Source organism: Streptomyces sp. NPDC028331, from assembly GCF_055565775.1.
The window spans coordinates 1-56,742 of sequence record NZ_JBVHTR010000006.1; the positions used below are offsets into that span (position 1 = coordinate 1).

47 protein-coding genes and 1 pseudogene (1 of these 48 only partly in view) are annotated in these 56,742 nt (G+C 72.4%); 22 read left to right on the forward strand and 26 right to left on the reverse strand.

Translation table 11 applies throughout. The features are described from left to right. Positions 1-179: 179 nt before the first annotated feature. Entirely contained in the window at positions 180-368 is a 189-nt protein-coding gene (locus tag ACZ4SW_RS09955) for a hypothetical protein (RefSeq protein WP_468240361.1), read from the reverse strand. 157 nt (positions 369-525) lie between these two features. Here ACZ4SW_RS09955 and ACZ4SW_RS09960 point away from each other — a divergent pair, with 157 nt between their 5' ends. The 4 genes from ACZ4SW_RS09960 to ACZ4SW_RS09975 all read left to right on the forward strand — a co-directional run bounded on the left by ACZ4SW_RS09960 (position 526) and on the right by ACZ4SW_RS09975 (position 5,359). After that, positions 526-2,055 carry an SDR family oxidoreductase gene (locus ACZ4SW_RS09960; RefSeq protein ID WP_468240363.1) on the forward strand — a complete coding sequence of 510 codons (1,530 nt, stop codon included), beginning with the start codon at positions 526-528 and terminating at the stop codon, positions 2,053-2,055. 56 nt (positions 2,056-2,111) lie between these two features. After that, positions 2,112-3,488: a cryptochrome/photolyase family protein gene (locus ACZ4SW_RS09965; RefSeq protein WP_468240366.1), complete on the forward strand. Its 1,377-nt coding sequence runs from the start codon at positions 2,112-2,114 to the stop codon at positions 3,486-3,488. Positions 3,489-3,603: 115 nt separating this feature from the next. Continuing rightward, positions 3,604-4,824, forward strand: a complete 1,221-nt coding sequence (locus ACZ4SW_RS09970; RefSeq protein WP_468240369.1) for a phosphotransferase family protein — start codon at positions 3,604-3,606, stop codon at positions 4,822-4,824. A 4-nt stretch (positions 4,825-4,828) separates the two neighbouring features. Next, positions 4,829-5,359 carry an AAA family ATPase gene (locus ACZ4SW_RS09975; protein ID WP_468240371.1) on the forward strand — a complete coding sequence of 177 codons (531 nt, stop codon included), beginning with the start codon at positions 4,829-4,831 and terminating at the stop codon, positions 5,357-5,359. Between the two features lie 75 nt (positions 5,360-5,434). On the opposite strand, the gene ACZ4SW_RS09980 is transcribed toward ACZ4SW_RS09975, so the two are convergent. Further along, a complete protein-coding gene (locus tag ACZ4SW_RS09980; protein ID WP_468240374.1) occupies positions 5,435-6,883 on the reverse strand; it encodes an APC family permease in 1,449 nt (482 codons plus the stop codon). Between the two features lie 201 nt (positions 6,884-7,084). On the opposite strand from ACZ4SW_RS09980, the gene ACZ4SW_RS09985 reads away from it, so the two are divergent. Next, positions 7,085-8,269, forward strand: coding sequence for an ROK family transcriptional regulator (locus ACZ4SW_RS09985; RefSeq protein ID WP_468240376.1), 1,185 nt, complete (start codon positions 7,085-7,087; stop codon positions 8,267-8,269). A gap of 89 nt (positions 8,270-8,358) precedes the next feature. On the opposite strand, the gene ACZ4SW_RS09990 is transcribed toward ACZ4SW_RS09985, so the two are convergent. Next, positions 8,359-9,822 (reverse strand): hydrolase, encoded by a 1,464-nt coding sequence (locus tag ACZ4SW_RS09990; RefSeq protein WP_468240379.1) that lies wholly within the window; start codon positions 9,820-9,822, stop codon positions 8,359-8,361. Positions 9,823-10,102: 280 nt separating this feature from the next. Here ACZ4SW_RS09990 and ACZ4SW_RS09995 point away from each other — a divergent pair, with 280 nt between their 5' ends. Next, a complete protein-coding gene (locus ACZ4SW_RS09995; protein WP_468240381.1) occupies positions 10,103-10,369 on the forward strand; it encodes a GlsB/YeaQ/YmgE family stress response membrane protein in 267 nt (88 codons plus the stop codon). Positions 10,370-10,578: 209 nt separating this feature from the next. Here the strand turns inward: ACZ4SW_RS09995 and ACZ4SW_RS10000 are convergent, their stop codons facing one another. Both ACZ4SW_RS10000 and ACZ4SW_RS10005 read right to left on the reverse strand, forming a co-directional pair. Beyond that, positions 10,579-11,355: a GNAT family N-acetyltransferase gene (locus tag ACZ4SW_RS10000; protein WP_468240384.1), complete on the reverse strand. Its 777-nt coding sequence runs from the start codon at positions 11,353-11,355 to the stop codon at positions 10,579-10,581. Positions 11,356-11,570: 215 nt separating this feature from the next. Then, a complete protein-coding gene (locus ACZ4SW_RS10005; protein WP_468240386.1) occupies positions 11,571-12,425 on the reverse strand; it encodes a GNAT family N-acetyltransferase in 855 nt (284 codons plus the stop codon). Between the two features lie 175 nt (positions 12,426-12,600). Between ACZ4SW_RS10005 and ACZ4SW_RS10010 the strand changes: the two genes are divergently transcribed. Next, on the forward strand, positions 12,601-13,134 hold the full coding sequence (locus ACZ4SW_RS10010) for a GNAT family N-acetyltransferase (RefSeq protein ID WP_468240389.1): 534 nt from the start codon (positions 12,601-12,603) through the stop codon (positions 13,132-13,134). 68 nt (positions 13,135-13,202) lie between these two features. Here the strand turns inward: ACZ4SW_RS10010 and ACZ4SW_RS10015 are convergent, their stop codons facing one another. Next, entirely contained in the window at positions 13,203-13,847 is a 645-nt protein-coding gene (locus ACZ4SW_RS10015) for a chaplin (RefSeq protein ID WP_468240391.1), read from the reverse strand. Positions 13,848-14,159: 312 nt separating this feature from the next. Continuing rightward, entirely contained in the window at positions 14,160-16,001 is a 1,842-nt protein-coding gene (asnB, locus tag ACZ4SW_RS10020) for an asparagine synthase (glutamine-hydrolyzing) (RefSeq protein WP_468240393.1), read from the reverse strand. A 396-nt stretch (positions 16,002-16,397) separates the two neighbouring features. Here asnB and ACZ4SW_RS10025 point away from each other — a divergent pair, with 396 nt between their 5' ends. The 3 genes from ACZ4SW_RS10025 to ACZ4SW_RS10035 all read left to right on the forward strand — a co-directional run bounded on the left by ACZ4SW_RS10025 (position 16,398) and on the right by ACZ4SW_RS10035 (position 20,283). Continuing rightward, the gene (locus tag ACZ4SW_RS10025) at positions 16,398-17,495 is read left to right on the forward strand and encodes a baeRF3 domain-containing protein (RefSeq protein WP_468240396.1); all 1,098 of its coding nucleotides are present in this window, start codon (positions 16,398-16,400) and stop codon (positions 17,493-17,495) included. Positions 17,496-17,581: 86 nt separating this feature from the next. Further along, complete coding sequence (locus ACZ4SW_RS10030; protein WP_468240398.1) at positions 17,582-18,607, forward strand: Gfo/Idh/MocA family protein; 1,026 nt, start codon at positions 17,582-17,584, stop codon at positions 18,605-18,607. Between the two features lie 278 nt (positions 18,608-18,885). After that, positions 18,886-20,283, forward strand: coding sequence for a PP2C family protein-serine/threonine phosphatase (locus tag ACZ4SW_RS10035; RefSeq protein ID WP_468240400.1), 1,398 nt, complete (start codon positions 18,886-18,888; stop codon positions 20,281-20,283). Positions 20,284-20,355: 72 nt separating this feature from the next. Here the strand turns inward: ACZ4SW_RS10035 and ACZ4SW_RS10040 are convergent, their stop codons facing one another. Further along, complete coding sequence (locus tag ACZ4SW_RS10040) at positions 20,356-21,855, reverse strand: DNA-binding protein NsdB (RefSeq protein WP_468240403.1); 1,500 nt, start codon at positions 21,853-21,855, stop codon at positions 20,356-20,358. 232 nt (positions 21,856-22,087) lie between these two features. Here ACZ4SW_RS10040 and ACZ4SW_RS10045 point away from each other — a divergent pair, with 232 nt between their 5' ends. Continuing rightward, positions 22,088-23,227, forward strand: a complete 1,140-nt coding sequence (locus ACZ4SW_RS10045) for an aminoglycoside phosphotransferase family protein (protein WP_468240405.1) — start codon at positions 22,088-22,090, stop codon at positions 23,225-23,227. 285 nt (positions 23,228-23,512) lie between these two features. Then, positions 23,513-25,486, forward strand: coding sequence for an N-acetylmuramoyl-L-alanine amidase (locus ACZ4SW_RS10050; RefSeq protein WP_468240408.1), 1,974 nt, complete (start codon positions 23,513-23,515; stop codon positions 25,484-25,486). 62 nt (positions 25,487-25,548) lie between these two features. On the opposite strand, the gene ACZ4SW_RS10055 is transcribed toward ACZ4SW_RS10050, so the two are convergent. The 8 genes from ACZ4SW_RS10055 to ACZ4SW_RS10090 all read right to left on the reverse strand — a co-directional run bounded on the left by ACZ4SW_RS10055 (position 25,549) and on the right by ACZ4SW_RS10090 (position 32,032). After that, positions 25,549-26,046, reverse strand: a complete 498-nt coding sequence (locus ACZ4SW_RS10055; protein ID WP_103844891.1) for a hypothetical protein — start codon at positions 26,044-26,046, stop codon at positions 25,549-25,551. A gap of 174 nt (positions 26,047-26,220) precedes the next feature. Beyond that, positions 26,221-26,625 (reverse strand): nuclear transport factor 2 family protein, encoded by a 405-nt coding sequence (locus ACZ4SW_RS10060; protein ID WP_468240410.1) that lies wholly within the window; start codon positions 26,623-26,625, stop codon positions 26,221-26,223. A 63-nt stretch (positions 26,626-26,688) separates the two neighbouring features. Further along, entirely contained in the window at positions 26,689-27,597 is a 909-nt protein-coding gene (locus tag ACZ4SW_RS10065; RefSeq protein ID WP_468240413.1) for a universal stress protein, read from the reverse strand. A 135-nt stretch (positions 27,598-27,732) separates the two neighbouring features. Continuing rightward, the gene (locus ACZ4SW_RS10070) at positions 27,733-27,975 is read right to left on the reverse strand and encodes a DUF397 domain-containing protein (protein WP_190176663.1); all 243 of its coding nucleotides are present in this window, start codon (positions 27,973-27,975) and stop codon (positions 27,733-27,735) included. Between the two features lie 83 nt (positions 27,976-28,058). Continuing rightward, entirely contained in the window at positions 28,059-29,225 is a 1,167-nt protein-coding gene (locus tag ACZ4SW_RS10075; protein WP_468240416.1) for a thiolase domain-containing protein, read from the reverse strand. Next, complete coding sequence (locus ACZ4SW_RS10080; protein WP_468240419.1) at positions 29,222-30,271, reverse strand: thiolase domain-containing protein; 1,050 nt, start codon at positions 30,269-30,271, stop codon at positions 29,222-29,224. Before ACZ4SW_RS10080 ends, ACZ4SW_RS10075 begins: the two co-directional genes overlap by 4 nt. Continuing rightward, positions 30,268-31,209, reverse strand: coding sequence for a Zn-ribbon domain-containing OB-fold protein (locus ACZ4SW_RS10085; RefSeq protein WP_468240421.1), 942 nt, complete (start codon positions 31,207-31,209; stop codon positions 30,268-30,270). Before ACZ4SW_RS10085 ends, ACZ4SW_RS10080 begins: the two co-directional genes overlap by 4 nt. 22 nt (positions 31,210-31,231) lie before the next feature. Next, positions 31,232-32,032, reverse strand: a complete 801-nt coding sequence (locus ACZ4SW_RS10090) for a crotonase/enoyl-CoA hydratase family protein (protein WP_468240423.1) — start codon at positions 32,030-32,032, stop codon at positions 31,232-31,234. Positions 32,033-32,218: 186 nt separating this feature from the next. On the opposite strand from ACZ4SW_RS10090, the gene ACZ4SW_RS10095 reads away from it, so the two are divergent. Then, positions 32,219-33,850: an acyl-CoA synthetase gene (locus ACZ4SW_RS10095; RefSeq protein ID WP_468240426.1), complete on the forward strand. Its 1,632-nt coding sequence runs from the start codon at positions 32,219-32,221 to the stop codon at positions 33,848-33,850. Between the two features lie 58 nt (positions 33,851-33,908). On the opposite strand, the gene ACZ4SW_RS10100 is transcribed toward ACZ4SW_RS10095, so the two are convergent. Beyond that, positions 33,909-35,306 carry a DHA2 family efflux MFS transporter permease subunit gene (locus ACZ4SW_RS10100; protein ID WP_468240428.1) on the reverse strand — a complete coding sequence of 466 codons (1,398 nt, stop codon included), beginning with the start codon at positions 35,304-35,306 and terminating at the stop codon, positions 33,909-33,911. Positions 35,307-35,476: 170 nt separating this feature from the next. Then, positions 35,477-36,505 carry a GAF domain-containing protein gene (locus ACZ4SW_RS10105; protein ID WP_468240430.1) on the reverse strand — a complete coding sequence of 343 codons (1,029 nt, stop codon included), beginning with the start codon at positions 36,503-36,505 and terminating at the stop codon, positions 35,477-35,479. A gap of 823 nt (positions 36,506-37,328) precedes the next feature. On the opposite strand from ACZ4SW_RS10105, the gene ACZ4SW_RS10110 reads away from it, so the two are divergent. From ACZ4SW_RS10110 to ACZ4SW_RS10140, 7 genes are all read left to right on the forward strand, one after another. After that, positions 37,329-39,305 (forward strand): beta-ketoacyl synthase N-terminal-like domain-containing protein, encoded by a 1,977-nt coding sequence (locus tag ACZ4SW_RS10110; RefSeq protein ID WP_468240433.1) that lies wholly within the window; start codon positions 37,329-37,331, stop codon positions 39,303-39,305. Beyond that, positions 39,302-40,840, forward strand: coding sequence for an amino acid adenylation domain-containing protein (locus tag ACZ4SW_RS10115; RefSeq protein ID WP_468240436.1), 1,539 nt, complete (start codon positions 39,302-39,304; stop codon positions 40,838-40,840). Before ACZ4SW_RS10110 ends, ACZ4SW_RS10115 begins: the two co-directional genes overlap by 4 nt. Positions 40,841-40,907: 67 nt before the next feature. Continuing rightward, on the forward strand, positions 40,908-42,092 hold the full coding sequence (locus ACZ4SW_RS10120; RefSeq protein WP_468240438.1) for an FAD-dependent oxidoreductase: 1,185 nt from the start codon (positions 40,908-40,910) through the stop codon (positions 42,090-42,092). Between the two features lie 239 nt (positions 42,093-42,331). Continuing rightward, positions 42,332-45,091 (forward strand): sensor histidine kinase, encoded by a 2,760-nt coding sequence (locus ACZ4SW_RS10125; RefSeq protein ID WP_468240441.1) that lies wholly within the window; start codon positions 42,332-42,334, stop codon positions 45,089-45,091. A gap of 14 nt (positions 45,092-45,105) precedes the next feature. Beyond that, positions 45,106-45,537 (forward strand): roadblock/LC7 domain-containing protein, encoded by a 432-nt coding sequence (locus tag ACZ4SW_RS10130; RefSeq protein ID WP_103844764.1) that lies wholly within the window; start codon positions 45,106-45,108, stop codon positions 45,535-45,537. After that, positions 45,530-45,904, forward strand: coding sequence for a DUF742 domain-containing protein (locus tag ACZ4SW_RS10135; protein ID WP_468240443.1), 375 nt, complete (start codon positions 45,530-45,532; stop codon positions 45,902-45,904). Before ACZ4SW_RS10130 ends, ACZ4SW_RS10135 begins: the two co-directional genes overlap by 8 nt. Then, positions 45,885-46,478 (forward strand): GTP-binding protein, encoded by a 594-nt coding sequence (locus tag ACZ4SW_RS10140; RefSeq protein WP_468240446.1) that lies wholly within the window; start codon positions 45,885-45,887, stop codon positions 46,476-46,478. The genes ACZ4SW_RS10135 and ACZ4SW_RS10140 overlap by 20 nt, the downstream gene beginning before the upstream one ends. Positions 46,479-46,590: 112 nt before the next feature. On the opposite strand, the gene ACZ4SW_RS10145 is transcribed toward ACZ4SW_RS10140, so the two are convergent. Then, entirely contained in the window at positions 46,591-47,427 is an 837-nt protein-coding gene (locus ACZ4SW_RS10145) for an alpha/beta fold hydrolase (protein WP_468240448.1), read from the reverse strand. 156 nt (positions 47,428-47,583) lie between these two features. Here ACZ4SW_RS10145 and paaK point away from each other — a divergent pair, with 156 nt between their 5' ends. Both paaK and ACZ4SW_RS10155 read left to right on the forward strand, forming a co-directional pair. Further along, positions 47,584-48,879 carry a phenylacetate--CoA ligase PaaK gene (gene paaK, locus ACZ4SW_RS10150; RefSeq protein ID WP_468240450.1) on the forward strand — a complete coding sequence of 432 codons (1,296 nt, stop codon included), beginning with the start codon at positions 47,584-47,586 and terminating at the stop codon, positions 48,877-48,879. 94 nt (positions 48,880-48,973) lie between these two features. Beyond that, positions 48,974-49,114: pseudogene (locus ACZ4SW_RS10155) on the forward strand (IS982 family transposase); the annotation flags it as partial. A 17-nt stretch (positions 49,115-49,131) separates the two neighbouring features. Here ACZ4SW_RS10155 and ACZ4SW_RS10160 read toward each other — a convergent pair. The 7 genes from ACZ4SW_RS10160 to ACZ4SW_RS10190 form a co-directional block, all read right to left on the reverse strand. After that, complete coding sequence (locus ACZ4SW_RS10160; RefSeq protein WP_468240453.1) at positions 49,132-49,527, reverse strand: VOC family protein; 396 nt, start codon at positions 49,525-49,527, stop codon at positions 49,132-49,134. Between the two features lie 108 nt (positions 49,528-49,635). After that, positions 49,636-51,132: an acyl-CoA synthetase gene (locus tag ACZ4SW_RS10165; protein WP_468240455.1), complete on the reverse strand. Its 1,497-nt coding sequence runs from the start codon at positions 51,130-51,132 to the stop codon at positions 49,636-49,638. Between the two features lie 67 nt (positions 51,133-51,199). Next, positions 51,200-52,750: an acyl-CoA synthetase gene (locus ACZ4SW_RS10170; RefSeq protein WP_468240456.1), complete on the reverse strand. Its 1,551-nt coding sequence runs from the start codon at positions 52,748-52,750 to the stop codon at positions 51,200-51,202. Continuing rightward, on the reverse strand, positions 52,747-53,856 hold the full coding sequence (locus ACZ4SW_RS10175; RefSeq protein ID WP_468240459.1) for a nitronate monooxygenase: 1,110 nt from the start codon (positions 53,854-53,856) through the stop codon (positions 52,747-52,749). Before ACZ4SW_RS10175 ends, ACZ4SW_RS10170 begins: the two co-directional genes overlap by 4 nt. A 62-nt stretch (positions 53,857-53,918) precedes the next feature. Beyond that, a complete protein-coding gene (locus ACZ4SW_RS10180; RefSeq protein ID WP_468240463.1) occupies positions 53,919-55,529 on the reverse strand; it encodes a phytoene desaturase family protein in 1,611 nt (536 codons plus the stop codon). Between the two features lie 58 nt (positions 55,530-55,587). After that, a complete protein-coding gene (locus tag ACZ4SW_RS10185) occupies positions 55,588-56,475 on the reverse strand; it encodes an oxygenase MpaB family protein (protein WP_468240465.1) in 888 nt (295 codons plus the stop codon). A gap of 46 nt (positions 56,476-56,521) precedes the next feature. After that, positions 56,522-56,742 carry the 3' portion of an iron chaperone gene (locus ACZ4SW_RS10190; RefSeq protein WP_468241236.1) on the reverse strand. Its footprint extends 175 nt past the window's final position, so 221 of the gene's 396 nt are visible here — the last part of the coding sequence; the start codon falls outside the window, past its right edge; its stop codon occupies positions 56,522-56,524.

The following is a 56,742-nucleotide window of genomic DNA, read 5'->3' on the forward strand; positions in this document are numbered from 1 at the left end:
GAGCAAGTAACTCCCACTCGTGATCGGTGAGTTCATGGCGGCGTATCACACCCACCATGATCTACCACGAGGTGATCTTTGAAGACGGACCCTAGTGCCGCGGCAGGCCGGGAATCGGCCCACACCGCCGGTGCTGGGGGGCGGTGGGCGTGCGTCGGCACGCCCACACCCCGTCCCTCTCAGTCGTCGTCGCGGGCCGGGACAACCACGAGGAACGCGTCCGACGTCAGGTCCATGACCACTTTGGCGGGCTCACCCTCGGCACGGCGCTCCGCCGCGTACTCCTCCGCCGGCCACGATCCGCGTGGAGCACCCGCAGGGAACCGCTCCAGCACCTTCGCGCCCATGGGGGTCGACACCTCCAGCATCGATCATCGACTCGAACCGACAACTTCCTGCACATCGCCTGCCCGCAGAGGGCGTCGATATGTCTCTCTCGCGGAAAACATCCCTTCGCCGCATCCGAAAGCACTCGTTCCGTGGAAGTGATCACCGGGAGGACGTCGACGCGAGGGAACGAGGCTGATGAACGGAGGCCGTGCCGGACCGGGGCTGCGCTGCCTGGTGACCGGCGCCACGGGATACATCGGCGGCCGGCTCGTCCCGGAACTGCTGGCCGCGGGACACCGGGTGCGCTGCCTCGCCCGTTCCCCGGAGAAAGTGCGCGGCCACCCGTGGGCGGCCGAGGTCGAGGTGGTGGCCGGAGACGTCACCCGGGCCGGGTCCGTCGCCGACGCGCTGCGCGGCATGGACGTCGCGTACTACCTGGTGCACGCACTGGGCACGGGCCGCGGTTTCGAGGAGACGGACCGCACGGCCGCGCGGATCTTCGGGGAGCGGGCCCGTGCCGCGGGTGTGCGGCGCATCGTCTATCTGGGCGGTCTCACCCCGGCGGACGTGCCCGAGCGTGACCTGTCCCCGCATCTGCGGTCACGTGCCGAGGTCGGCCGCATCCTGCTGGACTCCGGCGTCCCGACCACGGTACTGCGGGCCGCCGTCATCATCGGCTCGGGCTCGGCCTCCTTCGAGATGCTGCGCTATCTCACCGAGCGCCTGCCCGTCATGGTCACCCCGCGCTGGGTTCGCACCCGGATCCAGCCGATCGCCGTGCGGGACGTCCTGCGGTACCTGGTCGGCAGCGCGACGATGCCGCACGACACCAGCCGCGCCTTCGACATCGGCGGGCCGGACGTGCTGACGTACCGGGACATGATGGTCAGGTACGCGGCTGTCGCAGGCCTGCCGCGCCGGGTCGTCGTCTCCGTCCCGGTCCTCACCCCGCGCCTGTCGAGTCTCTGGATCGGACTGGTGACTCCCGTTCCCCCGTCGATCGCACGGCCGCTCACCGAGTCGCTGCGCCATGAGGTCGTCTGCCGCGACCGCGACATCGACCGGTACGTCCCCGCCCCCGCGTCGGGTCCGATCGGTTTCGACGAGGCGGTCCGGCTGGCCCTGCGGCGCGTGCGCGACGCCCAGGTCGCCACCCGCTGGTCGTCCGCCTCACCGCCCGGCGCGCCCAGCGACCCGCTGCCGACCGACCCCGACTGGGCGGGTGGCAGCCTCTACACGGACCGGCGTGAACTCCTCGTCAACGCCTCACGGGAGGCCCTGTGGCGAGTCGTCGAGGGCATCGGCGGCGAGAACGGGTGGTATTCCTTCCCTCTGGCCTGGGCGGCACGGGGCCGGCTCGACCGGCTGGTCGGAGGCGTCGGGCTGCGCCGTGGACGACGCGACCCGCAGCGGCTGCGGGTCGGGGACTCGCTGGACTTCTGGCGGGTGGAGGAGATCGAACCCGGGCACCTGCTGCGCCTGCGGGCCGAGATGCGGCTGCCGGGCCTCGCCTGGCTGGAGCTTCACGTCGAACAGGACGAGCAGGGGCGGACCCGGTATCGCCAGCGGGCCCTGTTCCATCCGCGCGGGCTGCTCGGTCACGCCTACTGGTGGGGCGTCTCCCCCTTCCACGCCGTCGTGTTCGGGGGCATGGCCCGCAACATCGCACGGGCCGCCGCCAGGGCGCCGCGCACCGGCCCGACGGAGTCCAAGCCCTCCCCGTGATGTCGCGCCGGCCCGGACGGACCGCGGCCAGCCCTGTCTGCCCCGGAGTTCACGTCATGCACGTCTCGGTCGTCCTGTTCACCTCCGACCTCCGTCTGCACGACCACCCGCCGCTGCGGGCCGCCCTGGCACGCCCGGGCCGGGTGGTGCCGCTCTTCGTGCGCGACCGGGCGGTGCTGGCCGCCGGTTTCGCCGTGCCCAACCGGCTGGCGTTCCTCGCCGACTGCCTGCACGACCTCGACGCGGGTCTGCGCGCCCGGGGCGGGCGTCTCGTCGTCCGGTCCGGGGACGTGGTCGACGAGGTGTGCCGGGTGGTCACCGGGACCGGCGCGGCCGAGGTGCACCTGGCGGCGGACGTCAGCGCCTACGCGCAGCGGCGCGAGGAGCGGCTGCGGCGGGAGCTGGAGGCCCAGGGGTGCCGACTGCGGGTGCACGACACGGTGAACGCGGTCGTGCCGCCGGGCACGGTGACTCCGACCGCCTCCGACCACTTCGCCGTCTTCACGCCCTACTTCCGGCAGTGGTCCGGGCAGCGGCTGCGCGAGACGTTGGGCGCGCCGCGTGCCGTGCGGGTGCCGGACACCGCCGGATCGGAGGAACTCCCCGCACGCCGAGGTCGGGCGGCGGTCTCGGAAGGGCTGCCCGCCGGTGGTGAGACGGAGGGCAGGAAGCGGCTCACGGCGTGGCTGCGCGGCGGCCTCGCCGCTTACGGGGACCGCCAGGACGACCTGGCGGCCGACGCCACCTCCCGGCTGTCACCCCATCTGCACTTCGGCACCCTCTCCCCCGTCGAGGTCGTCCACCGGGCGCGGCGGGCGGGCGGCCCGGGTGCCGAGGCCTTCGTACGGCAGTTGGCCTGGCGGGACTTCCACCGCCAGGTGCTCGCCGCGCGGCCGGACGCGGCCACCGCCGACTACCGCACGCGGGGAGACCGCTGGCGGTCCGAGCGTGCGGCGCGCGCGGACGTCGAGGCGTGGCGGGAGGGCCGTACGGGCTGTCCGGTGGTCGACGCGGCGATGCGGCAACTGCGGCACGAGGGGTGGATGCCGGGCCGGGCGCGGCTGCTGGCCGCGAGCTTCCTCACCAAGACCCTGTACGTGGACTGGCGCGTCGGGGCCCGCCACTTCCTGCAACTGCTGGTCGACGGCGACATCGCCAGCAACCAGCTCAACTGGCAGTGGATGGCCGGAACGGGCACCGACACCCGGCCCAACCGGGTTCTGAACCCCGTCCTTCAGGCCAGGCGGCACGACCCCGACGGGGTGTACGTACGCCGCTGGGTGCCCGAACTCGCCGGGCTCGACGGACCCGCGGTGCACGAGCCGTGGCGACTGCGGGGCCCGGAACGGGCCGCGTGCGACACCTACCCGGATCCGATCGTCGACCTGTCGGAGGGCCTGACCCGCTTCAGACGGGCCCGCGGCCTGGACTGAAATCCCCATACCGCCCGAGGCTCCGCTGATCGAGGGGCGTTCACCGCAGTGTGCCCCCCTTGCGGCGGCGCGAAATTCGTTCGCCCGGCGGTGCCGCGGGTCGCACACTGGCCCGATGAGGCGAACCGTCAGTGCGTGGGTGACGTCCGGCGAGGAGGTCCTCGGCGTCACGGGACCGTTTCCCGTGGACGTTCCGTGGTGGTCGGAGGTCGGGCAGGTCGTCGGGCGGCTGGAGCAGTTGCTCCGGGTCCCGGTGTTGGTGCTGCGGCTGCTGACGGTGGACGGCGGTGAGGGCGGACGGGACGGCCATGCCACGTACCACGTGGAGGCGTGCGAGCGCCCGGCGCCCGGACTGCTCGATCAACGGCGCCCGCCCGACGGCCTGTTGACGGGGGACGAGACGCTGCGCATGCCGTGGGCGCGTGTCGACGGCCTGCGGGAACTGCTCGACTGGGGCATCCGCACGCTCAAGGCGGCGGGACGCCCCGTCACCGGCCGCGTCGAGCAGCGGCGGACCTGGAACCTGGCGGGACTGTTCCGGCTGCCCACCGCGTCCGGGCCCGTCTGGCTCAAGGCGACGCCGCACTTCGCCGCCGACGAGGCGGCCGTCGCCGGCGCGTTCGCGCGGGTGGACGCGGCGCTGGTGCCGGCGGTCGTCGGCCGCGGCGAGCGGCGGATGCTGACGGAGCACGTGCCCGGCGAGGACTGCTGGGGCGCGTCCGCCGATACGGTGACGGCGGTGATGGAGGCGTTCGTGGCGGCCCAGGCCGTACTCGCGCGCAGCCGCCCCGCCGCGCTGCGGGACGGCCGTACGCCGGTGCTCGCGGGCCGGGTGGAGGCACTACTCGACGGGCCGGCCGGGGCGGAGCTGGACCGCCGGGAGAGGGAGGCCGTACGGGAGTCGGTGCCCCGCTGGCGGGAGTTGGAGGACTGCGGTCTGCCCGACACGGTGGTGCACGGCGACTTCCATCCGGGCAACTGGCGCAGCGACGGCGGTCGTCCGGTCGTGCTGGACTTCGCGGACGCCTACTGGGGCAACCCGGTGGTGGACGGCCTGCGCGCGATCGGCTTCCTCCCCGAGGCGGTCCGGCCGACGGCGGCCCGGGCCTGGGCCTCGGCCTGGGCGAGGCACGCGCCGGCAAGCGCCCCGGCCCGGGCCCTCCGTCTCGCCGAGCCGCTCGCCCACCTCCTGAACGCCGTCCGCTACCAGGAGTTCCTCGACGGCATCGAGGCGTCGGAGCGGCCGTACCACGAGGGTGATCCGGTGGCGGAGATCCGGAGGGCGGCAAGAGCGCTGCGACGTCCGAGCGCGTTCCTCACGGCAGCCGGGAGCTGACACGATGGACCATGCGGAAGTGCTGCTCATCGGGGGACGCGCCGGTGTCGGCAAGACGACGGTGGGCTGGGAGGTCTCGGCACGGCTGCGGGCCGCCGGGGTCGCGCACGCGGTGATCGACGGCGACTTCATGGGGCAGGTGCACCCGGCGCCCGAGGGGGACCCCCACCTCGCCGGGATCACCGAACGCAACCTCACCGCCGTGTGGGGCAACTACGCGTCCCTCGGCTACCGGCGGCTCGTCTACACGAACACGCTCAGCGTGCTCGACGAGTCCGCGGGCATGTTCCGGCGGGCGATGGGCGCGGACGCCCGGCTCGTTCGCGTGCTGCTGACCGCGGACGACGACACGATCGCCCAGCGGCTGAGGGGCCGTGAACTGGGGTCCGAGCTCGAGCGGGAGCTGCGCACCAGTGCGTACAAGGCGCGGTTGCTGGATGTGCGCGCGCCGGTCGGCACCGTGCGGGTGGCGACCGACGGGCGTGACGTCATCGACATCGCGAAGGACGTACTGGCCGCCACCGGGTGGGCATGACCCCGCCGTCGGGCGAGTGCGGCGGGCCGGGGGCTGCCGCCGCCTGGGCGGTCGTCTCGCCGCCCCGTCGCGCCCTCAGGTGCCCGCCGGCGCGGCCTCCTCCCTCCTGACGTACTCCTCGCTGATCTCCTTCGGGCCGAACGGCCAGACCTTCTCCAGACGGGACCACACCAGGAACGCCACGCAGCCGAGCCCCAGCCAGGCCAGGGACCACTCGATGGGGTGGCGGCCCGGGGAGTTCTTGTCCGCGTAGCCGTAGATCACCAACCAGCCGACGAGGGCGACGACGCTCGGCACCGGGTACAGCCACATCCGGTAGGGCCGGGGCAGCGCCGGCTGCCGCCTGCGCAGCACCGTGACGGCCACGATCTGTGCGAGCGCCTGGACGAGCACCATCACCGTGGTCAGGAGCTGGATCAGGGTCGACAGGTCCGTGTGACGGCCGATCAGGAAGCCGACCGCCGTGATCACGCCCATGGTGGCCAGACCCAGCGTCGGGAAGCGGTGCCTGGCGTGCAGCCGGGCGTACGGGCGGAAGAAGACCCGGTCGCGGGCCGCGTCGAAGGGGACCCGGGAGCCGCCCAGGAGGCCGGTGAAGACCGAGGCGAAGGCCGTGATGAGGATGAGGACCGTCACCGTGTCCGCCGCGCCCTTGCCCCAGGTCTTCTCCAGCACCGCGGAGGCCACCGAGGTGGACGCGATGTCGTGCGGGTCGGTCATGCGGTGCCAGTCGACGACGCCCAGCGTGCCGATCTGCAGCAGCAGGTAGATCGCCATGATGCCGAGGATGGAGAAGATGATCGACCGCGGCAGCGCACGACCCGGGTCCTTGATCTCGGCACCCATGTACGCCGTCGTGTTGTAGCCGAGGTAGTCGTAGATCCCGATGGTCAGGCCCGCGGCGAAGCCCAGCCAGAAGTGGCCGCTCGTCACGTCGAAGGCGTGCGCCGGGTAGGTGAACGCCAGGTGCGGACTGAAGTCTGAGGCCGCGGCGACGATGACCAGCAGCACGGATGCGATCATCACCGTCCACATCACCGCCGTGATCCGGGCGATGTTCTCGATGCCCCGCCACAGCAGGACGACGACGAGCGCGATGACGCCGAGACCGACGAGGTCACCGGCGGACCGGCTCAGGTGCGGGGCCAGATAACCCAGGTACTGCACGAAGCCGACCACGCCCGTGGACATGATCAGCGGGATGAAGAGCATGGCCGTCCACACGAACAGGAACGGCATCAGCCGCCCGGTGCGGTACTGGAAGGCCTGGCGCAGATAGACGTAACTGCCGCCGGAGCCGGGCATGGCCGCGCCCAGCTCGGCCCACACCAGCCCGTCGGCGAGCGCCAGCAGCGCGCCCGCGACGAACCCGACGACCGCCTGGGGGCCGCCGAACGCGGCGACCATCAGCGGGATCGTGACGAACGGCCCGATGCCGCACATCTGACTCATGTTGATGGCGGTGGCCTGGAACAGGCCGACGCGGCGGACGAAACCGCCGACGGGAGGCGGGCTACCGGACATGGGGACTCCTGAAGCAGGACGCGGGGAGAGGGATGTACGGGCCGTGGGCCGGCGTCACGACGGCCGACGGATCAAGGGCGGCGGGTATCCGGCCGGCGCAGGGCTCCCCTCGGCTCGCCCGGCGAGGCTGACTGGGCGATATAGTTAAGTAACCTTACTAGGTGCGTCAAGGGTCCGTCCGGCATGCGTGAGAATGGTGCGATGCCCGCCAGCGACGCCGCAGAGCAGCCCGACCAGCCCTGGAACCGCCGACGGCTGCGCAGCACCAACGAGCGGTTGCTCCTGGACCGGCTGCGCGCGGCGGGCAGCGCCTCGCGCGCCCAACTCGCCCGGGACACGGGCCTGTCGAAGCCGACGGTCTCCAGCGCGCTCGCGGCCCTGGAGGAGGCCGGTCTGGTCCGTGAGGCGGGCACGCACACTCCGGAGCGCGGCCGGATGGCGGTGCTGTACGCGCCGGATCCGTCCGCCGGGTACGCGCTCGGCATCGACATCGGCCGCGGCTGGCTGCGGGTCGCGCTCGCCGACCTCGACGGCGAGGTGGTGGCCCGTGCCGATGTGCGCAACCGGGCCCGCACCTCGGGGGCCATGGCCGAGCTGGTCGTCGCCACCGCCCGGGAGGTGATCGACTCCTCGGGCGCGGGCCACGACGAGGTGGCGCACGCGGTCGTGGGCACGCCCGGCGTGTACGACGAGGAGCGGCGCCGGGTGCGGTACGCGATGCACCTGCCGGGCTGGGGACGGGCCGGACTCTTCGACCGGATGCGCGAGGAGCTGGGCCTGCCGCTGGAGGTGCACAACGACGCCAACCTGGCCGCGCTCGGCGAGTACACCTACGGCGTCGGCGCGGGCAGCCGCCTGTTCGCGTACATCCTCATCGGGACCGGGCTCGGCATGGGGGTCGTCAGCGAGGGCCGGCTGTTCACGGGCGCGCACGGCGGGGCCGGGGAGATCGGATTCCTGCCGTGGCCGGGACGGCAGAAGCTCCAGACGCTGGAGGACGCGGTGTCGGGCGTGGCCGTCGTGGAGTCCGCGCGGTCGCTGGGCATGACGGGGCAGCTCACGGCGAAGGCGGTGTTCGACGCGGCCCGGCAGGGACACCCGGCAGCGGCCGAGGCCGTGCGGCTGGAGGGTGAGCGGATCGCCCACACCGTCGCCGCGGCCGCCGCGGTGCTCGACCCCGACCTGGTGGTGCTCGGCGGCGGGGTGGGCCACAGCGTGGACCTGCTGCTGCGTCCCGTACGGGAAACGCTGCGCACCCTCACCCCGCTGCGCCCGAAGATCGCGCCGAGCCGGCTGGGCGAGGACGCGGTGCTGCTCGGCGCGTTGGCGACGGCGCTCGGTACGGCCCGAGACGTGGTGTACGAGCGCAGGTCCGCCACCTCCTGACCCACTCGCGGCGGCGGGCGGCGCCCCGCCGCAGTGGCCGGCGTGGTGCGAGGGGGGGTGGGTCCTCGGCAGGACCCACCCCGTGCAGCTCAGCTCACGTTGAGCGCCGTGTCGTCGAGGACGAACGACGTCTGCAGGCTGGAGCCCTCGGTGCCGGTGAACTTGAGGGTGACGGTCTGTCCGGCGTAGCCCGACAGGTCGAAGCTGCGCTGGGTGTAGCCGCTGCCGGCGTTGAGGTTGGAGTACGTCGCCAGGGTGCTCAGAACGGTTCCGGAACTGTTCAGGAGCTGGACCTTGAGCGTGTCGTACGCCGTGCTCGTGGTGGTCTCCGCCGTGTCGATGTGCAGGTAGAAGCTCAATGCGGCGGAGGTGCAGGCGGACGGGACGGTCACCGTCTGGGAGAGGGTGTCGGTGTGCGCGGAGCCGTAGCCGTCCAGCCAGGCGTCGTACGAGCCCGTACGCGGCGGCTCGCTGCCGGAGTTGGAGATGACGCCGCTGCTGGCGCTCCAGGTGGTGTTCCCGGACTCGAAGCCGTTGTTGCCGAGGAGCTGGGCGGCGGTGCAGGAGGTCGAGCCGCCGCCTCCCCCGGTTCCGCCGCCGCTGCTGCCGCTCGCTCCGGAGAGCCATTCGGTGGCGTTGAGGGCCAGGGCCGCGTTGGTGGCGCCGGAGTCGTTCCAGCCGTCGTACAGCGTGTTGCCGGACTGGCCGGTGCCGTCGTCGATGGGCGAACTGTCACCCCAGAAGGCGACACGGCCACTGCCGAAGGTGCTGGTCAGGAAGAAGGCGCCGGTGTTGCCCGAGTAGCCGCTGCGGTACAGCAGGCCCTTGACGGAGGAGTTGTCGGAGGGCTTGAGCGTGGCGGTGGTGCCGTTGGCGATGAGGCTCTTGGTGACGGTGCCGAAGGAGCCGTGCAGGACCGGGTCGGTGCTGTCGCTGATCGCGGCGGGGTAGCCGGAGGTGATGTTCAGCGAGTCGATCGAGAAGCCGAACGGGTCGGTGGAGTCGACGCTGTTGTTGGTCATCAGGTCGTTCAGGATCTCGACCGCGTCGTAGCCGTCGTTGTTGCGGTCGGCGCCGGTGTGGTCGGAGATCATGAAGAGTCCGCCGCCGTTTTTGACGAAGTTCATGATCGCCGTTTTCTCGGCGCCGGTGAAGAGGGTGTTCGGCTCGGGCAGGACCAGGGTGTCGAAGTTCTTCAGGTCCAGCGAGGAGGAGCCGCCGTAGCTGAGGCCGGAGCCCGACGGCAGGGTCTTGAGGCTGTAATTTCCGGTCTTCTGGAGGGCGACGCCCCAGGAGGAGAGGGCTCCGGTCCAGTCCGTCTCGGCCGACGGGGAGGCGTCCTGGCCGAGCGGGTCCGGCTGGCTGGTGGAGATGATCCAGTCGGCGTTGCCGGCGGTCTCGGCATGCGCGTTGTCGAACAGGACGCGGTGCGGGGTGGCCGCGTGGGCATCGGTCGCCGCCGTGGTGACCTGGACGGCGGTGCCCGTGGCGAGCAGGCCGCACACGGTGAGGACCGTGGCGAGTCTGCGGCGGGGCCTGGTGAGTCCGAGCATCCGGCTGACCTCCATGGGGAGTTGGGGAGAGGAGCGGTGCGGGTGCCAGTCTGCGCGCGTAGACGTCCGTCGCGGGTCTGCGCGCGTAGAGTTCCTTCCTACGCCACCCGTGCGACGGACTGTTGAACGGTACATGGCATAACGGGAGCCGGCCATGAGAACGCCCTCCCGGCAGGCCGAGGATTGACCCTCCGTTGACCCGAGGTTGGAACGCACAGGACTGCCGCCACGCAGAGCGGGCACATGTCGTACGACAGCAGCTTCACAAAGAGGGGCGGAGATGGAGATCTCGGGCATCATCAGTGCCATCGTCATCGGGCTCATCATCGGCGTCCTGGGGCGGCTCGTCGTCCCCGGCCGCCAGCACATCGGCATCCTGTGGACGATCGTCGTCGGCATCGTGGCGGCACTGATCGGCGCGGCGATCGCCAACGCGTTCGGCGTCTCCGACACCAAGGGCGTCGACTGGATCGAATGGCTCATCCAGATCGGTCTCGCCGCGGTGGGTGTCGCCGCGCTGGACCGGGCCAAGACGGCCCACCACTGAACCCGTCGCCGAACGGTCCGTCCCGGGGTGCGGGCCCTGGGATCCGTTCCCGATGCGACCCGACGGGACCGGCCGGGCAGTACGTCACGCCCGGCCGGCCCCTCGCGTGTGCGATCACCATCGGCTCGGGGGCGTCGGCACGCGCAGACGGCGTCGGTGACGGTGGCGCTCGGCCCGGACCGAGGGGCCTGGGAGCGGCCCGGCGCCGGCTACAGCTCGTACACGTAGGGCGTCGTCGTGCTCAGGGGCGCGAAGCCGAGGCGGTGCAGGATGGGGCGGCTCTGGTCGGAGGCGTCGACCTGGAGGTAGCGGTAGCCGCGGTCCGCCGCGATGCGCGCGCGGTGGGCGACGAGGGCGCGGTAGATGCCGCGGCCCCGCCAGCCCTCGACGGTGCCGCCGCCCCACAGGCCCGCGAACCGTGTCCCGGGCACCAGTTCCATACGGGCCGCGCTGACGGGCACGTCCCCGGCCAGGGCGACGACGGCGACCACCGTGCCCGGGTCGGCCTCGAGCCGGGCGAGCAGTTGGTGCCGCAGGCGTGACCCATTGGTGCCGAACGCCTTCTCGTGCACGTCGGTCAGGAGGTCGACGCCCGCCGCGTCCGTGACGGCGAGCAGGCGTACGCCCTCGGGAGGCTCGGCGGTGAGCTCCAGATCCGCCAGGTGGGCGACCATGAGGGTCTCCTCCTGCTCGGGGGTGAACCCGGCGGCCCGAAGCCGCTCTCCCAGGTCCAGGGGCCGGTCGTGGCCGTACAGCTTCCACTCGAAGGAGCGGCCGAGACCGGTGAAGTACGCGATCTGCCCGGCGATCGCCGCGTCCGCGGTGGTCTCGTCGAGGCCCGACCAGACGACACCGTTCCAGTCGTGCGGCGAACCGATCTGGCGCACCACCGCCGCGTCGCGATCGATGCGGACGCCGGGGCCGTCCGGGCGCGCCCCCTCCCGCACGTCCCGGTCGTACAGGGCCAGTACGGCAGCATGGTCCATGGCTCACTCCAGCGTCCGGGGCATGTGCCGGAACCGTAGTACACCGTGACCACGGGGGCGTTGACCCGGGGCTGGATCGAGGGCGGCCACGGACGGGCCACCCTGCCGGTGAGCGAGGTCGCGCCCGGTGTGGTGGTCGAGGGGCCCGCCCCGGCGCCGACGGACGAGGGGCGCGCGCTGCACCACGGCTTTCACCGTGCGCGCGGCGGGCAAAGCTAACCGAGTTCGAGGGTCGTCACCCCGTACACGCGTTCCTGGGCGAAGGGTCTGACCGGGCCGGTGTACATGCGTGCCGTCTCGAACGACGGGGTGAGGCCGGAGCGTTCGGCGAGGGCGACGGCCGCCGTGTTCGGCTCGGGGACGTCGACGGCGATCTCCCGGCCCGCGGCTTCGGAGGTCAGCGCGGCGAAGAGGGCGTCGGCGTCCTCGGGGCCGTCGGCGAACAGGGGGCCGATGCGCAGTGCGTCGCGGGCGGGCCGGATCACCGCGTAGCCGGTGAGGCCGGCGTCGCCGGTGCGGACGAAGACCCGGTGGCCGGGGGTGGTGAGCCAGTGCTCCAGGAAGCCGGGGCGGTCGGCGGGCCAGCAGGCGCTGTCGTACGCCGCGATGGCGTCGAAGTCGGTCTTCTCGGCCGGGCGGACCCCGGGCGCGGGTTCCCCGGCGGGGGCGGCTCCCGTGAACCGTACGGTGCGGTGGGCCGGCCGGAAGCCGGAGCGGCGGTAGTTGTCCTGCTGGGCGACCACGCCGTCGAGGCCGATCGTACGGTCGCCGGCGTGGGCCAGCCCCGTTTTCCAGGTGGCCAGTCCCAGGCCGCGTCCGCGCAGGTCCGGGCGGACCAGGTAGCAGCCCAGGAAGGCGTAGTCGGCGCCGTAGGTGACGACCGAGATCGCCGAGACCGGCTCGCCTGCGATCCGGCCGATGAAGAAGCCCTCGGGATCCTGGGCGAAGAAGGCGGGGCCGTCGGACAGACCGGGGTTCCAGCCCTCGTCCGCGGCCCAGCCGCTGATCACCGGCCAGTCGTCGAGCGTGGCCCGGGTGACGACCAGGCCGTCGGGACCGACAGGGCTCATCGTCGCGCTCCCTTCCATGGGGGTCGGGCGGGGCGGGGTCATCGGCCGCGCCGCGAGCATCCTTCCCGATGCCGGGCGGTGCGCGCCACCGCGGTCCCGGCCGTCCCCTTCGCCGCCGATTCGCCTTCGCCCGGCCCATGTTGAGGGAAACCGGGACACCGTAGGGTGGCGAAGCGTGACCATCGAACATGTGACTTTGCGCCCCGTGGCGCAGGACGACCTGCCCGTCCTGGAGCGCTTTCTGACGGAGCCGGAAGCAGCCGCGCCGTACCAGTGGTTCGGGTGGTGGGACCCCGGGCGGTGGCGGCGTGAGTGGGCGGAGAACGGTCTGCTCGACGACGAGCGGGGCACCCTCATGGTGGTGCGGGACGACGAGCGGCTGGGCCTCGTCGGCTTCCGCAAGGTCTGGCCGACCAGGGCCGCTTTCTACTGGAGCACGGGCATCCTCCTGGTGCCGGAGGCACGCGGCAAGGGCGTGGGCACCGAGGCTCAGCGGCAACTGGTCCGCTACCTCTTCGCGCACACCGTCGCCGAGCGTGTCGAGGCGGACACCGATACCGAGAACATCGCGGAGCAACGTGCCCTGGAGAAGGCCGGGTTCACCCGGGAGGGCGTCCACCGCAGCGTCGTGTTCCGTGACGGACGGTGGCGTGACAGCGTGCGGTACGCCGTTCTGCGGGGCGACCCGGCCGTAGCCGGCCCGCGCTGACGGCGACGGCGCCCAAGGCCCCGCCGCCGGCCGGCGCGGCGGGGCGTTCCGCGATGCGATCGGGACGGCTAGCGGGTCGCCGACGACCGAAAGCGGCGGTACAGCAGCGTTCCGCCGACCAGCAGGGCCCCGCTTCCCGCGAGCGCGGGCAGGGTCGCGTCCGCGCCCGTGTGGGCGAGGGTGGCCGCGGACTCCCGGGCGAGGCGCTGCGTCCGTACGGGCGCGTGCGCCCTCGGTGGTGCGGCGGGCCGGGGAGCGGGGCGGGCCGTGCTCGAGGTGTTGGTGGAGGTGTTGCCCACCGATGCGTTGCCGGCCCCGGCCACGCCGACCGAGTTGCCGGCGACGTTGACGGGGAGGTCGACCGGGAGTTGCAGGCCGTTGCCCGCGAGCACACCCGAGGAACCCTTTCCGCCGGCGTGCGCGCCGGCACCGCCTCGCGACACCGCTCCCCGCCCGGCGCCGGCCGGGCCCGAGCCCCGGTTGACGCACACGTTGCCCGCCACCGGGTTCAGCAGCCCCAGGACGTCCGCGGTGTTGCCGCACACGTTGACCGGCACGTGCACCGGGACCTGGAGGGTGTTGCCGGAGATCAGCCCGGGCGAACCCGCCGCGGTACCGTCCGCCGCGGAGTCCGCGTGCGCCGGCAGCGCCACGGCCATCGCCCCCGAGGCGGCGGCCACGGCGATCAAACCATTCCGGGTAACCCGTTTCATAGGTTCCCTGCCTTCCAGACATGGTCGCGAGCACTCGCCCGCATCCCGTAAAACGCAGACGAACCATCCGAGTTATGGCTTATCTGTCTTTCACCCCATCGAGTGGCCCGGTTGGCGAACCGGCGAGAAGGCCTCGCCGGACGGCGCCAGGCAGGGCACGTCCGCCCGTTCCGCCTGGCCGGAGGCGCGCCCGGAAGGGCCCGACCGTGGAGACCGCACGGCGCCCCGGCTCCTCGGCGGCGGGCCTCGCCAACAGGGGCGAGGGGCACACCGGTTACGGGAAGCCCCGGGTGCGTGCACGAGAAGGCCGCCTCAGGTGAGGGACACCTCCGGGCTGTAGAGATCCAGCCAGAGGGCCAGGTCCAGGGCCCGTTCCAGGCCGCGGCGCGAGGCCTGGGTGATCTGCGGGGTGTCGCGGTGGGCGGCCCTGCGCAGCCCGTCGCGGTCGACGAGCTCGAAGACGGGGTGGGAGGGGCGGGCGAGGAGGTCCTTCGCGTGCTCCTGGAGGGCGACGGCGTACTTGGGGTCCTGGGTGGAGGGGTAGGGGCTCTTGACCCTGTCGTACACGGACTTCGGGATCAGGTCCGCGGTCGCCTCCCGCAGCAGGCTCTTCTCGCGTCCGTCGAACGACTTCAGCGCCCAGGGCGTGTTGTAGACGTACTCGACGAGCCGGTGGTCGCAGAACGGCACCCGCACCTCCAGGCCCACCGCCATGCTCGTACGGTCCTTGCGGTCGAGCAGGACCCGTACGAAGCGGGTCAGGTGGAGGTGGCAGATCTGCCGCATCCGGTACTCGAAGTCGCTCTCGCCGTCCAGGCGCACGATGTCCGCGACGGCGGTGCGGTAGCCGTCGGCGATGTACGCCGGAAGGTCGAGGGCCTCGGTGAGGTCGGAACGGAGGACGTCGGCGTCCTCGCCCCAGTTCCGGCTGTGGCGGACCAGCCAGGGGAAGGTGGCGGCGCGTCGGGCCTCCTCGTCGAAGAACTGCTGGTAGCCGCCGAACACCTCGTCGGCGGACTCCCCGGACAGCGCGACGGTGGAGTGCTCGCGGATCGCCTGGAACAGCAGGTAGAGCGAGGCGTCCATGTCGCCGAAGCTCATCGGCAGGTCGCGGGCGCGGATGACCTTGGCGCGCACGTCGAGGTCGGCGAGGGCCTGGGCGTCGAGCACGATGTCCTGGTGGTCGGTGGCGCAGGCACGGGCCACGTCGTGCACGAACGGCGCGTCGGGCGTGGCACGCAGTTCGTCCGCGACGAAGTGGTCGGCCTGTCCGGCGAAGTCCACGGCGAAGCTGCGGACCTTCTCGCCGTGCAGGGCCAGTTGCCGGGCGGCGAGCGCGGTCATGGCGGAGGAGTCCAGGCCGCCCGACAGCAGGGTGCAGCGCGGCACGTCGGCGACGAGCTGGCGGCGCACGATGTCCTCGAGCAGGGAGCGGACGGTGGCGATGGTGGTGTCGCGGTCGTCGGTGTGCGGCCGGGTCTGAAGCCGCCAGTAGACGCGTCGGTGTGTGCCCCGCCGGTCCACGGTGACGACGGTGCCGGGCTCCACCTCGCGCATGCCGTCCCAGATGGCGTGCCCCGGCGTCTTGACCAGGGCGAGCAGCTCCCGCAGCCCGTCCAGGCGGACCCGGGCGGGGGCCAGGGGGTTGGCGAGGATCGCCTTGGGTTCGGATCCGAAGAGGACGCCGTCGGGGGTCGGGCGGTAGTAGAAGGGCTTGATGCCCATGCGGTCGCGGACCATCACGAGTTCGCCGCGGCGGCCGTCCCACAGGGCGAAGGCGTACATGCCGTTGAGGCGCTCGGCGAGCCCGTCGCCCCATTCCAGGTAGGCGCGCAGCACGACCTCGGTGTCGGAGTCGGTGGTGAAGCGGTGGCCCAGGGCGGTCAGTTCGCGGCGCAGCTCGGTGTAGTTGTAGGTCTCCCCCGAGTAGACGAGTGCGACGGTGCCGTCCGGCGTCTCGGCGGTCATCGGCTGGCGTCCGCCGGGCAGGTCGATGATCGCGAGCCTGCGGTGGCCGAGGGCGGCGGGGCCGTCGATCCAGGTGCCGCTGTCGTCGGGGCCACGGCACGCCATGGTCTGCGTCATCGCATCCAATGTCGCGGTCTCGGTCCGCAGATCACGGTCGTAGGAGACCCACCCGGTGATGCCGCACATGTGTTACCTCCCGCGTCCGGTCCGCCGGGAACACCCCGTTCACCTGCCGCTTCGCAAGGACCGGGACCCCTCCCGACAAACAAGTTGTATCCAGCAGCTATATGTCGAGGGTGTGCCACGCCGCGGGAGAGGTCAACGCGTCCGCAACCCGGCCGACCCCCGCGCGCCCTCCGTTTCGGCCGGGCTTTACCTTTCGTGTACACGCCGAACGGGCTCGGTGAGGGCGGGGGCCGCCGGGTCTCGGCCACGGGCAAAGAGTTTCCCAACATCCCGGGTCACCTCAGGGGGCGTCGACTCGCGGACCCGCCTGACCGGCCCCGGTCGAGCGCCCCAGTAACCACTTTGCACTCGGTTGCCCCGAATGCCCGACAGGCGAATCGGTCCTAAGGTGCTGATATGGAGCATGCCCTCAGTCCCATGACTCTCGCGGAACTGCGCCGGCCACGGCCCTACCCCGCGGTGTCGGTGCTGACGCCGACGCACCGCCGCGCGCCCGAGCACGCAGAGGACCGGGTACGGCTGCGCAACGCGTTGGCCGACGCCAAGAAGCAGCTCGAGGCGGACCCCGCGGTCAGCCGGGAGCGCCGCATCGACGTCGCGGACCAGCTCGACCGGGCGCTCGCCGAGGTCGACCTCGGGCACGCCGAGGACGGCCTGGTCATCTTCGCGGCGCCGGGCGAGCACCAGGTGTGGTCGCTGGCGCGCCCGGTGCCCGAGCGTGTGGTGCTCTCCGACACCTTCCTGACCCGCAACCTGGTGGCGGCGCAGGTCGCCGAGCGGCCGTTCTGGGTGCTCACGGTGTCGGCCGACCGGGTGACACTGTGGGACGGCGGCGCAGGTCACGTCGTCGAGGAACGCGCCGGCGGCTTCCCGCTGACCCGGAGCCGCGAGAACTTCGACGCCGAGCGCCAGATGCAGATCGGCGACATGCCGAGCACGTCCCTCGACGAGGGGACCCGTCGCTTCCTGCGCGAGGCCGACACCGCCGTGAGCAAGGTGCTCCGCCGGTATCCGCGCCCCCTGTACGTCGCCGGCGAGCAGGCCGCGCTGTCCGTGCTGGACGAGCTGGGCACCGTCACCAAGGACGCGGTCCACGTCCGGCACGGCGGCCTCTCCCACGGCACCCCCGACGCCGTGTGGCAGGCCGTCCGGCCGGTGATCGCCGCCGAGGAGCGCAGGACCGCCGAGGCCGTCAGCCGGGAGCTGGAGTCGGCGCGCGGCCGCAAGGCGTTCGCCGCCGGTGTCGACGAGGTCTGGCAGAACGCCTCCGACGGGCGCATCCGGCTCCTCGCGGTCGAGGAGAACTACCGCGTCACGGTGCGCGCGGACGGGGGCGACCACCTGGTGCCGGCCGAGAGCGGCGACCTGGACGCCCGCGAGGACATCGTGGACGAGATCGTGGAGCGCTGCCTGGACACCGGTGCCGACGTCCGCTTCCTCCCGGACGGCACCCTGGGCGACGCACAGGGCATCGCCGGGGTGCTCCGCTACTGAGTCCCCGGCTGCCGAGGCTCCTGCCCAGGCCTTCCTCTCCGCCGTCTACTCTGCCGGGGACGGTCTGCGGAGAGGGAGGGCGGCGCATGGGCGATCTGCTGGGGGTGGCGGTACTGGGCGCGGGACACATGGGCGCCGACCACATACGCAGGCTGGACCGCGTGGTGAGCGGAGCGAAGGTGGTGGCCGTGGCGGATCCCGAGACGGACCGCGCCAAGGAGGCCACGGCCGGTGTCGAGGGCGCCGTGGTGCACGCCGAACCGGAGGCCGCGCTGGACACACCCGGCGTCCAGGCCGTGCTGATCGCCTCACCGGGACCCGCCCACGAGGAGGCGCTGCTCGCGGCCTTCGCGCGCGGACTGCCGGTGCTGTGCGAGAAGCCGCTGGTGCCGGACGCCGCCGGGGCGCTGCGCGTGGTGGAGGCGGAGTCCCGGCTCGGCCGGCGCCTCACGCAGGTGGGGTTCATGCGCCGGTACGACGCCGAGTACATGCGGCTCAAGTCGCTGCTGGACAGCGGCCGGCTGGGGCGCGCGCTGATGCTGCACTGCACGCACCGCAACGTCTCCTCACCGCCCGGCTTCACCTCCGCCATGCTGATCAACAGCTCCGTCTCGCACGAGATCGACGCGGCCCGGTGGCTGCTGGGCCAGGAGCCGACCGCGGTGACCGTGCTGCGTCCCCGGCCGTCCGCGAACGCCCCGGACGGCCTGCTGGACCCGCAGTTCGTGCTGTTCGAGACGTCGGGGGGAGCCCTCGTCGACGTGGAGATCTTCGTCAACACCGGCTTCGGTTACCAGGTGCGCTGCGAGGCCGTCTGCGAGGGCGGCAGCGCCCGTATCGGGGACGGGCACACCATGGTCGTCACGACCGCGGGCGGCGCCCGCGAGGAGGTCGCGCAGGACTATCTCGTCCGGTTCGCCGACGCCTACGACCGCGAGGTACAGGCCTGGGTCGACGCCACCCGGCAGGGGCGGGTCACCGGGCCGTCCGCGTGGGACGGCTACGCGGCCTCCGTGGTCGCCGAGGCGGGCGTGCGGGCACAGCGGAGCGGCGCCCGGGAGGCGGTCGCCCTCCCGCCGCGCCCCGAGCTGTACGGGGGCGATGGCCGCTGAGAGCCCGAGCGGACTCGTACATTCGTTCATCGATCGCACTCATGCACGACTGAGCGTCTGCGGCTCGAACGCCAAATGGCGTATAACGCCTACGACTTGACCCGTGCGACGGGCTCGTCAACGGCTCCGACCACGCCCCCCGCAGGCCTTTGGCATATGCCAGAAGCACCACCGTATCGGGTGTTGCCAAATCCCTTACGCCCCGTCGTCGGCTGTGCCACAGTCGTAACGGCCCTTCCGCCGGACCTGGTCGAACCGTCCCCGCATCGGAGCGCGTCATGCCACCCCATCTCTCCGCGGACCGCCCCGCCGCCCCGCCGCCGAGCCGCGGCACGGTCGACGCGCTCATCACGCAGACCCGGCGGCTGCGCGGCGAGGTGGACGCCGTACGACGCGAGGCGCCGGAGGAGGGCACGGACCCCGAGGGCCGGTGGCAGCGCGCACTGTGCGACCTGGCGCTGCACCAACTCGACGACCTCGACGCCCACCTGGCGCAGTTGCGGGACGGTCCGCCCCCCGCACCTACCGAACCCTGCGCCACGCCCCCCGCCGGTTCCCTGCTCAGCCGGGTCGGCAGCGCGGAGTGGAACCTGCTGACCGACGAGGCGAGCTGGTCGGGCGAGCTGTACCAGATCCTCGGCCGCGATCCCTCGTCCCCCGCGCTCACCCTGGACGAACTGCCCTCGCTGGTCCACGACGAGGACCGGCCGCTGCTGACCGCGATGGTGACCGACTGCCTGGTCGACGGCAAGCCCATCGACGGGGAGTTCCGGATCCGGCGCCCCGACGGCGCGGTCCGCACGGTCCACATGATGGGCGAGCCCGTGCTCGACGCCGACGGCAGCACCGCCTCGATGTGGGCCGTGCTGCGGGACGTGAGCGAACTGCGCCGCAGCCAACGGACGGTGCGCGAGACCGGCGACGCGATGCAGCGCCACCGGGCCGGGACCGAGCACCGGCTCGCGGCCGAACTGCAGGAGGCCGTGCTGCCGCCGCGGCGCGGCGCCCTGCGGCTTGCGCGGCAGGGCGCCGGCGCCCTGGACCTGGCCGCCCGCCATCTTCCCGCGTCCACGAGCGCCCCGATCGGCGGTCACTGGTACGACGCCTTCGAACTCCCCGGCGGGGACACGCTCCTCGGCGTCGGCGACCTCACCGGACACGGCATGACGGTGGCCTCCGGCATCGCGACCCTGATCGGCGCCCTGCGCGGCATGGCCATGGCCGGCACCGCGCCCGGCCGCCTGCTGGACTGGCTCAACCAGCTCCTGGACGCCTCGGACCAGCCGGCGCTGGGCAGCGCGGTGTGCTGCCGCTACCGGCCCGCCACACGCACCCTGAGCTGGGCGCAGGCAGGACACCCCGCCCCGCTGCTGTTGCGCGACGGGACGGGGCGCGTGCTGGCCGCACCCGACGGCGTCCTGCTCGGGGCGAGGCCCCAAGCCGCCTACGGGCAGGCCGAGGAGACCCTTCGGAAAGGCGACCTACTGCTCCTGTACACCGACGGACTGGTCCCGCGGCACACGGGCACGGAGGCCGTGCACAGGCTGCTGGACCTGGCTCCGCGTCTCGGCGCAGAGCGCACGGCCCAGGACTGCGTACGGACCGTGCTGGAGGAGCTCGGCGAGAGCGGGCGTGAGGACGACGCGTGCGTGCTCGTCGCCAGGGTGCTCTCCTGACGGTCGGGTCGGATCGGGACGGCTCCGCCCGCCCCTGTTCCCGGCTGTTCCCGACGAGGACGCGCAGCCCTTCTACGCCTGCGCCCGGTTGCCGCCCCTCGGCTTCGACAGGCCCTTCGGCAGCGCCTGTTCGATCTCCTCACGCAGGTCCTGGATCTTCGGATAGCTCGAGTACTGCGCGGTGAGCCGGTACATCTCACGCAGCCGGTCCCAGGTGCGCTGGGAGGAGTTCGCCCCCATCGACGTCAGAGCCAGACGGGCGTACCGGTCGGCCTGTTCGGGGTCGTCGGCGATGAAGCAGGCGGAGGCCATCGAGATGTGATCGAAGATCTTCGACCGGTCCCGGCCCGCTCCGCGCAGTTCCAGCGCCTCCTTGGCATGGTTCTGCGCGATGAGGGCCGCGCCCGGCTCGTGTTCGGCGAGGGTGCGGTAGGCCAGGGCCTGCATGCCGTGCAGATCCGCCTCGTCGAACATCTGCATCCAGCTCGGCGGCGGCACGTCCCCCTTGTCGGAGACGAACAGGTCCTCCGCCTCTCCGAGGGTGCGCCGCATGGCCTGCCCCTTGCCCATCGACGCCTGTGCCCAGGCCTCGATGGTGCAGAGCATGGCCCGGGTGCGCGGCAGCACCTCGTCCCCGGAGCCGGATCTGGCGAGCTGCATCAGGTCCAGCGCGTCGTCGGGCCGGCCGAGGTGCACCATCTGCCGGGCGGCACGGGACAGCGCCTCCCCGGCGCGGGGCCGGTCGCCGCCCTCACGGGCCGCGTGCGCGGCGATGACGAAGTACTTCTGGGCCGTGGGTTCCAGGCCGATGTCGTGCGACATCCAGCCCGCGAGGACGGCGAGGTTGGCGGCGACGCCCCACAGGCGGCGCTGCAGATGGTCGGGGTGGCGGTAGGCGAGCATGCCCCCCACCTCGTTGAGCTGTCCCACGACCGCCTTGCGCTGCAGGCCGCCGCCGCGGGCCGCGTCCCAGGCCCGGAACACCTCCACCGAGCGCTCGAGTTCCTCGACCTCCTGCGACCCGATGGGGGCGGCCTCGTAGCGGTCGAACCCGGCGGGGTCGGCGTGCAGGGGGTCGTCGTAGCGGGGGGCATCGGCCGCCAGGGCCGGATCGGTGCGCAGCCAGTCGTGCATGGCGCTGCTGAGTGCGGATCCTGCGGCGAGCGCGGCGCCCGCGCCCACCAAGCCGCGTCGGTTGAGCATGAGGTCCATTCCCGTGAATTCGGTGAGGACCGCAGCAGTCCGCTCGGGCGCCCACGGGACTCCGTCGGGGTGCTGAGCACTCCCTTCGTCACGCCGTCTCCCCGCGCGCCCGTGCCGGACCAGACCGAGGTCCTCGATGGTCACGACACGGCCGAGTCGCTCGGTGAACAGCGCCGCCAGCACCCGCGGCACCGGATCGCGCGGGATCTCTCCCATGTCGATCCAACGCCGCACCCGTGAGGTGTCGGTCGCCAGCTGGGGGTGGCCCATGGCCGCCGCCTTCCGGTTGACCATCCTCGCGAGTTCGCCCTTGGACCAGCCGGAGAGGCCGAACAGGTCCGCGAGGCGGGTGTTGGGTTGTCCGCTCACATCAAGCCCCCAGGTTCTCGGCTGAGTTGACAGTAGCCCGCTGTCAGTTGCAGCGGGACTATTCGCCAGGGTTCGCCAGGGTGCGCCAGATGGTGTGCCACGGCCCATCGGGTGTCAGGTAGGAACGCGCCACCCCGACCCGGTCGCCGCAGGGACATTCCCCAGGGTGCCGGCGGCGGCCGGGCCGGGCGGGCGCGGAATTCGCAGGCACACGAAGGGATCTGTCTCACCCATGTACGCAGCATCGTCCTCCGTGTCCGCCCCGCCCCGGTCGCTGCGCCCCCGCCCGGGCGTCGGCGGCCCCTATCTCGAGCCCGCGCGACCGGCGGCCCCCGTGCTCGGTGCCGGCAGGACGCGGCGCGTCCCGGGCGTCGGCACCCAGCCGCTCAGCGGGAGAATCGACTTGTCCGGCCCCCAGGGCGCGCAGTTGCGCACGGCGATCGCCTCGGTGCACCGCATCTGCCCGGAGTTCACACCCGTGCAGGTGCTGCGCCGCAGCGGGCGTTCCGTGCTCCTCGTCGGCACCACGGGGCGCAGTACGGCCGTGGCCAAGTGTTTACTCGACCAGTCCCCGATCTGGTCCGAGCGGCTGCGGCACGAGATAGCTGCGTACCGCTCGTTCGTCCGGCACCGCCCCCCGGTGCGGGTGCCCCGGCTGATCGCGGCGGACCCGGACAACTGCACCCTGGTGATCGAGCGGATGCCGGGCCGGGTGGCCGCGCTGCAGCGGCATCCGGTGGAGGCGCCGCCGCGCGCGGACATCCGGGCGGCGCTGGGCGCGATCTGCCGGCTCAATGCCTGGCGTCCGCCGGCGGGCACGTTCGACGCCCCGCTGGACTACGCGGAGCGGATCGCGCGCTTCCACGATCTGGGTCTGCTCACGGACCGGGACCTGGGCGATCTGCAGAAGTTGCTGCACGGCATCGCCCAGTCGGCCGGCCGGCAGGGCATGGGCCAGTTCTGCCACGGCGACGCACTGCTGTCGAACATCCTGCTCTCGCCGGCGGGTCCGGTGCTGCTGGACTGGGAGCACGCGGGCTGGTACCTGCCCGGGTACGACCTGGCGACACTGTGGGCGGTCCTCGGTGACGCCCCGGTGGCCCGGCGGCAGATCAGCCAGATCGCGCAGTCGGCGGGACCGGCGTCGCGCGACGCGTTCCTGGTCAACCTGATGCTCGTCCTGACCCGTGAGATCCGCACGTACGAGACGGCCGTGCAGCGTTCGATGCACGACACGACCCCGGCGGCACCGGGAGTGGCCCACCCGGGCGCTGCGCCGTCCGGCGAGGAGCAGCGGCTGCTGCTGCGGCGGCTGCACGACGACTGCCAGATGGCCCGCCGGGCCGTGCGAGCGGCGGTCGGCACTCGCTGACGGGGACGTGGGCCCGCGGTGCGCTCGCAAGAGTGGCGCACCGCGGGCCTTCGTCGTGTCCGGCCACCAAGGGGTCCGTCCGACGGTCCACCGTTCGGGTCACCGGTCCATACCGGTGACGCCCCGCAGGCCCTGCCACCGCCACCGCGGAACCCCACGGCAACCGCACTGACGTGGCAATTCCTCTATCTGTGGACATGATTGACGGGACGTCGGTGACCGGGTACCACTGACGGACGTTCGGCCCGCACTCCCCACAGCGCCCGACCGTCCCAGGAGGCTGCCTTGCGAAAATCCGCCGCCGACCCCCACGCCCCCGCCGGGCACAGACGCACCTTCAGGACCGCGGGCGCCGTCGCCTCGGCGGCGCTGCTGTTGCCCCTGCTGGGCGCCGCCCCGGCACCCCGGCACCACACCCCCGCCGGGCTGCGGAGCGCGTTCGCCGCCGCGTCCGCCCGGTACCACGTGCCGCAGAGCGTGCTCCTCGGCGTCTCCTACCTCCAGTCCCGCTGGGACACGCACTCGGGCGCGCCGAGCGTCGCGGGCGGCTACGGCCCCATGCACCTGACCGATGCCCGTACCGCGATCGCCACCGAGGCCGTCCACCGCAGCGAGGGCATGGACGACGCGCGCGGCGACCAGGCGCGTCCCGCCCTGCGGCCCACCACGAAGGTGCCCGCGGACGCGCAGCTGCCGGCCCGGCTGAAGACGCTGGTCCGGGCCGCCGCGCTCACCGGTCTGCCGGCCGAGCGGCTGCGCACCGACCCGGCGGCGAACATCGCGGGCGGGGCCGCCCTGCTCGCCGCCGCACAGAAACAGCTCGGCGAGCCACTGAGCGCCGACCCCGCCGACTGGTACGCGGCGGTGGCGGAGTTCTCCGGCGCCGACGACACCGCCACGGCGGCCGCGTACGCGAACGACGTCTTCGCGGTGCTGCGCGAGGGCGAGCAGCGCACCACGGACACCGGTGAGAGCGTGCGGCTCGCCGCACAGCCGGGCCTGGCGCCCGACACCGCCCGACTGGGGCGCGCCGGGCTGCGCGCGGCCGACGCGGACGGGACCGAGTGCCCGAGGAGCGTGTCCTGCGCGTGGGTCCCGGCGCCGTACGCGCAGTTCGGGGACGACGACTACGGCAACCACGACCTGGGGGACCGGCCGGTCTCGCAGCGCATCAGGTACATCGTCATCCATGACACGGAAGGCCGGTGGGACGGCGTCCTGAAGCTGGTCCAGGACCCGACCTATGTGTCGTGGAACTACACCGTGCGCTCGACGGACGGACTGATCGCCCAGCATGTGAAGGCGAAGGACGTGGCCTGGCACGCGGGCAACTGGTACGTCAACGCCGCGTCGGTCGGCATCGAGCACGAGGGCTTCCTCACCTCTCCGGACGCCTGGTACACGGAGGCCATGTACCGGTCGTCGGCACGACTGGTGAAGTACCTGGCCGGGAAGTACGGCATCCCGCTGGACCGTCAGCACATCCTCGGCCATGACAACGTTCCGGGCCCGACGACGTCGTACATCCCGGGGATGCACACCGATCCCGGCCCGTACTGGGACTGGCGGCACTACTTCGAGCTGCTCGGCAGGCCGTTGCACGCCACGGCCGGGCCGAGGGGCGGGCTGGTGACGATCCTCCCGGACTACGCCGCGAACCAGCCGCGGTACACGGGCTGCACCGCGGCGGGCGAGGCGTGCCCGGCGCACGGCTCCAGCGAGGTCCGACTGTACAGCGCGCCGGACGAGTCCGCGCCGCTGATCAAGGACATCGGCCTGCACCCCCGGGGCGACGACTCGACGACCGACGTGAACGACGTCGGCTCCCGGGCCTCCACGGGCCAGCGGTACGCGGTGGCGGACCGGGACGGGGAGTGGACGGCGATCTGGTACCTGGGCCAGAAGGCCTGGTTCAGGAACCCGGACGAGCAGCCGACGGCGGTGAACGCGTCCGGGTGGGTGGTGACGCCCGGGGACGGTCTCACGGACATCCCGGTGTACGGCCGCGCGTACCCCGAGAAGGAGGCCTATCCGGAGGGGGTGCCCGTGCAGTCGGTCTCGCCGCTGCCGTACCGGCTCCCGGCGGGCCAGCGGTATGCGATCGGCGGCGTGGTGCCCGGTGAGTACTTCTACTCGACCACGTTCACCGCGGACTCGCACCGGGTGGTGGTCGGCAAGGACCTGTACTACGAGATCCAGTTCGGCCATCGCGTGGCGTTCGTCCGGGCGGCGGACGTGCGGGTGCTGCCGTCGGCGTAGTAAGCACGCGACGGAGGGCCGGGACCACGGGCGGTCCCGGCCCTCCGATCCGTCCGGGGGTGTCAGCCCTGCTGGAACAGCTCCGCGGGGAGGGGCTTCAGCAGTGCGTACAGATCGTCGGTGATGGGGCGGTCCCAGGCGGCGATGGTCACCAGGACGCCGTCGCTGCGGTCGAACTGGACGCAGGAGATCCGGCCCTCGGAGAGCTTGAGGCGGCGCACGATGAGCAGGTTGTCGCCCTGCATCACCGGGATGTCCTCGCTGCCGACGACGGTGACCTCCTCGTCGTTCTCCAGCGCGAGCAGGAGCTGGGCCACCTCGAAGGGGACCTCGCCCTCGGCGACGTCCCGGGCCGGAGAGCCCTCCGGCAGATTGCCGATGATCATCGCGGGGCCGCGACCGCCGAAGAGGTCGTAGCGCAGGAAGACGCCCTGGCAACTGCCGTCGGGCGCGGGCAGCAGGCCGGCACCGAGATTGCCCGGCCAGTCCCCCGGATCCATGGCCAGTACGTCGAAATCGGGCCCGGCGGGAGTGGCACTGCGGCGGCGGAGGAAGGACATGCCGCAATGGTACGTGCCCGGCCGTGAAACCGGGTCCGCCCCCCGGCGAAGCCGATCACGCTCGGCGGAGCGTGATCCGACCATGTCCGCCGTACATGAACGATCATGCCGGCAGCGCACGAACCGATCGCGTCCGGCGCGCATGAGCCGATCACCTCCGGTGCGCAGAACCGATCATGCTCCGCCGAGCGGGACGCGACGCGGGATCACCCGGCGCCGGCTGATCCGCCAGCCGTCCCGCCCGCGGACGACCGTGTCGTCGTAGGTCACGCTGCCGCAGGTGCCGTCCGTACGGATCCCGAGGCCCTTGGACAGGGCGTGCACCCGCCCGGGGCCGATCTCGGTCAGGACGACGTTGGTGATGTGGTGCGCGACCGGGTTCGCCGCGCCGAGGGCGAGGGACGCCTCCCGGACGGCGGCGATGCCGGTCAGCGGCTCCTGGCCGAAGCCGGTGACGTCGTAGACGACGTCCTCGGTGAACAGCTCGTCGAGCCGGTCCAGCTCACCGGCATCGAACAGGTGCCCGTGCAGGGACAGCAGCTCGGTGACGGCCGTCCGGTCGTCGGCGTTCAGTGCCATGGTCGTCCACCTCCGGGCGTGATCATGCCATCAGGGCCGGGGTGGGCGCGGCGTGTTCGTGCATCATCCGGCGGCCTCGACGGCGGGCGGGACCACCGCAACGGGACTCGCCGCGTGGAGCAGGACCGCCTGGGTCACCGAGCCGAGCATGCGGGCCGGGGCGAGGAGGCGGCGGCGGTGGCGGCCCACCACGACCAGTTCGGCGCCCGGGGACGCCGCGACGAGGTGGCCTGCCGCGCCGCCGGGTGGCGTGGAGAGGTCGACCGGCACGTCCGGGTGCCGGTCGTGGTGGGGGGCCAGGAGGCCCGCGGCCAGGGTCCGGATCTCGTCCTCGACGGCGTCCTCGTCGACGGCCGGGGGCATGAGTTCGCCGGGCGCCGGCCAGATCTCCAGCGGGGGCCAGGGATGCGTGGCGATCACGTGCAGCCGGGCGTCGCGGCGGGCCGCCTCCGCGAACGCGAAGGCGAGGGTGGCCTCGGCGGGGCTGTCCACGTGCAGGCCGACGACCACGCGTGGGCCGGGCGCGGCGGGCGGCCCTTCGTGCACCTCGCGGCCCGGCCGCGGCACCACGACCACCGGGCAGGCGGTGTCGCGTGCGGCGGCCAGGCTCGTGGAGCCGAGCAGCAGGCTCGCGAAGCCGCCGCGGCCCCGGCTGCCGAGCACCATGAGCTGGGCGTGGGCGCCGAGTTCGGGCAGCACGGTGGCCGGGGAGCCGTCCACCGCCAGGTGATCGGTGACCGGGCGGTCGGTCCTGTCGTCCAGACGCGCCCTGGCCTCCGCGAGCACCGGGTCCTCCGTGGGCGCCGGGGGTCCGGCGACCAGGGCGCCGGGCTGCGCCCAGGGTCCGTACTGCCGCACATGGACCACCCGCAGTGGCGCCTCGCGCAGCCGTGCGGCGGTCAGCGCCCAGTCCAGGGCGCGCAGACTGTCGTCCGATCCGTCGACGGCCGCGATGACCGGCTCGGTGCTCATGGAATCCTCGCCTCCGGGACGCGGCTGTGGTTCCCCGGGGATCAGCCTGACGCAGCGGGCGGCCCGGGGCGGGTTCACCGGCGGCGTGTCCGGAGATTCGGCGGCGGGCTGGGGACCGATGGCGAGGACTCAGGCTCAGGTGAGGTCGAACTCCCCCTCCCGCGCACCCGACACGAACGCGCCCCACTCCGCGGGGGTGAAGATGAGGGAAGGGCTCTCGGGGCGGCCGCTGTTGCGCATCGCGATGAAGCCCTCCACGAAGGCGATCTGGACATCCCCGAGCCCTCGGCTGCTGGACTGCCACTCGGCGTTGCTGAGGTCCAGCTCCGGCTTGTCCCAGCCCGCGAGCGGGTGCTGCTGGATGGTGCTCTCGGCCACGTCCGTGCTCCTCCCGGTTCGTCGTCCGCGGCCAGCCTAGCGATCGCATCGCACGGCCGACAGGGCACGTGAGGGGGATGCCTTCAGGAGCTGGGCGGCCGGTCGCCGACCAGCCACATGGAGAAGAACTGCGACCCGCCGCCGTAGGCGTGCCCGAGTACCCGGCGGGCCCCGTCCACCTGGTGTTCCCCGGCCTGCCCGCGCACCTGGAGCGCCGCCTCGGCGAAGCGGATCATGCCGGAGGCGCCGATGGGGTTGGTGGAGAGCACCCCGCCCGACATGTTGACGGGAAGGTCTCCGTCGAGTTCGGTCACCCCGGACTCGGTGAGTTTCCAGCCCTCGCCCTCCTCGGCGAAACCGAGGTTCTCCAGCCACATCGGTTCGTACCAGGAGAACGGCACGTAGATCTCCGCCGCGTCGATGTCCCGGCGCGGGTCGGTGATCCCGGCCTGCCGGTAGACGTCGGCGGCGCAGTCCTTGCCGGCCCGGGGGGACACGAAGTCCTTGCCCGCGAAGAGGGTCGGCTCGCTGCGCATCGCGCCGCCGAGCACCCAGGCGGGCGGCCGGGGCGAACGGGCCGCCCCCGCACGGTCGGTGAGCACCATGGCGCAGGCCCCGTCGGAGGAGGGACACGTCTCGGAGTAGCGGATGGGGTCCCAGAGCATGGGCGAGGACTGCACCTTCTCCAGGGTGATGTCGTGTTCGTGCAGATGCGCGTACGGGTTCTTGAGCGCGTTGCGCCGGTCCTTGTATGCGACCAGCGAGCCCACGGTGTCGGGCGCTCCGCTGCGCCGCATGTAGGCGCGTACGTGCGGCGCGAAGAAGCCGCCCGCGCCGGCCAGCAGCGGCTGCTGGAAGGGGATCGGGAGCGACAGGCCCCACATGGCGTTGGACTCGGACTGTTTCTCGAAGGCCAGGGTCAGCACGGTGCGGTGGACCCGGGCGGCGACGAGGTTGGCGGCGACGAGCGCGGTGGAACCGCCGACCGAGCCGGCCGTGTGCACCCGCAGCATGGGCTTGCCGACGGCGCCGAGGGCGTCGGCCAGGTACAGCTCCGGCATCATCACGCCCTCGAAGAAGTCGGGCGCCTTCCCGATGACGACGGCCTCGATGTCGGCCCAGGTCGACTCGGCGTCCTCCAGGGCGCGTGCGGCGGCCTCGCGCACCAGGCCCGCGATCGACACGTCCCGGCGCGCCGCCACGTGCTTGGTCTGGCCGATCCCGACGACGGCCACGGGCTCCTTGCTCATCGCGGATCCCCTTCGAGTACGGCGACCAGATTCTGTTGCAGACACGGCCCGGAGGTGGCGTGGGCCAGGGCGCGGTCGGACTCCCCGCGGTGGATGCGGGCGGCGGCCTCGCCGATGCGGACGAGCCCGGCGGCCATGACCGGGTGGGCGGCGAGGGCGCCCCCGGAAGGATTGACGGTGACGTCGTCGCCGAGACGGAGCGCCTGGCGCAGGATCACCTCCTGGGAGGTGAAGGGCGCGTGCAACTCGGCGGTGTCGACGGGCCGTTCGAAGGCGCCGGCCTTCTCGGCGGCGAGCCGCGTGGACGGCGAGTCCGTCAGGTCGCGCGTCCCGAGCCCGTGGGCCTCGATGCGGTGGTCGATGCCCCGGATCCAGGCGGGCCGTGCGCACAGCTCCCGGGCCCGCTCCCCCGCCGCGAGGATCACGGCCGCGGCTCCGTCCCCGATCGGCGGGCAGTCCCCGGTGCGCAACGGCCGTACGAGGTAGTCCCCCTGGGGTGCGGGACCCCTGAGCTGGGCATGGGGGTTGGCGCTCGCCGCCGCACGGTTGCGGGCGGCGATCCCGGCCAGCGCCGGCTCGTCGGTCCGGCCCGCGTCGATGAGCGCCTGTGCCTGGAGGGCGGCCAGGGCCACGGAGTCGGGCCACAGGGGGGCGACGTAGTAGGGGTCGAGCTGCCGGGTCAGCACGTCCCGTACGGAGCCGGGTGAGGACTTGCCGTAGGAATAGACGAGCGCGGTGTCGGCGTCGCCGGTGAGCAGCTTGGTCCACGCCTCGTACAGCGCCCAGGCGCCGTCCATCTCGACGTGCGACTCGGAGATCGGCGGCCAGGCGCCCACCCCGTCCAGGGCGAGGGTGAAGGAGAAGGCGCGGCCGGCCAGGTAGTCGCTGGAACCGGAGCAGGTGAAGCCGATGTCCGCGGTCTTCAGGCCGGTGCGTTCCAGGACCCGGTGCAGGACCGGCATGAGCATCTCCACCTCGGAGAGCTCCTCGCTGGTGCGCCGGTGGGTGGTCTGGGCGAAGGCGACGACGGCGATCTCGCGGGTCACAGCAGCTCCTTGAACGCGTCGTAGTCGGCGTCGGGTTCGCCGGTCGGCCGGTAGTGGTCGGGGTAGCGCGCCCCTTCGGTCCACACCGGCTCGACCCGCAGGCCCATGCGCACCTGGTCGTAGGGGATGCCGCCGATGCGGCCGTGCAGGGCGAGGTCGGCGCCGTCCAGGGCGATGTGCGCGTAGACGTACGGCACCTCGATGTCGAGGTTCTTCGCCTTGATGTTGACGATGCAGAAGGTGGTGACGGTGCCGCGGGGGCCCACTTCGACCTGTTCGTGGGTGGCGACCCCGCAGGTGGGACACGCGCCCCTCGGCGGGACGTACACCTTGCGGCAGGACGGGCAGCGCTCCCCGACGGTCCGCCGGCCGGAGAGGGCGGCGATGTAGGCGGACTGGGCGCGGCCGGGCGAGTAGGTGTAGTCGAGGCGTGCGTGGGCGACGATGCCGGTGACCGGTTCCGCGAACTCACCGGCGTGAACGGCGACTTCGGTGTCCTCACCGTCGTACGGCTCGAAGCAGGCGATGTCGGTGATGGCACCGGAGCGTTCCTCGGCCCAGCGGATCCGGACCCGCATGCCCGTGTGCACGGCGTCGGGGCCGGGGGCGTCGAGGGCGTGCAGCAGGGCGGTGTCGGCGCCGTCGAGCTTGACCAGGACCCAGGCGAAGGGGGTGGTGAGGGGCTGACCGCGGCGGGGTTCGTGGTTCCAGGCCCAGGTGGTGACCGTGCCGGTGGAGGCCACGTGGACGAGGTCGCGGATGTCCTCGGCGGTCACGGGGTCGTACTCGACGGGTGGGACGAGCGTGCGTCCGTCACCGGTCCGCACCCCCAGGACGACGCGTTCGCGCAGGCCGGTGAGGAAGGCGCTCTGGACGGGGCCGAGGGAGCGGGTGAAGGGGAACTCGACGACGAGGGGGGCTTTGAGGACTTCCGGCATCCTTGCGGACTCCTTCGGTGGGTCAGGCGCGCTTGTAGACGGGCGGGCGTTTCTCCGCGAAGGCGCGGGCGCCTTCCCTGGCGTCCGCGGTGTCGAAGACCGGCCAGCCGCGCTTGAGTTCGGCGGCGAGCCCGTCGGTCTCCGTCATCTCGGCGGTCTCGTACACGGACGCCTTGACGGCCTCGACGGCCAGCGGCCCGCAGCCGTTGATCTGTTCGGCGATCTCCAGGGCCTTGGCGAGGGCGGTGCCGTCGGGCACGACATGGCCGACGAGTCCGACGGCGGCGGCCTCGCGCGCGGCGTAGGCGCGCCCGGTGAGCAGCATTTCCAGGGCGTGGGTGCGCGGGATCTGCCGCTGGAGGCGGACCGTGGAGCCGCCGATCGGGAACAGTCCGCGCCGGACCTCGAAGAGGCCGAAGGTCGCGGACTCGGCGGCCACCCGGATGTCGGTGCCCTGGAGGATCTCGGTGCCGCCCGCCACGCAGGGCCCCTCGACGGCGGCGATCACCGGTTTGCGGGGGCGGTGGTGGCGCAGCATCGCCTTCCAGTGCAGGTCCGGGTCGGCGTTCAGCCGCTCGCGGTACCGCTGCCCTTCCATGCCCCGGCCGGCGAGGGCCTTGAGATCCATTCCGGCGCAGAAGGAGCCGCCGGCGCCGGTGAGCACGATCGAGCGGACGGTGTCGTCCTCGTCGGCCTCGACCCATCCGTCGTAGAGCCCCACCAGCATCGGCAACGAGAGCGCGTTCCTGGCCTCCGGCCGGTTGAGCGTGAGCACCAGTGTGGCGCCTTCGCGCTGCACGGTGAGGTGTTCGGTGCCACCCATCGGTTCCTCCCGTCTGCAGAACGAGAACAGGTTGCAGGAGGGGTGGAACAAGGACAAGAGTTTTCTGACACCTAGTCAGATTTCTTGGCCCGGGACCCTTCACAGTTGCGCCGGGCTTTGCTCTGATGACCGCGAACCGTCGGATGCGTCCTTCTTCGCCGTGCGGGGCCGAGGTCAGGAGGAGCGGTGGAGTACAACCTTGCCGACCTGTTCGAGTCGGTCGTCGACGTGGCCGCGGACCGCGAGGCGCTCGTGTACGTCGACCACCCCGGCACGGGTGCGGAGCGCCGTCTCACCTACGCGGAGCTGGACCGGGCGGCCAACCGCATCGGACACCACCTGCTGGACGCGGGGATACGCCCGGGGGAGCACCTGGGGCTGCATCTGTACAACGGCGTCGAGTACCTGCAGACGGTGCTGGGCTGCCTCAAGGCCCGGATCGTGCCGGTCAACGTCAACTACCGCTATGTGGCAGAGGAGTTGCTGTACCTCTACCGGGACGCGGACCTGGTGGCGCTGGTCTTCGACGCGGAGTTCACCGACCGGGTCGCGGCGGCGCTGCCGGGGGCGGGGAAGCTGCGGCACCTGGTGCGGGTGGGGACTCCCGCACCGGACGCGGCCGCGCTGTCCGCGGTGGACTTCGCCGACGCCGAGGCCGGCGGGTCGTCCGGGCGGGGCTTCCCGGCCCGCTCGGGCGACGACCAGTTCATCATCTACACCGGCGGCACGACCGGCATGCCGAAGGGTGTGATGTGGCGGCAGGAGGACCTGTTCTTCTCCGGCCTGGGCGGCGGCGCCCCGACCGGCGAGCCGGTCGGGAAGCCGGAGGAACTGGCCGAGCGGGTCGCGGCCGGCGGCGAGGGCATCACCTTCTTCCCCACTCCCCCGCTGATGCACGGCACGTCGACCCTCACCGCGTTCATCGGGTTCCACTTCGGCCAGCGGGTCGTATTGCATCGCAAGTTCGTGCCGGAAGAGGTGCTGCGCACGATCGCGAAGGAGAGGGTCACCAGCGTGTCGCTGGTGGGCGACGCGATGTTGCGACCGCTGATCGACGCGCTGAGCGGGCCGATGAAGGGCACCGACTGCTCGTCCCTGTTCAGCGTGTCGTCGTCCGGGGCGATCATGTCGGAGACCGTGCGCGCGCAGTTCCAGGCACTCGTCCCGAACGCCGTGCTGCTCAACAACTTCGGCTCCTCGGAGTCCGGCTTCAACGGCACCGCGACCCCCGACTCCGGCCCGGACCGGGGCTTCCGCATCCGGGTCAACTCCCGGACCGCGGTCGTGGACCCGGTCACCCACGAGCCCGTGACGGCCGGCGAGGTGGGCCGCATCGCGCAGCGCGGCCACGTACCGCTCGGGTACTACAACGACCCGGCGAAAACGGCGGAGACGTTCTTCGAGAAGGACGGCGAACGCTGGGTGCTGCTCGGCGACATGGCGACGGTCGACGAGGAGGGAGTCGTCACCGTCCTGGGGCGTGGCTCGCAGTGCATCAACACCGGCGGCGAGAAGGTGTACCCGGAGGAGGTCGAACAGGCGCTCAAGTCGCATCCGGACGTGTACGACGCGCTGGTGGCCGGGGTGCCGGACGCGACCTGGGGCAACCATGTGGCGGCCGTCGTACAGGTGCGCCGGGGCGCGGCCCGTCCCTCCCTGGAGGACATCCAGGCCCACTGCCGGACACGGCTCGCGGGCTACAAGATCCCGCGCCGGCTCGTCGTCACGGACGTCATCCGGCGCTCGCCCAGCGGCAAGGCCGACTACCGCTGGGCCAGGGAGGTGGCGATGACGGCCGACGGCTCTGCCGCCGGGTGACGGGGCCCCGTGCGGCATCGCGCCGGTCGGCGGCCCGGGCTCCTCGTCACCGGGCCCCTCACCGGGACGCGGCGGCCGGGGCCCGGACGAAGCGTGCCGAGAGGATCGCCGCCATGACGAACCCCGCCGCGGCCACCACGGCCGACCGGTGCAGTCCCGTCGCCAGGTGTCCGGCGACCAGGGTGCCGAACAGGGCGATGCCCACCGCGCTGCCGGTCTGACGGGAGGTGTTCAGCAGGGCGGAGGCGGCCCCGCCGCGTTCGGCGGGTGCGGCCTCCATGGCGGCCGCGGTGGCGGCGGGCATCGTGTACGCGGTGCCGAAGCCGACGGCGGCCATGGGCAGCACCAGCAGAACGTAGGGGGTGCGGGGCCCGGCGGCCAGCCAGCCGAGCAGGCCCGCCGCGCCTGTCAGCATCCCCGTCACCATCGGCACCCGCGGCCCGGTCCGGGCGATCACCCGTCCGGCCACCGCGGAGCCGAGGGCCACCAGGCACACGGCGGGCAGCAACACGACCCCGGTCCGCAGCGCGCTGTAGTGCCGCACCCGCTCGAAGTACAGCGGGGCCAGGAACAGCAGTCCGTAGAAACCCATGTTGAACAGGCCGCCCACACCGACGGAGGCGGACAGCTCACGGCTCCGGAAGAGGGACAACGGCAGCATCGGCGCCCGGGAGCGCGCCTCCAGCACCAGGAACGCGCCGAACCCGAGGGCGCACACCGCCCAGGCCGCGAGGACCGTGCCGTCGCTCCAGCCGCGCTCTCCGGACTCGATGAGCGCGCCGATCAGGGCCGCCAGGCCCACCATGCCCGCGCTCTGGGCCGGCAGGTCGAGACCACGCCGGCGCAGAGGGCTCGGCGGCTGGTGCGGGACGCACCGCAGGGTCAGGACCGCCGAGAGGACCGCCACCGGCAGGTTCAGCAGGAAGACCGAGCGCCAGCCGAGACCGGCGGTGAGGACACCGCCGAGCACCGGGCCCGCTCCGGCGCCCAGGCCCGCCACGGCGCCCCAGACGCCGAACGCCCGCGCCCGGGCGGCCCGGTCCTCGTACAGGGTGTTCAGCACGGACAGGGACGCGGGCACCAGCATGGCCGCACCCACACCTTGCGCCAGGCGGGCGGCGACGAGCAGCCCGGCGGAGGGCGCCGCGGCGCAGCCCGCCGAGCCGAGGGTGAACGCGGCGAGACCGCCGAGGAAGACCCGCCTGCCGCCCATCCGGTCGGCGAGGCCCCCGCTGAACGGCAGCAGCCCGGCGAAGACCAGCGTGTAGCCGTCGGCCACCCACTGGAGTCCGGTGACCGACGCCCCCAGGGAGTCACCGATCACCGGGAGCGCGACGGTCACCACGGTGGCGTCCAGGATCACCATGAAGTACCCGAGGCAGACGGCGAGCAGGGCGAGCCCCTGCAGGCGAGCGCGGGTACCGGCGGTGCCGGAGCCCGAGTGCGTCGTAGCCATGTTCCCAGTGTGACGCCGGAACCGTTCGGTGCCGGCCGAACCGTTCTCGACGGGACACGCCTGGGCCGTGCTCATGGCCGGCCGTGGCTTCCGCCACGTCGGCGTCCGCAACGACGTCAGGGCTCGGGCAGTTCAGGAACCCGAGCCCTGAGCGACCGCGCAAAGGGTGGTCAGGTGCGGTAGCCGGCGCTCTCCCGGGGGTCCGGCATCGCGCCCAGCCGCTCGAAGCGTTCCTGCACGTTGGCCGCGAAGGCCTGCTGCTCGGAGCCCGGGTAGGCCTGTCCGGAGCTGGTCATGGCCACCGTCAGGACCCCGCTGATCGGTGCGCCGGGCGACGTGCGCACCGGTGTGCACAGGAAGGTGAACTCCTGCGGCCGTGGATCGTCGTACGTGGTGAGGGAGACCTGGGACAGCGTGGTGGGCCGGCCGGTGCGGTAGGCGTCGTCCATCGCGTTGAAGACGCCCATGGCCTCCAGGCCCGGCAGCACCATCCGGCCCGGGCTGAACTGCGGGACCATGCCGAAGGCGGCGCCCTGCTTGCCGTTGGCGTAGCGCAGCAGGTGGTTGGGGCCCTCGGTGAGCATGATGGGGAAGGGGGCGCCGTCGAAGACGGCGAACAGCTCCTGCTGCTGGGCCAGCAGACTGTCGCGCAGTTTGAAGTCGGACAGCAGGGTCTGGGTGAGTTCCTGCATGCCCTCGCGCAGGCCACGGTCCCAGGCACGGGGCTTGAAGTCGGCGACGCACACGGTGCCCAGGATCATTCCCGTGTTGTCGCGCAGCGGGGTGCCGAGGTAGGAGCGCACGCCCAGGTCGTTGACGAGGGGGTTGCCCTTGAAGCGGGGGTAGTCGAAGACGTCGTCCAGGGCCAGTTGGGACCCCTGGGCCACCACATGCGGGCAGAAGCCGTAGTCGCCGGGGGCCTCCCGGGAGAGGTTGCTCAGGTCGAAGGGGATCCCGCCGCCGTCGGGGTTCACCTTGTCGTCGGGCGAAGCGGTGGGCACGTACATGCCGCGGAACATCTGCCGCTCGTCGTTGATGAAGTTGACCATGGCCAGAGGTGACTGGGTGAAACTGGCCGCCAGCCGCGCGACACGGTCGAACGTGGCCTCCGCCTCGACGGTGTTGAGGCCGAGAACCTGCAGTCTTAGCTTCCGCTGCTCACCCGCGAGCCGGGCCTGGTCAGAAGAGAGGGCATCCATGGGATCAGATGAAAGCAGAATCCCGGCTTCCGCGGATCGCCCCACCCGCTGTTTTCCGTATCACTTGACTCACGCACAACGCCTCTCGGGCGGACGGCACTTGATCCGGGTGCCTCGGCGAAGCGCGGGCTCACGCGGGAGCGCACAGATGCCCAAACTGGGATTCTGTCCAAATATTTCCAGGTTTCAACCTCCGGCGATCACTTCCCGCCATTCCTCGGGCGTCCATCGAGCGGAAACGATCCGCCATACGACAATCGTTGCGGCGGGCTGGTTTTCGACGTCGGCGCATTCTGTCCGAACTCCCCTCTGGCGGTCGAACTTTGGTTCGGATTTCTATGGGCTGTGACGGACGGGACATGTCGCCGCTGGTGCGGCCCGTGTGTAATGGGTTTGTGCGATGCACCTGCGAGAGAGGGCACGGCAGCGTGGGGCAAGTTGGGTGCGAGCTGCGAACCGCCCGTCATGGAAGCGAGTGCCGGCGCCGTTTCGGCCAGGGCGCGGAGCGCGGTTTCCCGCCAAGATCCATGCCGCTCCCGACGGCCCGCCGTCCCGCCCCGACGAGGGGGCGCCGACCTGCTCCAGCACCTCTCCCGCCCGACGAACGGGCCCCGGTACGACGGCGTACCGGGTCCCTGACCGGACCGTCCCTTCCGCCCGGGACCGGGGGCCTGGCGGTACAGCGGCGTGCCGGACGCCCCGTTGCGTCCACCGCGCCGCGCTCGGTAATGCCGTGATGCCGCCTCAGCACGCACAAGATCATGCGGCAAGGTCAACTGCGCCATCTCCTACGGACAGTGGCGAACATCGAAGGAGCAACGTCATGAACAGGTCGGACGCGGACGCCCGGGCGGTGGCGGTGATCGGCATGGCCTGCCGGCTTCCCGGCGCGTCGGGGGCCGACGCGCTGTGGGCCCTGTTGAGGGACGGTGCGGACGCCACCAGTGAGACTCCTCCGGAACGTTACGACGTGGACGCCCTGCACTCCCCCGCCCCCGGACCGGGCCGCATAGCCAGCCGCCGCGCGGGCTACGTGGACGGCATCGCCGACTTCGACGCCGGGTTCTTCGGGATGTCCGCCACCGAGGCGGTCGAACTCGACCCGCAGCAGCGGCTGTTGCTGATGACGTCCTGGGAGGCGCTGGAGGACGCGGGGCAGCGGCCCGACCTGCTGGCCGGCAGCCGCACCGGGGTGTTCGTGGGCAACGCCCGTGCGGACTACCTGGAGTTGGCCCTGCGCCAGGGTCCCGACGGCGCCACCGCCGCACAGCTGAACAACTTCCGTTCGCTGCTGCCCGCCCGGGTCTCCCACACCTTCGACTTCCGCGGCCCGAGCATCGTCGTGGACACCGCGTGCTCCTCGTCCCTGGTCGCCGTCCACCAGGCCGTGCAGAGCCTGCGCGCCCGGGAGATCCCGCTGGCCCTGGCCGCGGGCGTGAACCTCAAACTCCGCCCCGACGAAGGCCTGGTGATGACACAGGCCGGCGGCATGGCCGCCGACGGACGCAGCAAGTTCGGTGACGCGAGCGCCGACGGCCACGCCCCCAGCGACGCGGTCGCGGTCGTCGTCCTCAAGCGCCTCGCGGACGCGCTGGCCGACGGCGACCGCATCCGCGCCGTCATCCAGGGCAGCGCCGTCGGCAACGACGGCCGCACCAGCGACTCGGTGCTCAACCCCTCGCTCCAGGGCCAGATCGAGGTGCTGCGCTGGGCGTACGAGGACGCCGGGATCGACCCCGCGGACGTCGACTACGTCGAGGCGCACGGGTCCGGCTCCCCCTCCTTCGACCCCGTGGAACTGACCGCGCTGGGGCGCGTCCTGGGCGAGGGCCGCCCGGCCGGACGGCCCCTGCTCGTCGGCTCCGTCAAGACGAACATCGGGCACGCGGAGGCCGCCGGCGGCCTGGCCGGGCTGATCAAGGCGGTGCTCTGCCTGGAACACGGGCAGGTTCCCGCCAGCCTGCACCTGTCGGTGCCGAACCCGGAGGTGGCCTGGGACGAGCTGCCGCTCGTGGTGCCGAGCGGCCTCGTCGACCTGCCCGAGACGGGCCGCCCCGCCGTCGCCGGCGTCTCGGGGCAGGGCTCCTCGGCGCTCAACGCGCATGTGGTGATCCGCAGCCCCGCCCCCGGCGAGGCACCCGCCGCGCACCGCACCCCGCCAGCCCAGGCGCCCGCAGCCCGGGACGCGCGCCCCGCGCCGTACGTCCTGGTGCTCTCCGCGCGCAGCGCCGCCGCCCTGGAGGCGCTCGCCCGGTCGTACGCCGCCCACCTCTCTCCCGGCGGCGCGGGAGCGGCGTACTCGGTGCGGGACATCTGCTACAGCGCGGCCACCCGGCGGCAGCACCACGAGCACCGGATGGCGGTCGTCGGGGCCAGCCACGAGGAGCTGGTGGCCGCCCTGACCGGCTCGCCGGGGCTGGGCGGAAGACCGCTGTCCGCCGTCGCCGAGCGCTACCGGCGGGGCGAGGACGTCGACTGGGAGGCGGTGTTCGGGAGCCCGGGCCGCTTCGTCCCGCTGCCCACGTACCCGTGGCAGACCGAACGCTACTGGCCGGGCGAGGAGCACGACGACGACGGTGGCGACCTGGCCTCCTGGGTGCTGCGCGAGCACGCCCGCACCGGCTTCGACGACGCCTCCACGCTCACCGACATCGGCATCGACTCCCTGGCGAAGCTGCGGATCATCGTGGAGCTGACCAAGAGGTCCAGCCAGGAGGTCGACCCCGAGGAGTTCGGCAGGCTGCGCACCGTGGGCGAGCTGCGCCGGTGGACGCGCGACCTGGAGGCGGCCGCCCGATGAGCCACCCGGAGACCGCCTACGCCTGGTTCGCCCGCTCCGCCGACATCTACGGCGAGGACGCCGTCGCGCTGGAAGTGGACGAGGACCGGCTCAGCTACGCGGACCTGCGCGACCTGGCGGAACGGCTGGCCGCCCAGCTGGTGTCCGCGGCCGGCGGCACCCCGCCGCGCTGCGTGGGCCTGCTGGCGAGCCGTTCGGTGACCGCGTACGCCGGCTACCTCGCGATCCTGCGGGCCGGCGCGACCGTCGTCCCCCTCAACCCCGAGCACCCCTCGGCCCGCACGGCCGAGATCGTCAAGGTCGCCGAGGTGGAGGTCGTACTGGCCGACGCCGCCGGGGCGGGCACCGACCAGGGCGTGCCCGTCCTCACCGTGGGGCCCGACGAGCTGGCGGCCCTGGCCAGGGAGCCCGCGCCCGGACTGCCGTACCCGGCAGCGGGCCCCGACGACATCGCGTACATCATCTTCACGTCCGGGTCGACCGGCACCCCCAAGGGCGTGCCGATCCCGCACCGCAGCATCGCGGCCTACCTCGGCCAGGTCGCTCCGCGGTACGACATCGCACCCGGCAGCCGGCTCTCGCAGTCCTTCGAGCTGACCTTCGACGGCTCCGTGCACGACCTGTTCGTCGCCTGGGCGGGCGGCGGCACCCTCGTGGTACCGCGCCGCAGCCAGCTGCTGTCCCCGGTGAAGACCGTCAACTCCCTGCGCCTGACCCACTGGTTCTCGGTTCCGTCGCTGATCTCCTTCGCCTCCCGTCTCGGCACCCTGCGACCCGGCAGCATGCCCACCCTGCGGTGGAGCGTCTTCGGCGGGGAACCGCTGACCCTCGACGCGGCCCGTCAGTGGCGCACCGCGGCTCCCGGCAGCCGCCTGGAGGTGCTGTACGGGCCGACCGAACTCACCATCTCCTGCACGGCGTACCGGTTCCCGGACGACCCGGCGCAGTGGCCCGACACCCCGAACGGCACCGCTCCCATCGGCACCGGTTATCCGGTCCTCGACCTGCTGCTGATCGACGAGGACGGCCGTCCATCGGACAGCGGCGAGCTGTGCGTGCGCGGGCCGCTGCGGTTCCCCGGCTACCTGGACCCGGCCAACAACGCCGGGCGCTTCCTGGACCCGGAGGGACGGCCCGTCGGTGACGGGCCGCTCACCGACCGGCACTGGTACCGGACCGGGGACCGGGTCGCGATGCGGGACGGGCACCTGGTCCACCTCGGGCGCACCGACCACCAGGTGAAGATCCGCGGTCATCGGATCGAACTCGGGGAGATCGAGGCCATGCTGCGGCAGCAGCCGGCGGTACGCGACGCGGTCGTCCTCGCGGTGCCCGCGCCCGACGGCGAGCCCGAGCTGCATGCCGCGGTGAGCGGCGACGGCTGCACCTCCGACGGGCTGTTCGCGGCGCTGGGCGAGCGGCTGCCGCCGTACATGCTGCCCCGCCGGATCGCCGTCCTCGACCAACTGCCGCTGAACGCCAATGGCAAGATCGACCGGCGGGCCCTGCTCGACGACCTCGGACGCTCCCGCTGAACCACGCGTGTCCGGGTAACGGCACCACAACGCCCCCTTCCCCGACGTCTGTTGTGAGGCAACCCACATGTACGACGCCATCGTGGTTGGCGCCCGGTGCGCCGGTGCGCCCACCGCCATGCTGCTCGCCCGCGCGGGGTACCGGGTACTCCTGCTCGACAAGGCGCCCTCCGGCACGGACACCCTCTCCACCCACCTCATCCACCAGCCCGGGGTGGCGACGCTCGCCCGCTGGGGGCTGCTGGACGCGGTGCGCGCCTCGGGGTGCCCGCCCCTGGACCACGCGGTCTACGAGGTCGACGACATCCGCCTCGAAGGGTGCGCCCGGGGCGTGGAGGGACAGCGGGCGGGCTTCGCGCCGCGGCGCCACGTCCTGGACGCCCTTCTGGTGGAGGCGGCGGACGCGGCGGGTGTCGAGGTGCGCCACCACTGCCGGGTGACCGGACTGCTGCGCGACGGCGGCGGCCGGGTCGTGGGGGTGGAGGGGAGATCCGGGAGGCGTTCCTTCACCGAACGCGCACATCTGGTGGTCGGCGCGGACGGCATGCGCTCCACGGTCGCCCGCCTCGTGCAGTCGCCGTACACGGTGGAGGGCCCCCGGCTGACGTGCGCCTACTACACGTACTGGGCGGACGTCCCGACCGGCCTGGAGCTGTACGAGCGGCCGGGCGGCTGGGTGGCGGCCGTGGCCACCAACGACGCGGCGACGCTGGTCCTCGCCTACTTCCCGCAGTCCCGCTTCGAGGAGGTCCGCACCGACGCCCGACGGGCCTACCTGGAACAGATCCGCGCCACCGCGCCCGGCCTGTACGAGCGGCTGTCCGGCAAGGAGCCCCTGGAGCGGCTGCACGGCACGGGTGACCAGCGGAACTTCTTCCGGCAGGCGACCGGGCCCGGCTGGGTCCTGGTGGGCGACGCGGGGCACCACAAGGACTCCATCACCGCGCGCGGGATCAGCGACGCGTTCCTCCAGGCCGAAGCCCTGACACGCCGACTGGACGGCCGGCTCGGCGGCGATCCGGCCGGACTCGACGCCGCCCTGCGGGATTTCGCCGAAGAACGGGACGAAGTGCTCACTCCGGGCTACGAGTCCACCCTCGGCGTGGCCCAACTCACACCGCACGAACAGCGCTTGTCCCTGCTGCGCGCCGTACAGAGAGATCCGGAACTCACCGCGATCTACTTCGACATGGTGGCCGGAATCGAGACGGCGGAAGCCCTGTACACCCCGAAACTTCTCGCTCTGCTCTAATGTGTCCCCCCGCGTCCACCCGGACGGCGACAGCAGCGAAACCGGCGAACGGGCCTGTCAACTGGCGTATGAAAGCCGTTAGTTGCCTTAAGCGGAAGCTGACGCTGCTGCATGATCCTGATACGGTTCAGCCTGATCGCCGACTCCGATGACGGTGAGGTCAAGCCGCCGCGCCGGACCCGTCCGGCACTCGCACCGTCCCAACCGAACCAGTGCTTCGCTGCCGTACGAGGAATCAGATGCCAGGCACCCGCGACCGGCGGACGCGTCATCGGTCCGTCCCGCGCAGATCTCTCCGATTCTCGTTCGTCCTGCCCTTCGTCGTGCCCGCCGTCTGTCTCACCGGACTGTGGGGGTACACGGCGGCCGGTCTCGTCGACGAGCACATCCAGTTGCAGGCCGACGCGGACCACGACACGTCCGTCGCCCGGCCGGCCCAGACCGTGCTCACCGCGCTGCAGAACGAGCGCCGTCTGACCGCCGTCTGGCAGGCGGGCCGCACCGACGCCGCCCGCAGTGACCTCGAGGCCGCCCGCAAGAAGACCGACGCGGCCGTCACCGCCTACCGCGGGGCCTCGGGCCCGGACACCTCGGCGCTGCGGCGCCCGGCGAAGTCGCTCGACGACGCGCTGGCCGCGCTGTCCGGCCGCCGCGAGGCGATCGACGCCCGCAGCCTGTCCACCGCCGACGCCTTCCAGTACTTCACGGACACCATCGCCCAGGGCGTGTCGCTGGTGACCGCCGCCGTCCGCAGCGACAACGGGTCCCTCGCGCAGGGCGGCACCGCCACGGTCTCCCTGATGCAGATCACGGAGATGCTCTCGCGTCAGGACGCCCTGCTGTCCGGTGTGCTGCCCACCGGGCACATCCCGGCGACGACCCGCGCCCAGTTCGCGGAGTACCTGGCGCTCCAGCGGGAGTTCCGTGCGGGACTGACCGCCCGTGACCTGCCCGCCGGAGCGGCCGCCGGCTACACGCAGATCACCGGTGGCGCCCAGTGGGCGACGCTGGGGACGCTCGGTGACTCCGTGGCGGCCGCCCAGGGCACCACCCTGCCCTCGAGGACCTCGGCCTGGCCCGACACCGCGAGCGGTGTCCTCGGGGATCTTCAGTCGCTGGGTGCGGACTCGGTGCGGGGGCTCGCGGACGACGCCTCGCACCGGGCCGACGAGCTGCTGCTCGGCATGCTCCTGGGCACCGCCGCCACCCTGGCCGCACTGGCCGGGGGCGCGGTGCTCGCGCTGCGCGCCCGTCGCGCGACGCTCGGCAGGGTGTCCGAACTCGAGGCGCGGGCCGAGGAACTGTCCCGCGCGCTGCCCCAGTTGCTGGCCCGCATCGAGCGCGGCGAGCACGTGGACCCGGCCGTCCTCGGCGCGCAGGACCGCCAGGCCGGCGACGAGCTGGAGAGGCTGGCCGGGGCCATCGACCGGCTGGGCAGGGTCGCCGCGGACACCGCGATGCGACAGTCGCGGGGCCGGGAGGGCACCGAGAAGGTCTTCGCACAGCTCATCCGCCGCACCCAGATCCTGATCCACCGGCTGATCTCCCTCCTGGACGACCTGGAGCGCAAGCACGAGGACTCCGACCTGCTGAAGGACATCTTCAAGGTCGACCACCTCGCGACCCGTGTGCGGCGGCACGCGGAGAACCTGGTGATCCTCAGCGGTTCCCCGCCGAGCCGCCGGATGACCGCGCCGGTCTCCATCACCGACGTGATGCGCAGCGCGGTCGCGGAGACCGAGCAGTACACGCGCGTGAAGGTGAAGAACCTGCCCGCGGAGCGGCGCCTCGCCCTGGCGGGCCGGGCCGTCGCGGACGTCACGCACCTGCTCGCCGAGCTGATCGAGAACGGCACGAGCTTCTCCCCGCCGGACACCCAGGTGTTCGTGAGCGCCACGAAGGTGGCCAAGGGGCTGGCCATCCATGTCGAGGACCACGGACTCGGCATGCCGGCGGACAAGATGGCGTACGCCAACGAACTGCTCGCCCACCCGCCCAAGCTGGACATGACGTCCCTGGGCGAGGACCCGCGTCTCGGCCACTTCGTGGTCGCCCGGCTCGCCGAGCGGCACAAGATCAAGGTGGAGCTGCGCGACTCCGTCTACGGGGGCACGCTCGTCGTCGTCCTGCTGCCTTCGGAACTGTTGGAGGAGCTCCAGTCGCCGGTTCTCGACCAGCTCAGGTCGGCGGCCGCGGCGGCGGGCGGCGCCCTGGCGAGCGAACCCCGGGCGGAGGACAGGGCGCTCGCGGGCGCAGCCGTGGGAGCGGTCGGGAGCGTGATGGCGCCGGTGGGCGCCGGGGCGGACGTGCTCACGCACGCCCGCATCGCGGACCACAGCGGCTTTCCCGAGTACGGAGGTGCAGGTCTGTTGCCGCCCGTGTCGGAACACCCCGTACCGCCTGCCGGGCCGGACCCGTGGGCGTCGTCCCCGCAGGCACCGGCCCCCCGGGCGACGACGTCCGAGACGGCGTCCGACACCCGGTCCGGGTACGCCGGGCCGCCCGCCGACCACACCGGGCCGTCGGCCCCGTACTCGGGACCGCAGCAGGCCCGGCACTCCGGGCCGTCGGCCGGGTACGGCCGGCAGCAGCCCGGGACGCCGCCGGGACAGCACCGGTCGCAGGCCGGCCCCCCGTCGGGACAGGACCGGCCGCACGGCGGGCCCCCGCCCGGACGTGAACCCGGCGCGAGGCGCGTCGCGCCCGCCGGGCCGGCGCCAGCATCCGATGCGGCGCGACCGCTGACGACGCCCCCGGTGCTGCCGCAGCGGACCCGGGGGGCCAGCCTCGCGCAGCAACTGCGCAGGGAGGCAGCACAGACCCAGGGCCGGCCCGAGGGCGAGGGGGACAACGACGTCATCTCCCCGGAGGCGTCGGCGCGCGCGATGATCGCCATTCAGCAGGGGCTGAAGCGGGCCCGGATGTCCGACCCGGACGGGCCGGCCGGCGCGGACGGCCGGCCGCAGGATCCGAGGGACCCCGGTGCCAATCGACTGTGAGGGAACGTTAACCAATGACTGAGCAGGTACATCCCGGTCCGCAGCTGGACTGGCTCCTCGACGGCCTGGTGGACCGGATCCCCGAGATCCGCTGTGCCATCGTGCTGTCCGGGGACGGCCTCCTCATCGGCAAGTCGAAGGACCTGCGCCGCGACGACGCCGAGCACCTGTCGGCGGTGGGTTCGGGCATGCACAGCCTGGCCCGGGGTGCCGCGCGCCACTTCCACGGCGGGGAGGTCCAGCAGACGGTCATCCAGATGGAGAGGGCGTTCCTGTTCGTCACCGCCGCGGGCAGGGGCGCCCGGCTGGCCGCGATCGCCTCGGAGGAAGTGGATGTGGGCATGATGGCGTTCGAGATGGGCACACTCGTCAAGCAGGTCGGCCAGTACATGAGCGCCGCGCCACGCGTCCAGACACCTTCCGGCGGTCTTATTCAGGATGCGTGAACCGCGGTGGCTCGACGGTGCGGAGGCCGGGCGTCATTTACGGCCGTACGCCATCACGGGCGGGCGCACCCGCCACAGTCAGCACACGTTCACACTCATCACGCTGGTCGTCTCGCGGTCCGAGGCTGAGTTCGAGTACGAGTACCTGGAGCCGGAGTCGGTCCAGATCCTCGAGCTGTGCCGGGACCGCGCGGTGGCGGTCGCCGAGATCGCCGCGCACCTGGACCTGCCCGTGAGCGTGGTGAAGATCCTCTGCGGGGATCTGCTCAACGCCTCGCTCATCATCGTCCAGTCGCCGCCCGGGCAGGACGACCAGCCGAGTGTGGAAATCATCGAAAGGGTGATGGATGGTATCCGTCAGCTCTGATCCGGTCATGCCCACCGCGCTGAAGATCCTCATCGCGGGCGGCTTCGGCGTGGGCAAGACCACCATGGTGGGCTCGGTGAGCGAGGTGCCCCCGCTGGAGACCGAGGAGCGCATGACCGAGGCGAGCCTCGGGGTCGACGACCTGACCGGGGTCGAGGGCAAGTCGTCGACGACGGTCGCCATGGACTTCGGCCGGATCACGATCGCCCCGGAGCTGGTGCTGTACCTGTTCGGCACGCCCGGGCAGGACCGGTTCTGGTTCATGTGGGACGACCTGGCGACGGGCGCGCTGGCGGCGGTGGTCCTCGCCGACACGCGCCGCCTGGACGCCTCCTTCGCCTCGATCGACTTCTTCGAGGCGCGGGAGATCCCGTTCGCGGTCGGGGTCAACTGCTTCGACGGGCGGCGGGACTGCACGGCGGAGCAGGTGCGAGCGGCGCTGGACCTGGACGCGACGACACCGGTGCTCCTGTGCGACGTCCGGGACCGCAGCTCCAGCAAGGCGGTTCTGCTGGCGGTCCTGGAGGCGGCCCGGGCCCGGGCGGCGGCCCGTCTGACACCCATGGGCGGCTGACGAGCGGCATCGGATCGCCCAGCCTGCCCGCTCAGCCCGCTCAGCCCGCTCAGCCCGCTCAGCCCGATCAGCCCGATCAGCCCGCCCGCTCGGCCGGCCCGGCTCGGCCCGCTCAGCCCGCGAAGAAGGCGCCCACCCGCGTGCTGAAGTGCCCGGGGTCGTCCAGCCACGGGTAGTGCCCGGCGCCCGGCTGGACCGCTGCCTCGGCGCGCGGGAGGAACTCGGTGAGGCGGCGGGCGAGTTCGGGGCGGGGTCCGCCGTCGAGCTCGCCCGCGTAGACCAGAACGGGTGCGGTCAGCCCGGCGAGCGCGGTCAGGGTGGCGGGCGGGTCGAAGGCCGCCTCGGAGAGGAAGACGTCGGCCGCCGCGTCGTTGGCCTGCCCCGACCGGTCCGCCACGTGCTTCCGCGCGGCAGCGTCCCACCGCCCGTAGAAGAAGGGGATGAAGACCGGGTCGAAGTCGCCGTCTCCCTTCACCCAGGCCTCGAAGGCCGGGAAGGCTTCCTCGAACCAGGGCTCGCCCCGGCGCAGCCGTGCCGCCTCGAGCCGGTCCTCGGCCGTGGCGGGCATCCCGAGCGCCCACGGTGTGACGGTGATCAGGGCCAGCCGCGCGACGCGCTCCGGGAACCTGGCCGCGTACAGGAGGGCGAGGCTGCCGCCCGCCGAGTGCGCGAGGAGGTCCATGCGCTCCAGGCCGAGGTGCTCGCGCAGCGCCTCCACGTCGTCGACGAGCCGGTCACAGCGGTAGGTGTCCGGGTCGGCCGGCTCGGTCGAGTCCCCGGTTCCGCGCAGATCGAGCAGCACGAGCCGCCGTCGGCTGTCGAGCCCGCCGAGGTCCCCCAGGTACGCCGAGGCCCGCATGGGTCCTCCGGGCAGCACGACGACCGGTTCCCCCTGTCCGCGCAGGTGGTAGGCGAGTCGGGTCCCGTCGTACGCGTCAAAGGTCGGCATGCACCTGATCTTCGAGGCGGGGCCGTCCGCACCGCAAGAAAGTTTTCGCCGGCCTCTTGCCTCCGGCCGGACGGGCTGGATTACTGATCCTCGACATCTACCGAATGATCGGTTGGCCGATTGGCCGGTGTGCCGGGATTGTGAGGGAGGCGTCCCATGGCGTATGCGCAGGGCCTGCTGGACGCGGGGGAACGGCTCGACGCCCAGGAGCTGCGGACCCTGCAGCTACAGCGGCTGCGGGCCTCACTACGGCATGCCTACGAGAACGTGCCCTTCTACCGGGAGTCCTTCGACAAGGCGGGGGTGCGGCCGGAGGACTGCCGGACGCTCGCCGATCTCGCCGGGTTCCCGTTCACCGTGAAAGCGGACCTCCGTGCGCACTACCCGTACGGCATGTTCGCCGTCCCCAGGGAGCGGATCCGCCGCATCCACGCCTCCAGCGGCACCACCGGACGGCCCACCGTCGTGGGGTACACCGACAACGACCTGTCCATGTGGGCGGACATGGTGGCCCGCTCCATCCGCGCGGCGGGCGGCCGGCCCGGTGACACGGTGCATGTGGCGTACGGCTACGGCCTGTTCACCGGCGGCCTCGGCGCCCACTACGGCGCCGAACGCCTCGGCTGCACGGTGATCCCCGCATCCGGCGGCATGACGGCCCGTCAGGTGCAGCTGATCCGGGACCTCAGGCCCGGCGTCATCATGATCACTCCCTCGTACATGCTCACCCTCCTGGACGAGTTCGAACGCCAGGGGGTCGATCCGCGCTCCACCTCCCTGCGCGTCGGCATCTTCGGAGCCGAGCCGTGGACCGAGGAGATGCGGCGCGAGATCGAGGAGCGGTTCGGGATCGAGGCGGTCGACATCTACGGCCTGTCGGAGGTCGTCGGCCCGGGCGTGGCCCAGGAGTGCGTCGAGACCAAGGACGGGCTCCATGTGTGGGAGGACCACTTCTACCCCGAGGTCGTGGATCCGGTCACGGGCGAGGTGCTGCCGGACGGTGCGGAGGGCGAGCTGGTGTTCACCTCGCTCACCAAGGAGGCCATGCCCGTGATCCGCTACCGGACGCGGGATCTGACCCGGCTGCTGCCCGGCACGGCCCGTGTCTTCCGGCGCATCGAGAAGATCACCGGGCGCAGCGACGACATGGTCATCCTGCGCGGGGTCAACCTCTTCCCCACACAGATCGAGGAGATCGTGCTGCGCACCCCGGGCGTCGCGCCGCACTTCCAGGTCCGTCTCACCCGCGAGGGCCGGCTCGACGCGCTGACGGTACGGGCCGAGGCCCGTCCCGGCGCCACTCCGGAGCAGCGTGAGGCGGCGGCGCTCGCCATCGCGGCGGCCGTGAAGGACGGGATCGGTGTCTCGGTGGGCGTCGAGATCGTCGAACCGGAGTCCCTGGAGCGGTCGGTGGGCAAGATCAGGCGGATCGTGGACCTGCGGCCGCGTTAGGGCATGTTGCACCCTAGATGACCGATTCCAAGGGGTCGGCTGCGCGCATGAGATGAGGGAGCCCAAAGTGCGGTTGTGACGCCAGACTTGGACTCTCGAACAGCACCACGGCCGCACGCCTGCCGGCGTCGGCGCCCGCATCATGCAGCGCATCCTCACGCTGACCACCGCCATCCGGCACAACGACCAGAGCCGACAGCCCGTCCTGCGCTCACCGACCGCCTCCGACCACTAAGCCTTGGAAGTGATCATCTAATTGGGCGGTGCCAGGGTGCGCACGACGTCGAACTCGTTGCCCTCGGGATCGGCCATGACCACCCAACTCCGGCCGGGGCCCTGGCCCACGTCCGCCTTTGTGGCGCCAAGGCCAACCAGCCTGGCCACCTCGTCGTCGGTACTGCCGTCGATCGGGCTGACGTCCAGGTGGAGCCGGTTCTTCACGGTCTTGCCCTCGGGCACCTGGATGAAGAGCAGGGTGGGCGGCATCTGGCGGGCCCGGATCTCCTCGACGGTGGGCTCCCAGGAACCGATCTCGACCTTGTCCTCGCTCCGGTCGATCACCTTGAAGCCCAGGACCGCGCACCAGAAGGCCGCGAGCCGCTCCGGATCGTGGCAGTCGACAACCAACTCGGTGAACCTACTGGTCATTACTCCCCCAGACAGTGCGGACGGGGGCTCAGCCTATGGGGCCGCGCCACCCCTGCGGTCCGGAACCGCTACGCCCACCAACCCTTGGAATCGATCATCTAGCGCTCGTCATGAGGCGAACCGGTCCCGCAGCTCCCGCTTGAGGATCTTCCCGCTCGCGTTGCGCGGCAGTTCGTCGACGAACAGCACCCGCTTCGGCGCCTTGAAGTGCGGTAGCTTCGCGCGCACGTGGTCGATCAGTTCGGTCTCGGTCACCTCGCCGCGGGCTACGACGACCGCGGTGACCGCCTCGATCCACCGCTCGTCGGGCAGCCCGATCACCGCGGCCTCGGCGACCTGTTCGTGGGTGTAGAGGGCGTCCTCGACCTGCCGGGAAGCGATCAGTACGCCACCGGAGTTGATGACGTCCTTGACCCGGTCGACGATGGTGAAGTACCCGTCGGCGTCCCGCACCGCGAGGTCCCCGGAGTGGAACCAGCCGTCGCGGAACGCCTCGGCCGTCTCCTCCGGCCTGTCCCAGTAGCCCTCGCACAACTGCGGTGACCGGTAGACGATTTCGCCCGGCCGGCCGTCGGGAACGTCGTTGCCGGACTCGTCGACGAGCCTCGCCTCCACGAACAGCACCGGGCGCCCGCACGAGTCCATGCGTCCCTTGTGCTCGTGGGGCCCGAGGACCATGGCGAGCGGGCCGATCTCGCTCTGCCCGAAGCAGTTGTGGAACGCGAGCTTCGGCAGCCGCTCCTTGAGGCGCTCCAGGACGGGTACGGGCATGATCGAGGCGCCGTAGTACGCCTTGCGCAGGCCGCTCAGGTCACGGGTGGCGAAGTCGGGGCGGTTGGCGAGGCCGATCCAGACGGTGGGCGGCGCGAAGAGGCTGTCGGCGCGGCCCGCCTCGATCAGATCGAAGAGCCGGTCGCCGTCGGGCGCGTCCAGGATGACGTTCTCCGCGCCGACGGCGAGGTAGGGCAGCAGGAAGACGTGCATCTGCGCCGAGTGGTAGAGCGGCAGCGCGTGCACCGGCCGGTCGCCCGCGCTGAGGTCGAGGGCGGTGATCGCGCTCAGGTACTCGTGCACCAGGGCGCGGTGCGTCATCATCGCGCCCTTGGGCAGCGCGGTCGTGCCGGAGGTGTACAGCAGTTGCACCAGGTCCTCGGCGCGTGGTTCCTCGCCGTCGTACGGCTCGGCCGCGGCCAGCCTCGCGAGGAGCGAGTCGTCCGCGTCGCGCAGCGGCAGCGTCCGTACGCCGTCCGGGAGGTTCCCCGCGAGGTCCGGGTCCGCGAGGACGAGGGAACTGCCGGACTGCTCGACGATGTACGCCAGGTCGTCGCCGGTCAGGTTCTGGTTCACCGGCACGTGCACCAGTCCGGCGCGGGCGCAGGCCAGGAAGGCGATCAGGTAGGCGTCGGAGTTGTGGCCCAGGGCGCCGACCCGGTCGCCGGGGGCGAGCCCGGCCTCCCGCAGGACGCGGGCGGCGCGCGAGACGGCGTCGTCCAGTTCCGCGTAGGTCCAGGACCGGTCGCCGTAGTGGATCGCCGCCCGCGCCGGGGTGCGCCGGGCGCTGCGCCGCAGCGTGCCGTCGACCGTGACGCTTCGTCCCGCCGTCATGTCCCGCTCCTTCGTGTCCGGCCCTGGCGCGATCCTCGCCGGGCACGCGGGGCAGGTCAAGCGGCCGTCACGCGGGGCGGGTACGGCCTTCCCAGTACGGTTCGCGCAGCCGTCGTTTGTACAGCTTGCCGTTGGGGTCGCGGGGCATCGTCGCGATGAAGTCGACGCTCCTGGGCCGCTTGTAGCCGGCGAGTTGCCGTGTGCAGTGGTCGAGGATGTCCGCGGCCAGCGCCGGGCCCGGCTCGTGACCGGGGGCCGGCTCCACGACCGCCTTGACCTCCTCGCCCCAGTCGTCGTGCGGGATGCCGAAGGCGGCTGCGTCGGCGACGGCGGGGTGGGTGAGCAGCGCGGCCTCGATCTCGGCGGGGTAGATGTTGACCCCGCCGGAGATGATCAGGTCGATCTTGCGGTCGCGCAGGAAGAGATAGCCGTCCTCGTCGAGGTGGCCCAGGTCGCCGACGGTGAAGAAGTCGCCGATGCGGTTCTTGCGCGTCTTGGCCTCGTCCTTGTGGTAGGAGAAGCCGCCGGTGGTCATCTTCATGTAGACGGTGCCGAGTTCACCGGGGGGCAGGCGGTTGCCGTCGTCGTCGAAGATCGCGAGTTCGCTGATGGGCCACGCCTTGCCGACGGTGCCGGGCTTCTTCAGCCAGTCCTCGGCGGTCGCGAAGGCGCCGCCGCCCTCGCTCGCCGCGTAGTACTCCTCCACGCACATGCCCCACCACTCGATCATCGCCCGCTTCACATGGTCCGGGCAGGGGGCGGCGCCGTGGATGGCGTGCCGCATGGACGTCACGTCGTAGCGGGCCTTCACCTCGTCGGGCAGGGCGAGAAGGCGGTGGAACTGGGTCGGCACCATGTGGGTGTGCGTGCACCGGTGGGCGTCGATGAGGCGGAGCATCTCCTCGGGCGTCCACTTGTCCATCACGACCAGCCGGTGCCCGATGTGCAGCGACGCGCCCGCGAACTGGAGCACGGCCGTGTGGTAAAGCGGTGAGCAGACGAGGTGGACGTTGTCGTCGTAGGGCCTGATGCCGAAGATGCCGAGGAAGCCGCCGAGGTAGGCCTCCTCGGGCGGTTTTCCGGGCAACGGGCGGCGGATGCCGCGGGGGCGGCCCGTGGTGCCCGAGGTGTAGTTCATGACCCAGCCGAGGGTGCGGTCGTCGGGCGCCGACGCGGGTCGCCCGTCGAGGAGTTCGGCGTACGGCCGGAAGCCCTCGGCCTCGCCGACGGAGTACCGGTGGGTGGCCGGCAGCCCGGCCTCGTCGGCGGCGGCGCGTGCCGCGTCCGCGAACCGCTCGTGCGTGACGATCACCTTGGCCCCGGAGTCGGCGACGATCCAGGCGATCTCGGGTCCGACGAGGTGGTGGTTGACGGGGACGAGGTAGAAGCCGGCCTGGGTGGCGGCCAGGTAGGCGGTGAGGAAGGGGGCCCCGTTGGGCAGGACGACGGCGAAGGAGTCGCCGGTCCGCAGCCCCGCGGCGCGCAGCCCGTGCACCAACTGGTTGGCGGCGGTGAGCAGCCGTCCGGCGGTCCACTCCTCCCCGTCCGGCGCGATGAGGACGGTGCGTTCCGGGTCCGCCGCTGCCTGGGCCCAGAATCCGTTGGCGGCCTGACTCAACTCCGGCTCCTTCCGGCGATCCGGTTGATGCGGTCGACGGCCTTCTCGAAACCGCGGGTGAGGTCGTCGACGACGGCCTGGACGCTGCGTTCACTGGTCATCCGGCCGACGATCTGGCCGACGGGCGTGCCGAGCAGCGGCTCCACCTCGTACTTCTGGATGCGGGTGATCGCCTCGGCGACCAGCAGGCCCTGCAGCGGCATGGGCAGGGCGCCCGGGCCGTCCGGGCCGTCCCAGGAGTCGGTCCACGCGGTACGCAGTTGCCGGGCCGGTTTGCCGGTCAGCGCCCGGGAGCGGACGGTGTCGCCCGACCCGGCGGCCAGCAGTTTGCGGACGAGGACGGGCGAGGGCAGTTCGGCCTCCGTGGTGGTCAGCCAGATCGAGCCGAGCCAGACACCCTGCGCGCCGAGCGCGAGGGCGGCGGCGACCTGCTGCCCGCTGCCGATGCCGCCGGCGGCGAGCACGGGCAACGGGTCCACGGCGTCGACCACTTCGGGGGTGAGCACCATGGAGGCGATCTCGCCGGTGTGGCCGCCGGCCTCGTAGCCCTGCGCGACCACGATGTCGATGCCCGCCTCGCGGTGCTTGCGGGCGTGCCGGGCGCTGCCGGCGAGCGCGGCGACCAGGACGCCCTGGGCGTGGGCACGTTCGACGACGTCGGCGGGCGGGGAGCCGAGCGCGTTGGCGAGCAGCCTGATGGGGTACTCGAACGCGACGTCGAGCTGACCGCGGGCGACCTGCTCCATCCAGCCGGTGATCCGCCATCCGGACGCGTCGCCGTCGGCGAGTTCCGGCACCCCGTACTTCGCCAGGGTGTCCCTGACGAACTGCCGGTGTCCTTCCGGGATCATCGCCTCGACATCGGCCTCCGTCACGCCCTCCACCTTCTTGGCGGGCATGACGACGTCCAGTCCGTAGGGGCGGCCGTCGACGTGTGCGTCCATCCAGTCGAGGTCGCGCTTGAGGTCGTCGGGGGCGGTGTAGCGGACCGCGCCGAGCACGCCGAGACCGCCGGCCCGGCTGATGGCCGCGGCGACGGCGGGAAACGGCGTGAACCCGAAGAGGGCGTACTCGGCCCCGAGTCGCTTGCTCAGCTCCGTCTGCATGGGCGCAGGATGCCGCAGCGGCCGAGAGGACGGAAGAGGCTTTCTGATGGTGCGTCAGATTTTTAGGCCGCTCCGGATTTCGGCAGCGGCTCCCCGAGGTCCTCGAGCACCGCCATCGCCGCGTTGTGCCCGGGCACCCCGCTGACCCCGCCGCCGCGCACCGCGCCCGCGCCGCACAGCAGGACGTTCGCGTGCCGGGTCTCCACGCCCCAGCGGCCCGTGCCCTCCTGGGCGTACGGCCAGGCCAGCTCACGGTGGAAGATGTTGCCGCCGGGCAGCCGCAGGTCGCGCTCCAGGTCGAGGGGGGACCTGGCCTCGATGCAGGGGCGGCCGTCCGCGTCGACGGCCAGGCAGCTCTCGACCGGCTCGGCGAGGTGGGCGTCCAGCTGCGCCAGCGTCGACTTCAGCAGCTCCTCCCGTACGGCGTCGTTGTCCTCCTCGAAGAGGCGCGCGGGGGTGTGGAGGCCGAAGAGGGTGAGGGTCTGGTAGCCGCGTGCCACGAGGTCGGGGCCGAGGATGGTGGGGTCGGTGAGCGAGTGGCAGTAGATCTCGGACGGCGGGGCGGCGGGCGGTGAACCGGCCGCGGCCTGGGCGTGGGCGGCGGCCAGTTGCCGGTATCCCTCGGCGATGTGGAAGGTGCCGGAGAACGCCTCGCGGGGGTCGACGCCCGTGTCGCGCAGCGCGGGCAGGCGGGTGAGCAGCATGTTCACCTTGAGCTGCGCGCCCTCGGCCGGGGCCGGCGGGGCGTCGCCGGTGAGCCGGGCCAGCTCCTGCGGGGAGGCGCTCACCAGGACGTGCCGGGCGGAGACGGTGCCCTCCCCGTCCGCGCCGCGGAAGGTGACCTCGGCGGCGCGCCCGTCGGTGTCGATCCGTACCGCCTCCCGCCCGGTGGCGATGACCGCACCGGCGGCACGCGCGGCCGTCGCGAGCGCGTCGGTGAAGGCGCCCATGCCGCCGACGGGGACGTCCCAGGCGCCGGTTCCGCCGCCGATGACGTGGTAGAGGAAGCAGCGGTTCTGCTTCAGGGAGGTGTCGTGGGCGTCGGCGAAGGTGCCGATGAGCGCGTCGGTGAGGACGACACCGCGGACCAGGTCGTCGGTGAAGCGGTCCTCGATCGCGACGCCGATCGGCTCCTCGAACAGCGCCCGCCACGCCTCCTCGTCGTCGATGCGGCGGCGCAGGTCGTCACGGGTGGGCAGCGGCTCGGTGAGCGTCGGGAACACCCGCTGGGCCACGCGCCCGGTCATCCCGTAGAAGCGCTGCCAGGCCTCGAACTCGCGGTCGGAGCCGGTGAGCCGGGCGAACGCCTCCCGGGTGCGCCGCTCGCCACCGCCGACGAGCAGCCCGGTGGGGCGCCCGTCCCGCTCGACGGGCGTGTACGAGGAGACGGTGCGCGCCCGCACGCGGAAGTCCAGCCCCAGGTCCCGCACGATCTTCCGGGGCAGCAGACTGACCAGGTAGGAGTAGCGCGACAGCCGCGCGTCGACCCCGGCGAACGGCCGCGTGGACACGGCGGCGCCGCCGGTGTGGTCCAGCCGTTCGAGCACCAGCACGGATCGCCCGGCCCGGGCCAGATACGCGGCGGCGACGAGTCCGTTGTGGCCGCCGCCGACGATCACGGCGTCGTACCCCTCGTGTCTCCGGATTCCCTCATGTCCTTGGCGTGCAGGCATGCCTCTTCGTAGCACGCGGTGATCCGGATCGGCCAGAGACGGGCCGCGCCGCGCCGACTCAGCCGACGTACCTGCCGACCTTGAAGGGTGCGGGCCGTGCGCCGGGTCCGAGCCGGGCCATGGCGCGCAGAACATGCTTCGGGGGCAGTTGCCAGCGCAGGCGGGCCGGGATGCGGCGCAGCAGGGTGCCGGTCAGGCGCAGCCGCCGGGTGACCGTCGCGGGGCTCGGGGCCGGACGGCCGTAGAGTTCGTGGGCGTACGCGGGCAGGGCGGCGTACGCCAGGTTCGCCACGCGCCGCCACAGCACGTCCCGTACCGGGACCAGCAGCGGGTGGACGGGCGGCCGCCGCAGGAAGTCGTCCACCTCGCGGGCCTCGGGCCCGGCGGCGAGCTCGGACTGGACCTTCTCGAAGTACGCGGCCAACTCGGCCTGGTCCACGGGGACTTGCTCGGGGTCGAGTCCGACGAGGGCGGCGGCGGCCCGGTTCTCCCGGACGTACCGGTCGGCCTGTGCGTCGGTGAGGCGGAACCCCGAGCGGCGCAGCACTTGCAGGTAGGAGTCGATCTCGGCGCAGTGCACCCACAGCAGCAGTTCCGGCTCGTCCAGCGGGTACCGCTCGCCGCTGTCCGGGTCCGTGGCGCCGAGCATGCCGTGGATCCTCCGCACCCGCGCCGCCAGTCGCTCGGCGGCGTCCGTGGTGCCGTACGTCGTCGTCCCGACGAAGTTGGCGGTGCGCATCAGCCGGCCCCAGGCGTCACGGCGGAAGTCGGAGTTCTGCAGGACGCCGCGCACGGTGGGCGGGTGCAGGGCCTGGAGGTAGAGCGCGCGGATGCCGGCCACCCACATCATGGGGTCGGCGTGCATCTGCCAGGTCACCGAGGAGGGCCCGTAGAAGCCCGGATCCGCGTCCACCCGGCCAGTGTGACCTTGCCCGCCGGGCTCCATCAACCCTCACCAGGAGCCCGCCGGCCGTCCGCGCCGCCCTCGGGCCTCAGCTCACCGCTCTCCTCACGAGTTCGCCGATCCTCGCCTCGTCGGCGGCGCTCAGCTCCTTGAGGGCGTAGGAAGCCGGCCACATGGCGCCCTCGTCCAGGTTCGCCCTGTCGCTGAAGCCGAACGTCGCGTAGCGGGACTTGAACTTCTCCGCGCTCTGGAAGAAGCAGACGACCTTGCCGTCCAGGGCGTACGCGGGCATCCCGTACCAGAGCTTCG

Excerpts from the sequence above, each read along its gene's own strand:
- ACZ4SW_RS10090 (WP_468240423.1), bottom strand. The coding sequence starts at position 32,032 with ATGGGTGGCACCGAACACCTCACCGTGCAGCGCGAAGGCGCCACACTG.
- ACZ4SW_RS09985 (WP_468240376.1), top strand. The coding sequence starts at position 7,085 with ATGCCCGCCAGCGACGCCGCAGAGCAGCCCGACCAGCCCTGGAACCGC.
- ACZ4SW_RS10105 (WP_468240430.1), bottom strand. The coding sequence starts at position 36,505 with ATGGATGCCCTCTCTTCTGACCAGGCCCGGCTCGCGGGTGAGCAGCGG.
- ACZ4SW_RS09955 (WP_468240361.1), bottom strand. The coding sequence starts at position 368 with ATGCTGGAGGTGTCGACCCCCATGGGCGCGAAGGTGCTGGAGCGGTTC.
- asnB (WP_468240393.1), bottom strand. The coding sequence starts at position 16,001 with ATGTGCGGCATCACCGGGTGGGTCTCCTACGACCGTGATCTGCGGACC.
- ACZ4SW_RS10165 (WP_468240455.1), bottom strand. The coding sequence starts at position 51,132 with ATGACGGCGGGACGAAGCGTCACGGTCGACGGCACGCTGCGGCGCAGC.
- ACZ4SW_RS10185 (WP_468240465.1), bottom strand. The coding sequence starts at position 56,475 with ATGGAGCCCGGCGGGCAAGGTCACACTGGCCGGGTGGACGCGGATCCG.
- ACZ4SW_RS10130 (WP_103844764.1), top strand. The coding sequence starts at position 45,106 with ATGACTGAGCAGGTACATCCCGGTCCGCAGCTGGACTGGCTCCTCGAC.
- ACZ4SW_RS10135 (WP_468240443.1), top strand. The coding sequence starts at position 45,530 with ATGCGTGAACCGCGGTGGCTCGACGGTGCGGAGGCCGGGCGTCATTTA.
- ACZ4SW_RS10065 (WP_468240413.1), bottom strand. The coding sequence starts at position 27,597 with ATGAGCACCGAGCCGGTCATCGCGGCCGTCGACGGATCGGACGACAGT.
- ACZ4SW_RS09975 (WP_468240371.1), top strand. The coding sequence starts at position 4,829 with ATGGACCATGCGGAAGTGCTGCTCATCGGGGGACGCGCCGGTGTCGGC.
- ACZ4SW_RS09995 (WP_468240381.1), top strand. The coding sequence starts at position 10,103 with ATGGAGATCTCGGGCATCATCAGTGCCATCGTCATCGGGCTCATCATC.
- ACZ4SW_RS10160 (WP_468240453.1), bottom strand. The coding sequence starts at position 49,527 with ATGACCAGTAGGTTCACCGAGTTGGTTGTCGACTGCCACGATCCGGAG.
- ACZ4SW_RS10060 (WP_468240410.1), bottom strand. The coding sequence starts at position 26,625 with ATGGCACTGAACGCCGACGACCGGACGGCCGTCACCGAGCTGCTGTCC.
- ACZ4SW_RS10045 (WP_468240405.1), top strand. The coding sequence starts at position 22,088 with ATGTACGCAGCATCGTCCTCCGTGTCCGCCCCGCCCCGGTCGCTGCGC.
- ACZ4SW_RS09990 (WP_468240379.1), bottom strand. The coding sequence starts at position 9,822 with ATGCTCGGACTCACCAGGCCCCGCCGCAGACTCGCCACGGTCCTCACC.
- ACZ4SW_RS10085 (WP_468240421.1), bottom strand. The coding sequence starts at position 31,209 with ATGCCGGAAGTCCTCAAAGCCCCCCTCGTCGTCGAGTTCCCCTTCACC.
- ACZ4SW_RS10175 (WP_468240459.1), bottom strand. The coding sequence starts at position 53,856 with ATGCAGACGGAGCTGAGCAAGCGACTCGGGGCCGAGTACGCCCTCTTC.
- ACZ4SW_RS09980 (WP_468240374.1), bottom strand. The coding sequence starts at position 6,883 with ATGTCCGGTAGCCCGCCTCCCGTCGGCGGTTTCGTCCGCCGCGTCGGC.
- ACZ4SW_RS10015 (WP_468240391.1), bottom strand. The coding sequence starts at position 13,847 with ATGAAACGGGTTACCCGGAATGGTTTGATCGCCGTGGCCGCCGCCTCG.
- ACZ4SW_RS10180 (WP_468240463.1), bottom strand. The coding sequence starts at position 55,529 with ATGCCTGCACGCCAAGGACATGAGGGAATCCGGAGACACGAGGGGTAC.
- ACZ4SW_RS10030 (WP_468240398.1), top strand. The coding sequence starts at position 17,582 with ATGGGCGATCTGCTGGGGGTGGCGGTACTGGGCGCGGGACACATGGGC.
- ACZ4SW_RS10075 (WP_468240416.1), bottom strand. The coding sequence starts at position 29,225 with ATGAGCAAGGAGCCCGTGGCCGTCGTCGGGATCGGCCAGACCAAGCAC.
- ACZ4SW_RS09960 (WP_468240363.1), top strand. The coding sequence starts at position 526 with ATGAACGGAGGCCGTGCCGGACCGGGGCTGCGCTGCCTGGTGACCGGC.
- paaK (WP_468240450.1), top strand. The coding sequence starts at position 47,584 with ATGGCGTATGCGCAGGGCCTGCTGGACGCGGGGGAACGGCTCGACGCC.
- ACZ4SW_RS10000 (WP_468240384.1), bottom strand. The coding sequence starts at position 11,355 with ATGGACCATGCTGCCGTACTGGCCCTGTACGACCGGGACGTGCGGGAG.
- ACZ4SW_RS10115 (WP_468240436.1), top strand. The coding sequence starts at position 39,302 with ATGAGCCACCCGGAGACCGCCTACGCCTGGTTCGCCCGCTCCGCCGAC.
- ACZ4SW_RS10110 (WP_468240433.1), top strand. The coding sequence starts at position 37,329 with ATGAACAGGTCGGACGCGGACGCCCGGGCGGTGGCGGTGATCGGCATG.
- ACZ4SW_RS10145 (WP_468240448.1), bottom strand. The coding sequence starts at position 47,427 with ATGCCGACCTTTGACGCGTACGACGGGACCCGACTCGCCTACCACCTG.
- ACZ4SW_RS10035 (WP_468240400.1), top strand. The coding sequence starts at position 18,886 with ATGCCACCCCATCTCTCCGCGGACCGCCCCGCCGCCCCGCCGCCGAGC.
- ACZ4SW_RS10100 (WP_468240428.1), bottom strand. The coding sequence starts at position 35,306 with ATGGCTACGACGCACTCGGGCTCCGGCACCGCCGGTACCCGCGCTCGC.
- ACZ4SW_RS10125 (WP_468240441.1), top strand. The coding sequence starts at position 42,332 with ATGCCAGGCACCCGCGACCGGCGGACGCGTCATCGGTCCGTCCCGCGC.
- ACZ4SW_RS09965 (WP_468240366.1), top strand. The coding sequence starts at position 2,112 with ATGCACGTCTCGGTCGTCCTGTTCACCTCCGACCTCCGTCTGCACGAC.
- ACZ4SW_RS10005 (WP_468240386.1), bottom strand. The coding sequence starts at position 12,425 with ATGAGCCCTGTCGGTCCCGACGGCCTGGTCGTCACCCGGGCCACGCTC.
- ACZ4SW_RS10140 (WP_468240446.1), top strand. The coding sequence starts at position 45,885 with ATGGTATCCGTCAGCTCTGATCCGGTCATGCCCACCGCGCTGAAGATC.
- ACZ4SW_RS10055 (WP_103844891.1), bottom strand. The coding sequence starts at position 26,046 with ATGTCCTTCCTCCGCCGCCGCAGTGCCACTCCCGCCGGGCCCGATTTC.
- ACZ4SW_RS10025 (WP_468240396.1), top strand. The coding sequence starts at position 16,398 with ATGGAGCATGCCCTCAGTCCCATGACTCTCGCGGAACTGCGCCGGCCA.
- ACZ4SW_RS09970 (WP_468240369.1), top strand. The coding sequence starts at position 3,604 with ATGAGGCGAACCGTCAGTGCGTGGGTGACGTCCGGCGAGGAGGTCCTC.
- ACZ4SW_RS10120 (WP_468240438.1), top strand. The coding sequence starts at position 40,908 with ATGTACGACGCCATCGTGGTTGGCGCCCGGTGCGCCGGTGCGCCCACC.